General features: G+C 72.1%; 49 protein-coding genes and 1 pseudogene (2 of these 50 running past the window's edge). 23 read left to right on the forward strand and 27 right to left on the reverse strand.

From position 1 onward, the window contains the following. On the reverse strand, positions 1-87 hold the beginning of the coding sequence (locus AC27LF_RS10365) for a hypothetical protein (RefSeq protein WP_479662693.1). 645 nt of this gene lie to the left of the window's left edge; the window shows 87 of its 732 coding nt (coding positions 1-87); the start codon lies at positions 85-87; its stop codon lies beyond the left edge, outside the window. A gap of 230 nt (positions 88-317) precedes the next feature. On the opposite strand from AC27LF_RS10365, the gene AC27LF_RS10370 reads away from it, so the two are divergent. The 3 genes from AC27LF_RS10370 to AC27LF_RS10380 all read left to right on the forward strand — a co-directional run bounded on the left by AC27LF_RS10370 (position 318) and on the right by AC27LF_RS10380 (position 5,913). Further along, positions 318-3,011: a helix-turn-helix transcriptional regulator gene (locus AC27LF_RS10370; protein WP_479662694.1), complete on the forward strand. Its 2,694-nt coding sequence runs from the start codon at positions 318-320 to the stop codon at positions 3,009-3,011. Between the two features lie 111 nt (positions 3,012-3,122). After that, positions 3,123-3,581: an SPW repeat protein gene (locus AC27LF_RS10375; RefSeq protein ID WP_479662695.1), complete on the forward strand. Its 459-nt coding sequence runs from the start codon at positions 3,123-3,125 to the stop codon at positions 3,579-3,581. A 253-nt stretch (positions 3,582-3,834) separates the two neighbouring features. Continuing rightward, positions 3,835-5,913, forward strand: a complete 2,079-nt coding sequence (locus tag AC27LF_RS10380) for an aconitate hydratase (RefSeq protein ID WP_479662792.1) — start codon at positions 3,835-3,837, stop codon at positions 5,911-5,913. 15 nt (positions 5,914-5,928) lie between these two features. Here AC27LF_RS10380 and AC27LF_RS10385 read toward each other — a convergent pair whose 3' ends face one another. Then, positions 5,929-6,549, reverse strand: a complete 621-nt coding sequence (locus tag AC27LF_RS10385; protein WP_479662696.1) for a TetR/AcrR family transcriptional regulator — start codon at positions 6,547-6,549, stop codon at positions 5,929-5,931. Positions 6,550-6,660: 111 nt separating this feature from the next. On the opposite strand from AC27LF_RS10385, the gene AC27LF_RS10390 reads away from it, so the two are divergent. The 4 genes from AC27LF_RS10390 to AC27LF_RS10405 all read left to right on the forward strand — a co-directional run bounded on the left by AC27LF_RS10390 (position 6,661) and on the right by AC27LF_RS10405 (position 12,118). Beyond that, the gene (locus tag AC27LF_RS10390; protein ID WP_479662697.1) at positions 6,661-7,461 is read left to right on the forward strand and encodes a siderophore-interacting protein; all 801 of its coding nucleotides are present in this window, start codon (positions 6,661-6,663) and stop codon (positions 7,459-7,461) included. A gap of 11 nt (positions 7,462-7,472) precedes the next feature. Then, positions 7,473-8,654, forward strand: coding sequence for a pyridoxamine 5'-phosphate oxidase family protein (locus tag AC27LF_RS10395; protein ID WP_479662698.1), 1,182 nt, complete (start codon positions 7,473-7,475; stop codon positions 8,652-8,654). A gap of 210 nt (positions 8,655-8,864) precedes the next feature. Further along, the gene (locus AC27LF_RS10400) at positions 8,865-11,597 is read left to right on the forward strand and encodes a helix-turn-helix transcriptional regulator (protein WP_479662699.1); all 2,733 of its coding nucleotides are present in this window, start codon (positions 8,865-8,867) and stop codon (positions 11,595-11,597) included. A gap of 212 nt (positions 11,598-11,809) precedes the next feature. After that, the gene (locus AC27LF_RS10405) at positions 11,810-12,118 is read left to right on the forward strand and encodes a hypothetical protein (protein WP_479662700.1); all 309 of its coding nucleotides are present in this window, start codon (positions 11,810-11,812) and stop codon (positions 12,116-12,118) included. 126 nt (positions 12,119-12,244) lie between these two features. Here AC27LF_RS10405 and AC27LF_RS10410 read toward each other — a convergent pair whose 3' ends face one another. The 3 genes from AC27LF_RS10410 to AC27LF_RS10420 all read right to left on the reverse strand — a co-directional run bounded on the left by AC27LF_RS10410 (position 12,245) and on the right by AC27LF_RS10420 (position 15,920). After that, positions 12,245-13,120 (reverse strand): nickel/cobalt transporter, encoded by an 876-nt coding sequence (locus tag AC27LF_RS10410; protein WP_479662701.1) that lies wholly within the window; start codon positions 13,118-13,120, stop codon positions 12,245-12,247. Continuing rightward, on the reverse strand, positions 13,117-14,145 hold the full coding sequence (locus tag AC27LF_RS10415) for a hypothetical protein (protein WP_479662702.1): 1,029 nt from the start codon (positions 14,143-14,145) through the stop codon (positions 13,117-13,119). The genes AC27LF_RS10410 and AC27LF_RS10415 overlap by 4 nt, the downstream gene beginning before the upstream one ends. Before the next feature lie 323 nt (positions 14,146-14,468). Beyond that, positions 14,469-15,920 (reverse strand): MFS transporter, encoded by a 1,452-nt coding sequence (locus AC27LF_RS10420; RefSeq protein ID WP_479662793.1) that lies wholly within the window; start codon positions 15,918-15,920, stop codon positions 14,469-14,471. Positions 15,921-16,130: 210 nt separating this feature from the next. Between AC27LF_RS10420 and AC27LF_RS10425 the strand changes: the two genes are divergently transcribed. From AC27LF_RS10425 to AC27LF_RS10460, 8 genes and pseudogenes are all read left to right on the forward strand, one after another. Then, positions 16,131-16,577: a MarR family winged helix-turn-helix transcriptional regulator gene (locus AC27LF_RS10425; RefSeq protein WP_479662794.1), complete on the forward strand. Its 447-nt coding sequence runs from the start codon at positions 16,131-16,133 to the stop codon at positions 16,575-16,577. A 6-nt stretch (positions 16,578-16,583) separates the two neighbouring features. After that, a pseudogene (locus tag AC27LF_RS10430) lies at positions 16,584-16,867 on the forward strand (monooxygenase); the annotation flags it as partial. Between the two features lie 200 nt (positions 16,868-17,067). After that, on the forward strand, positions 17,068-18,405 hold the full coding sequence (locus AC27LF_RS10435) for an NsdA family TPR-like regulatory protein (protein WP_479662703.1): 1,338 nt from the start codon (positions 17,068-17,070) through the stop codon (positions 18,403-18,405). A gap of 215 nt (positions 18,406-18,620) precedes the next feature. After that, positions 18,621-20,147, forward strand: coding sequence for a YHS domain-containing protein (locus AC27LF_RS10440; protein WP_479662704.1), 1,527 nt, complete (start codon positions 18,621-18,623; stop codon positions 20,145-20,147). Positions 20,148-20,232: 85 nt separating this feature from the next. Further along, a complete protein-coding gene (locus AC27LF_RS10445; RefSeq protein ID WP_479662795.1) occupies positions 20,233-20,469 on the forward strand; it encodes a toluene-4-monooxygenase system B family protein in 237 nt (78 codons plus the stop codon). After that, on the forward strand, positions 20,466-20,816 hold the full coding sequence (locus AC27LF_RS10450) for a Rieske 2Fe-2S domain-containing protein (RefSeq protein ID WP_479662705.1): 351 nt from the start codon (positions 20,466-20,468) through the stop codon (positions 20,814-20,816). The genes AC27LF_RS10445 and AC27LF_RS10450 overlap by 4 nt, the downstream gene beginning before the upstream one ends. A 4-nt stretch (positions 20,817-20,820) precedes the next feature. Next, positions 20,821-21,207: an MmoB/DmpM family protein gene (locus AC27LF_RS10455; RefSeq protein ID WP_479662706.1), complete on the forward strand. Its 387-nt coding sequence runs from the start codon at positions 20,821-20,823 to the stop codon at positions 21,205-21,207. Further along, on the forward strand, positions 21,194-22,225 hold the full coding sequence (locus AC27LF_RS10460; protein WP_479662707.1) for a ferritin family protein: 1,032 nt from the start codon (positions 21,194-21,196) through the stop codon (positions 22,223-22,225). Before AC27LF_RS10455 ends, AC27LF_RS10460 begins: the two co-directional genes overlap by 14 nt. A gap of 62 nt (positions 22,226-22,287) precedes the next feature. On the opposite strand, the gene AC27LF_RS10465 is transcribed toward AC27LF_RS10460, so the two are convergent. From AC27LF_RS10465 to AC27LF_RS10480, 4 genes are read right to left on the reverse strand one after another with little or no spacing between them, the layout of a single operon-like run. Then, entirely contained in the window at positions 22,288-23,739 is a 1,452-nt protein-coding gene (locus tag AC27LF_RS10465; protein WP_479662796.1) for a sensor histidine kinase, read from the reverse strand. Positions 23,740-23,795: 56 nt separating this feature from the next. Further along, a complete protein-coding gene (locus AC27LF_RS10470) occupies positions 23,796-24,500 on the reverse strand; it encodes a response regulator transcription factor (RefSeq protein WP_479662708.1) in 705 nt (234 codons plus the stop codon). A gap of 49 nt (positions 24,501-24,549) precedes the next feature. After that, entirely contained in the window at positions 24,550-25,452 is a 903-nt protein-coding gene (locus AC27LF_RS10475) for an ABC transporter permease (RefSeq protein WP_479662709.1), read from the reverse strand. Continuing rightward, a complete protein-coding gene (locus AC27LF_RS10480) occupies positions 25,449-26,363 on the reverse strand; it encodes an ABC transporter ATP-binding protein (RefSeq protein WP_479662710.1) in 915 nt (304 codons plus the stop codon). Before AC27LF_RS10480 ends, AC27LF_RS10475 begins: the two co-directional genes overlap by 4 nt. 357 nt (positions 26,364-26,720) lie before the next feature. Between AC27LF_RS10480 and AC27LF_RS10485 the strand changes: the two genes are divergently transcribed. Further along, positions 26,721-27,353 carry a TetR/AcrR family transcriptional regulator gene (locus AC27LF_RS10485; protein ID WP_479662711.1) on the forward strand — a complete coding sequence of 211 codons (633 nt, stop codon included), beginning with the start codon at positions 26,721-26,723 and terminating at the stop codon, positions 27,351-27,353. Positions 27,354-27,412: 59 nt separating this feature from the next. Then, positions 27,413-28,318, forward strand: coding sequence for an aminoglycoside phosphotransferase family protein (locus AC27LF_RS10490; protein WP_479662712.1), 906 nt, complete (start codon positions 27,413-27,415; stop codon positions 28,316-28,318). A 33-nt stretch (positions 28,319-28,351) separates the two neighbouring features. On the opposite strand, the gene AC27LF_RS10495 is transcribed toward AC27LF_RS10490, so the two are convergent. The 7 genes from AC27LF_RS10495 to AC27LF_RS10525 all read right to left on the reverse strand — a co-directional run bounded on the left by AC27LF_RS10495 (position 28,352) and on the right by AC27LF_RS10525 (position 37,923). Further along, positions 28,352-29,311 (reverse strand): hydroxymethylglutaryl-CoA lyase, encoded by a 960-nt coding sequence (locus tag AC27LF_RS10495; protein WP_479662713.1) that lies wholly within the window; start codon positions 29,309-29,311, stop codon positions 28,352-28,354. Between the two features lie 97 nt (positions 29,312-29,408). Then, positions 29,409-30,206 (reverse strand): enoyl-CoA hydratase/isomerase family protein, encoded by a 798-nt coding sequence (locus AC27LF_RS10500; protein WP_479662714.1) that lies wholly within the window; start codon positions 30,204-30,206, stop codon positions 29,409-29,411. A gap of 1 nt (position 30,207) precedes the next feature. Continuing rightward, positions 30,208-31,470, reverse strand: a complete 1,263-nt coding sequence (locus tag AC27LF_RS10505) for a CaiB/BaiF CoA transferase family protein (RefSeq protein ID WP_479662715.1) — start codon at positions 31,468-31,470, stop codon at positions 30,208-30,210. A gap of 34 nt (positions 31,471-31,504) precedes the next feature. Continuing rightward, positions 31,505-33,661, reverse strand: a complete 2,157-nt coding sequence (locus AC27LF_RS10510; protein ID WP_479662716.1) for a hydantoinase B/oxoprolinase family protein — start codon at positions 33,659-33,661, stop codon at positions 31,505-31,507. 40 nt (positions 33,662-33,701) lie between these two features. After that, on the reverse strand, positions 33,702-35,759 hold the full coding sequence (locus tag AC27LF_RS10515; protein WP_479662717.1) for a hydantoinase/oxoprolinase family protein: 2,058 nt from the start codon (positions 35,757-35,759) through the stop codon (positions 33,702-33,704). Positions 35,760-35,809: 50 nt separating this feature from the next. After that, on the reverse strand, positions 35,810-37,084 hold the full coding sequence (locus AC27LF_RS10520; protein ID WP_479662718.1) for a hydroxymethylglutaryl-CoA reductase, degradative: 1,275 nt from the start codon (positions 37,082-37,084) through the stop codon (positions 35,810-35,812). A 323-nt stretch (positions 37,085-37,407) separates the two neighbouring features. Continuing rightward, the gene (locus AC27LF_RS10525; RefSeq protein WP_479662719.1) at positions 37,408-37,923 is read right to left on the reverse strand and encodes an ATP-binding protein; all 516 of its coding nucleotides are present in this window, start codon (positions 37,921-37,923) and stop codon (positions 37,408-37,410) included. Between the two features lie 222 nt (positions 37,924-38,145). On the opposite strand from AC27LF_RS10525, the gene AC27LF_RS10530 reads away from it, so the two are divergent. After that, positions 38,146-40,125, forward strand: a complete 1,980-nt coding sequence (locus AC27LF_RS10530) for a helix-turn-helix domain-containing protein (RefSeq protein WP_479662720.1) — start codon at positions 38,146-38,148, stop codon at positions 40,123-40,125. 30 nt (positions 40,126-40,155) lie between these two features. On the opposite strand, the gene AC27LF_RS10535 is transcribed toward AC27LF_RS10530, so the two are convergent. Continuing rightward, entirely contained in the window at positions 40,156-40,566 is a 411-nt protein-coding gene (locus AC27LF_RS10535) for a (R)-mandelonitrile lyase (RefSeq protein ID WP_479662721.1), read from the reverse strand. A gap of 24 nt (positions 40,567-40,590) precedes the next feature. Continuing rightward, the gene (locus tag AC27LF_RS10540) at positions 40,591-41,607 is read right to left on the reverse strand and encodes a zinc-dependent alcohol dehydrogenase family protein (RefSeq protein WP_479662722.1); all 1,017 of its coding nucleotides are present in this window, start codon (positions 41,605-41,607) and stop codon (positions 40,591-40,593) included. A 308-nt stretch (positions 41,608-41,915) separates the two neighbouring features. Here AC27LF_RS10540 and AC27LF_RS10545 point away from each other — a divergent pair, with 308 nt between their 5' ends. Continuing rightward, entirely contained in the window at positions 41,916-42,803 is an 888-nt protein-coding gene (locus AC27LF_RS10545) for a helix-turn-helix transcriptional regulator (RefSeq protein ID WP_479662723.1), read from the forward strand. 112 nt (positions 42,804-42,915) lie between these two features. Here AC27LF_RS10545 and AC27LF_RS10550 read toward each other — a convergent pair whose 3' ends face one another. From AC27LF_RS10550 to AC27LF_RS10570, 5 genes are all read right to left on the reverse strand, one after another. Next, a complete protein-coding gene (locus tag AC27LF_RS10550; protein ID WP_479662724.1) occupies positions 42,916-43,533 on the reverse strand; it encodes a TOPRIM nucleotidyl transferase/hydrolase domain-containing protein in 618 nt (205 codons plus the stop codon). Positions 43,534-43,742: 209 nt separating this feature from the next. Beyond that, on the reverse strand, positions 43,743-44,963 hold the full coding sequence (locus AC27LF_RS10555) for an MAB_1171c family putative transporter (RefSeq protein ID WP_479662725.1): 1,221 nt from the start codon (positions 44,961-44,963) through the stop codon (positions 43,743-43,745). Beyond that, complete coding sequence (locus AC27LF_RS10560; RefSeq protein WP_479662726.1) at positions 44,960-45,475, reverse strand: ParH-like protein; 516 nt, start codon at positions 45,473-45,475, stop codon at positions 44,960-44,962. The genes AC27LF_RS10555 and AC27LF_RS10560 overlap by 4 nt, the downstream gene beginning before the upstream one ends. Before the next feature lie 97 nt (positions 45,476-45,572). Continuing rightward, positions 45,573-46,013 carry an XRE family transcriptional regulator gene (locus AC27LF_RS10565; RefSeq protein WP_479662727.1) on the reverse strand — a complete coding sequence of 147 codons (441 nt, stop codon included), beginning with the start codon at positions 46,011-46,013 and terminating at the stop codon, positions 45,573-45,575. 98 nt (positions 46,014-46,111) lie between these two features. Continuing rightward, positions 46,112-47,872 (reverse strand): serine/threonine-protein kinase, encoded by a 1,761-nt coding sequence (locus AC27LF_RS10570; RefSeq protein ID WP_479662728.1) that lies wholly within the window; start codon positions 47,870-47,872, stop codon positions 46,112-46,114. Positions 47,873-48,067: 195 nt separating this feature from the next. Between AC27LF_RS10570 and AC27LF_RS10575 the strand changes: the two genes are divergently transcribed. Both AC27LF_RS10575 and AC27LF_RS10580 read left to right on the forward strand, forming a co-directional pair. Beyond that, a complete protein-coding gene (locus AC27LF_RS10575; protein ID WP_479662729.1) occupies positions 48,068-48,712 on the forward strand; it encodes a P-loop nucleotide/nucleoside kinase family protein in 645 nt (214 codons plus the stop codon). A 215-nt stretch (positions 48,713-48,927) separates the two neighbouring features. Next, complete coding sequence (locus tag AC27LF_RS10580) at positions 48,928-51,885, forward strand: aminotransferase (RefSeq protein ID WP_479662730.1); 2,958 nt, start codon at positions 48,928-48,930, stop codon at positions 51,883-51,885. Positions 51,886-51,931: 46 nt separating this feature from the next. Here AC27LF_RS10580 and AC27LF_RS10585 read toward each other — a convergent pair whose 3' ends face one another. Continuing rightward, positions 51,932-52,498 (reverse strand): DUF6529 family protein, encoded by a 567-nt coding sequence (locus AC27LF_RS10585; protein WP_479662731.1) that lies wholly within the window; start codon positions 52,496-52,498, stop codon positions 51,932-51,934. A 216-nt stretch (positions 52,499-52,714) separates the two neighbouring features. Between AC27LF_RS10585 and AC27LF_RS10590 the strand changes: the two genes are divergently transcribed. Both AC27LF_RS10590 and AC27LF_RS10595 read left to right on the forward strand, forming a co-directional pair. After that, complete coding sequence (locus AC27LF_RS10590; RefSeq protein ID WP_479662732.1) at positions 52,715-52,843, forward strand: hypothetical protein; 129 nt, start codon at positions 52,715-52,717, stop codon at positions 52,841-52,843. 115 nt (positions 52,844-52,958) lie between these two features. Further along, positions 52,959-53,171 (forward strand): hypothetical protein, encoded by a 213-nt coding sequence (locus AC27LF_RS10595; protein WP_479662733.1) that lies wholly within the window; start codon positions 52,959-52,961, stop codon positions 53,169-53,171. 120 nt (positions 53,172-53,291) lie between these two features. On the opposite strand, the gene AC27LF_RS10600 is transcribed toward AC27LF_RS10595, so the two are convergent. The 3 genes from AC27LF_RS10600 to AC27LF_RS10610 form a co-directional block, all read right to left on the reverse strand. Next, positions 53,292-56,045 (reverse strand): sialate O-acetylesterase, encoded by a 2,754-nt coding sequence (locus AC27LF_RS10600; protein WP_479662734.1) that lies wholly within the window; start codon positions 56,043-56,045, stop codon positions 53,292-53,294. Positions 56,046-56,169: 124 nt separating this feature from the next. Then, positions 56,170-56,628: a hypothetical protein gene (locus AC27LF_RS10605; RefSeq protein ID WP_479662735.1), complete on the reverse strand. Its 459-nt coding sequence runs from the start codon at positions 56,626-56,628 to the stop codon at positions 56,170-56,172. Between the two features lie 29 nt (positions 56,629-56,657). Then, on the reverse strand, positions 56,658-57,364 hold the 3' portion of the coding sequence (locus AC27LF_RS10610) for a TauD/TfdA dioxygenase family protein (RefSeq protein WP_479662736.1). It continues 172 nt past the right edge of the window; the window shows 707 of its 879 coding nt (coding positions 173-879); its start codon lies off the right edge, out of view; the stop codon is at positions 56,658-56,660.

A 57,364-nucleotide genomic window follows, 5' to 3' on the forward strand; every position in this document is an offset into this window, starting at 1 on the left:
GACCAGTGCGGCCGCCGCGGCCGACGCGGCGGTGGCACGCCGAGCGAATCGGGCCAGCCGGGCGTAGGTGCTTGGTGTGTCACGCATGTGACCCCTCTGGGTAGATCGGGTGCAACGCAGTGTCGACTGCACGCGTCGGATTGCTGAATTCCCCTGCCCCTGTGCGCGGGTGACCGGGGAGCCGGTCCCGGCTGTCACCCGTGGGCACGGCGAGAACGTACCTGTGGGGCGGCACCCGGTCGTGAGTAACGTGTTACTCAATTTGCGGACTTGAGCCTGCCCGACGGTTCGGGCCGACCTGTGCGGAGTGGCTGCTGATGACGGATCGGGAGAACGCACCGGACCACAGACCTGGCGCGGTCCTCGACCGCTCGTGGCCGTTCACCGGCCGGGACGGTTCACTGGCGGAGTTGACGCGGCTGCTGGCGGGTCCGGCCGGGTCCGGCGTTGTGATCATGGGTCCGCCGGGGGTCGGCAAGACACGGCTGGCCCGTGAACTGCTGGCGAGGTCGGCCACGGGACGGGTGCTGGTGGTCGCGGCCACCGCGAGCACCGCGGGCATCCCGTTCGGGGCCTTCGCACACCTGCTGCCGGCATCGCTTCCGGCCACCGGCGGGCGGCCCAACCTGCTGCGGGTCCTCGCCGACGCGGTCCTCGCCGACGCGGACGACGGCCGGACGCTGTTCGTGGACGACGCCCATCTCCTGGACGACGGTTCGGCGGCCCTGCTGCTGCACCTGGCCGTGCGCGGCGGTACCCGGACCGTGCTCACCGCGCGCTCCGGTGTCCCGGTGCCGGACGCCGTGGAGGCGTTGCTGCGCGGCGACTACTGCACGCGTGTCGATGTGCCGCCACTGGATCAGGACGACGTCCGCCACCTGCTGGAGCGGGCACTGGCCGGGCAGGTGGAGACCGCGAGCGTCCATCGGCTCTGGCAGGTCAGCGGCGGCAATGTGCTCTGGCTGCGCCAGCTCGTGGAGGCGGGCCGCGCCGCGGGGACGCTGGCACGCGTCGCGAAGGTGTGGCGCTGGCGGGGTCCGTTGGGACTGTCGACGGAGCTGACCGACCTGGTCAGCCACCGTATGGGGCGACTCGGGGCGGACGAGCAACGCGCCGCCGAACTACTGGCGTTCGGCGAGCCGCTCGGAGGGGCCGTCCTCGCACACCTCACGCATCCCGCAGTCGTGGAAGCGCTCGACCGGCGTGGTCTCCTCCTCGGCGAGGAGGACGGCCGCCGCACCCTGCTCCGGCTGGCACACCCCCTCTACGGAGAGGTTCTGCGCCGCACGACGCCGCCCCACCGGCGGCGGCGCCGCTGCCGGGAACTGGCCGCGGCGGTCGAGCGGACGGGCCTGCGCCGGCGAGGGGACATCGCACGCGTGGGCGCCTGGCGGCTGGCCGCCGGGGATCACACCGATCCGCGGTTTCTGCTCGCCGCGGCGGACAACGCCCTGCGCACCATGGACTTCGCGCTGGCGGCCCGGCTCGCCGAGGCGGCCTGTGCCGCAGGGGGCGGGCCGTCCGCCCGGCGGGCGCTGGCCGCGGCGCTCGGCCACACCGGGGACGGTGTGCAGGCCGAGGAGGTGCACGGAGGACTGCCCGTGACCGGCGCGTCCGCACGCGAAGAGGTGCGCTCGGTACAGCTGCGGGCGGCCAACATGTATCTGTCGCTGGACCGGCCCGACGACGCACTCGACCTGCTGCGCCGCGCCGAGAGCGCCCTGCACGACCCGGCGGCGCAATCCGAACTGGCCGGACTTCAGGCGGTGTTGGCTGCCACCCAGGCCGACTGGCCGGCGTACGAAAGGGACCTGGCGCGCGCCCGGCGGCACCCGTCGCCGGGCCCCGCCACCGAGGTGAGGACCCGCTACGCCGAATGCGTCGCGCACTTCGCGCACGGACGGACGCGCGCGGCGCTCGAACTGGCCGAGTCGGCCCTCGCGATGCTGGCGGCCGGGGACGGCGAGCAGGACATACCCATGATCGGGGTGGGGCTGGTGAGCTGGCTCGCCAACGCCCGGGCCTTCGCGGGGCGGCTGGATGAGGCCGAGGCGACCGCCGACACCCAGTACCGGCTGGCGCGGGAGTCCGGCTGGGTCGGCAATCAGGGCGCGTGGCAGTTCTTCCTGGGCCGGATCGCCGCCCGCCGGGGGCGGCTCCGGTCGGCGCGGCGGCATATGCGGGAGGCCGCCTCGACGTTGCGCGAGGACACCACCTGGGGGCAGCAGGCGCTGGTCTTCGGGGAGTTGGCCGCCATCGAGGCGCTGCTCGGTGATGTGTCCGAGGCACGGGCCCTGCTCGATGAGGCACACCTGGCGCGCGTGGAGTCCTATCGCATCCTCGATGTGCCGGCGTTCCAGATGGCCCGGCCGTGGATCCTGGTCGCCCAGGGGCGCGGGTACGACGCCGTGCGGCAGGCGGTGCGCGCAGCGGCGAACGCCCGTGACCGGCGGGCCCTGCTGTGGGAGGCGGAGCTGCTGCACATCCCGGTGCGCCTCGGGCGGTCCTCGACCGTTGCCCGCCGGCTCGCCGAACTCGTCGCCGTCTGCGACGCTCCGCACATCGCCGTCTACGCCGATCATGCCGCGGCGCTCGCGGCCCGCGACGCGGCCGCCCTGGTGCGGGTCTGCGGCGCGTACGAGGCGGGCGGCCTGGATCTGCACGCCGCGGAGGCCGCCGCGCAGGCCGCCCGGCTGTGGTCGGGAACGGGTGACTCGTCGTCCGCCCAGCGGGCCGCCGACCGCTGTCACCGCCTGGCGCGCCGCTGCGAGGGGGTGGCGACGCCCGCCGTGCTGGCCTGCTGGTCCCCGGAGCTGACCGACCGGGAACGCGATGTGGCCAGGCTCGCCGCGGCGGGTCTGAGCAGTCGGGATGTCGCGGATCGGCTGGGCATCACCGTACGGACCGTGGACAACCATCTGTATCGGGTCTACCGCAAGACAGGTGTGACGAGCCGCGGCGGTCTGCGCCGGGTGCTGACGCCCGGCGCCCCCGAACCCCGGGACGGGTGAGCTGGTGATGCATCTCACACCACGTCTGTCGGATATGCCCGGTTAACCACACTGAAGTCGGGAAGCCGCTCATATGTAAAGACATCTCCTCATGGAGAGGAGACGGCAGCAATGTCGTATCCACAGCACTCCACGGAGCACTCCACGGGCATGACGGGACACCCCGAGATTGCAGAGATGCGGGAGCGACTCGAACGCACGGCCTCCTCGGGCAGGGCGATCGTCCTTGAGGGACTGATCCTCCTGGCCGGTGTGTATGCCGCGATCTCGCCCTGGGTCGTCCACTTCTCGGCACAGCCCAACATCACTGTGAACAACCTGATCGTCGGCATCACCGTCGGCCTGATCGGTTTCGGCCTGACGCTCGTTCCGGAGCGGATGTTCCGCCTGGTGTGGACCATCGCGCCGCTCGGCGTCTGGCTCATCATCTCCCCCTGGGTGGTCACCGCCACCCACGGTGCGCGGGCGGGCATCGTATGGAACAACTGCTGGCTCGGCGCTGTCACCCTTCTGCTGGGGCTGGCAGCCATGGGCCTCACCATCGGCATCACCCGCGGCACCCGTCGTTGAGAACATGAGCGTGTCGTGCTCCGCTCGCAGGTACGACACGCTCGTCCGTGACGGCACCGTCCCCCCACTCCGCACCACCCCGGGTGCGTCTCGCGGTCAGCGCTCCCGCACGGAGCGTGACGTGCATGGCTCCGGCTTGCCGGGCCCGGGCCGAGCGCGCAGCGTGGGCGTTGTGACGCTCTCGCACGGCACACTCGCCCACGGCACGCCCTCGCGCGGCAGGCCCTCCCCCGGCACCGTCTCCCACGGCACGCTGGCGCACCGGCTCATCGCCGATCATCTGGTCGACGGCGTGATGGAGCCGGGCCGGGAGATCGGGCTGCGGATCGACCAGACGCTCACCCAGGACGCGACCGGCACCCTGGTGATGCAGGAGCTGGAGGCCCTTGGCCTGGACCGGGTCCGTACCGAGGTCAGCGTCCAGTACGTCGACCACAACCTGCTCCAGGCGGACGAGCGCAACGCCGAGGACCACGCCTTCCTGCGCTCCTCCTGCCGCCGCTACGGCATCTGGTACTCCAAGCCCGGCAACGGCGTCTCCCACCCCACCCACATGCAACGCTTCGGCATCCCCGGCAGGACGCTCGCCGGGTCCGACTCGCACACCTGCGCGGCCGGCTCGCTCGGCATGCTCGCCCTGGGCACCGGCGGCCTGGAGGTCGCGCTCGCCATGGCCGGGCGGCCCCTGCACGTGACCATGCCGGAGATCTGGGGCATCCGCCTGACCGGCCGACTGCCTGCCTGGGTGAGCGCCAAGGACGTGGTGCTGGAGCTGCTGCGCCGCCACGGCGTCAAGGGCGCGGTCAACCGGATCCTGGAGTATCACGGCCCGGGCCTTGCGCATCTGACCGCGATGGACCGGCATGTCATCGCCAACATGGGCGCCGAGCTGGGCGCCACCACCTCCGTCTTCCCCGCCGACGACGCGGTGCGTGCATTCCTGCGCGCCGAGGACCGCGAGGCCGACTTCCGTGCGCTGGCCGCCGACCCGGACGCCGTCTACGACCTGACGGAGGAGGTCCGTCTGGACACGCTCGGACCGCTCATCGCCCGGCCCACCTCGCCCGGCAACGTCGTACCGGTGAGCGAGGTAGCGGGCCTGCCGATCGGGCAGGCCGTCATCGGTTCCTCCGCCAACCCGGGGCTGCGTGACTTCGCCGTCGCCGCGGCCATCGTCGCCGGCCGCCAGACCGACCCGGCCGTCAGCTTCGACGTCAACCCCACCTCACGCGAGATCCTCGCCGACCTGACCAGGACGGGCGCCACGTTCGAGCTGATCGCCGCGGGGGCCCGTATCCACCAGGCCGGCTGCTTGGGATGCATCGGCATGGGGCAGGCACCGGCACCCGGCCGGAACAGCCTGCGCACCTTCCCGCGCAACTTCCCCGGCCGTTCCGGCACCGAGCAGGACGCGGTGTGGCTGTGCTCCCCGGAGACGGCCGCCGTGTCCGCCCTCACCGGTACGATCACCGACCCGCGCGCGTGGGCGGCCGAGGAGGCGGTGCCGTACCCGGACCTGCGGCTGCCCGAGCGTGCCTCGGTCAACCGCGCCATGCTGGAGCCCCCGCCGCCGCCAAAGGAGGCGGCCCTGGTCGAGCTGGAACGCGGCCCCAACATCTCCGGGCTGCCCGACTTCGACCCGTTGCCGGACGAACTGACGGGCCCGGTCCTGCTCACCTGCGGCGACAACGTCTCCACCGACGAGATCTCCCCGGCCGGGGCGAAGGCACTGCCGTACCGCTCGAACATCCCGAGACTCGCCGAGTTCACCTTCACCCGGATCGACCCCGGCTATCCGCGGCGCGCCGCCGAGCTGGCCGCCCACGGCCGTCCCGGTACGCACTTCGTCGTCGCGGGAGACAACTACGGCCAGGGTTCCTCCCGCGAGCACGCCGCCATCACCCCCCGCCACCTCGGGCTGCGCGCGGTCGTCGCCAAGTCCTACGCCCGCATCCACTGGCAGAACCTGACCAACTTCGGCGTCCTGCCGCTGGAGTTCGACGACCCGGGCGACTACGACCGCATCGACATGGGCGACCGGCTGCGCCTGGGGAACCTCCGCACGGCCCTGGCCCCCGGTGCCGAGCCCCGCCTGCGGCTGCACAACCTGACCAAGGACGAGACCTACCGGGTCCGCCACCGCCTGTCCGACGGCCGCAGGCGCACCGTGCTCGCCGGAGGCGCCATCGCCTGCCTCGCCCACGAGGAGCGGCGAGGACCGGCAGACACCGAGGTCCGGACCACTCCGGCTGATCGTGACGGCCTCGGCGGCAGCGGCGGCCGACCCACCATGCCCGACCCCCGCGGGCCTCGCCCGCGCGGAGACATCTGAACTCGGCGCGTGCGGCTACCGATCGCCGCGCAGATACCTAGTGATCATGTCGACGAGTTCGTTCTCGAACGTCTCGACCCGGATGGTCCGCGGGTCGGCCATGAGCTTGTGCGTGTTCATCTCCACCGTGCCCACGATCAGCTCGGCCGCGGTGTCGAGGTCGCGTACGCGGACATCCGGGTGCCTGGCGAGGAGGTCGCGCACCTGACCCACGCGCATCCTGCCGTGCCGTTCGATCGTCTCGATCAACTCCTGCGAGAACGGCGCCTCCTCGATCATGATCCGGAGCAGCTGCGGGTCGTCGCGGTGGTTGTCGATCGCGTCGCGGACCAGTGCCCGCACCGCCGCCTCCAGGCTCCCGGCGGACAGATCGAGCTGGTCGGCCTGTGTCCACCTGCCGCGGTCGATGTGCCGCACCAGCAGCTCGGCGAGGATGGCGTCCTTGTTCGGGAAGTACTGGTACAGCGAGCCGATGGAGATACGGGCGCGTTCGGCGATGCGGTTGGTGGTGCCGGCGGCGTAGCCGTGCTCGGCGAAAACGTGAGCAGCGGCGGTGAGGATGCGCTCGCGGGTGAGTTCGGCGCGCACCTGGCGAGGCTTGCGACGTGGCTGAAGACGGCGGTCGGCCGACGGCATCCGATGCTCCTTCCGGGGCGCGGAAAGCGAGTAGCCAAAGAGCTGAGCTATTGCTCAGAATAGTGGCATGAACTGCGGAAACAAGCCCGTTCCCGGTGTGGGTGGTGGGCCGTGATCCCCAAGGTGCGGCTGCCTGAGTCGCGCACGATGATCACGCTGGAGGTGCGGCGCCGCCGGTTCCTCACTCCGGGCTTCGCGAGCGTCACCCTCGGCGGCCCGGCCGTGCGGGACCTCACCGTCGTCGGCAACGACCAGGCCGTTCGCCTGTTCTTCCCCCGGGAGGGACAGAGCGCGTTACGGATGCCGACCGTCTCCAACGACGCCTGGATCGCCCAGCTGATGCTGCTGCCGAAGTCGGTCCGCCCGTGGGTGCGCAACCTGACGATCCGGCGCGCGCGGCCCGCGGATGACGAGATCGACATCGAGTTCGCCCTGCACGGCGACTCCCCCATGTCGTCCTGGGTGCGCCGGGCCGAGCCGGGCGAGCAGGCGGGGATCTTCGACATCGGCACCATGTACCGGCTGCCGGCGTACGCCGAGGGGCAGTTGCTGGTCGGTGACGAGACCGCGTTGCCCGCCATCTTGTCGATCCTCGACGGAACACCGCCCTCGCTGGCCACGGAGGTCTATCTGGAGGTGGCGACCGCCGCCGACATCCGGTCCTTCGAGGCGAGCGCCGGCGTCCGCGTCCACTGGTTCAGCCGCGACGACGAAGGGCTGCGGCCCGGCACCCTGGTGCTGGACGCGGTACGCCGCGCGTCGCTGCCGCCCGGCCGTTTCTACACCTGGGTCGCGGGCGAGTCCCGGCTGGCCACGACGGTGCGGCGGCATCTGGTCGACGACCGTGGCGTGCCCAAGCGTGACATCTCGTTCTTCGGCTACTGGCGTCTGGGCCGGTCCGCCCCCGGCTGAGAGGACTCCCCGTGCAGCAAGCAGACCAGTCGCACACCCCGCGCCGGCTGACGACGGCGCACGAGGTGGAGACAGCCGTCGGCCGCCCGGCGCCGGCGATCGGCCTCAAGCAGATCGGCGCCCTCGACGACGGCTGCCGGGCCGTCCTCGCCCGGTGTCCCGTCGCGGCCTTCGGCTACCGGGAGGCCGACGGCACCAGCAGGACCACCTTCATCGGCGGCACCCCGGGGTTCACACGTGTCCGCTCGCCGACGCGGATCTCGTTCTCACTGCCCGACTCCGGCGACCCGCACGGTCCGGTCTCGTTCTTCTTCCTCCTGCCGGGCATCAGGGAGGTCCTGCGCGTCAACGGTTCGGCGGCCCGGCGCAGGGGCGCCGAGACGACCGTCGACATCGAGGAGGTGTATGTGCACTGCGCACAGGCCGTCCTGCGCTCCCGCCTGTGGCAGCCGCCCGCCCCGGCCGGGCCCGCCGCCGGGATCGCGGGGGACGGGCCCCTGTGCCGGCCCGGCGTCGCCGCGTTCCTGGCCGCTGCGCCCTTTCTCGCACTGTCCACCTGGGACTCGTCCGGTGGCAGCGACACCAGTCCGCGCGGAGACCGGCAGACGGTGACGCGGATCCTGGACGGCCGCACGCTCGTCATCCCCGACCGCAAAGGCAACAAGCGCGCCGACACGCTCCACAACCTGCTGCACGACGACCGGCTCTCGCTCGCCGCGCTCGTCCTGGGGCGCAGCGGTGTGCTGCACGTCCGCGGTCGCGGCACGATCACCGACGATCCCGCGCTGCTGGAGACGATGGCGCTGCGCGGGACGCCCCCGCACCTCGCGCTGCTCATCGACGTCGAGCACGCCGAGGTGGCCGACAACGACGCCGTGGCACGCTCACGGATGTGGGCGCCCGACGCGCACCTTGCCCGCGGCGCCGTCCCGGACCTGCTGGCGCTGGCGGGAGAACACCTCGCCGCGAACTCGGCGGGCGCCGACGGCGCTCCCCCGGCGCTCCTGCTCAAGGCCCTCGGTGCCGTCCCCGGGATGAAACGGCTGCTGCGGCTGGTGGCCGAGTGGGCCTACCGTTACGGGCTGCGCAAAGAGGGCTACGAGGACATCGGGCCCGGCGCGATCGGTCGGCGCGGCGACTCCCCGCGCCGACGCGGTGCCGACGGCGGCAGAACGGACCACTCCGTGCGCTAGGCGCGCATCGCTCGGTGCGGAGGTGCGCATCGCTCGGTGCGGAGATGCGCACGCCGAGATAAGCGGGCAGACGGCGAGCGCGGCGAACCCGGTTCGTCATGACATCCGTTCCAAGGGTTCCTTCGCCCTGGCCGGTCGGGCTGCGCGGCTGAGGCCCGTCGGGAACTTCGCGGCGGCCTGCGGGAGGGCGCCGAACACTATGCTGGGCGCATGGCTTTGGTGTTCGGTCGGGACGCCGTGCTGGAACAGGCATGGGCGTCGCTCACCGAAGGCGATCCCGTGCTGCTCGCAGGGCCGGCCGGGGTGGGCAAGAGCGCCGTCTGGCGCGCACTGGTGGACCGGGCACGGCAAGCGGGCCGGCTGGTCCTGACGTGCGCGCCCGCGGAGTCCGAATCGTCGTTGGCGCTGGCGGCCCTGGCCGACCTGCTGCGGCCGCTCACCCAGCGGGTGGCCGATCTGCCGGGCCCTCAGCGGGCGGCGGCGCAGGCGGCGCTGCTCACCGCGAGCGTCGGCACCGCCGTGGACGAGCGGGCGCTGGCCGCGGCCACACGGTCCCTGCTGGACGCCGCGGCCTCGGATCGCCGGGTCATGGTGGCGGTGGACGACGCGCCGTGGCTGGACCCGGCCAGCGAACGGGCGTTGAGGTATGCGCTGCGACGGGTTCCCGGGCTGGCGATCCTGGTCAGCGCCCGCAGCGAGGCCGCCGACCGGACACCGTTGGAACTGGACCGGCTGGCCGGACGTATGCGCCGGATCGATGTGCAACCGCTCGGTGTGGGGGCGCTGCACCACATGCTGCGGGATCGGTTGGACGTGACGCTCAGCCGCCCGCTGCTGGCACGCATAGCCCGGGACTCCGGCGGCAACCCGCTGCTGGCGCTGGAGTTGGCCCGCGCGGTACTGCGGTTGCCCCGGCTGCCGTCTCCCGGCGAGGACCTGCCGTTCCCCGCCACGATGACACGGGTGCTGGCCGACACGGTGAGCAGGCTGCCGCCGGCCGGCCTCGACGCGATCCGGCTGGCGGCCCTGCTGTCCGTGGCGAGCCTGTCCGATCTGCGGGCCGCCGGTGTGGACCCCACCGCCTTCGACGCGGCGGAGGACGCCCGGCTGCTGACCGTCGCCGAGGGCGCGGTGCACTTCAGTCACCCGCTCTATGCGGCGGCGGTCCGCGCGGACATGCCTGCGGGACTGCGCCGCCGGCTGCATCGCCGGCTGGCCGACATCGTCGCCGATCCGGACGAGCGGGCCCGTCAGCTCGCGCTGTGCGTGGTGGCACCGGACGCCGCCGTCGCCGCCGAACTCGCGGCATCGGCGCAGCGGCAGCGACGCCGGGGCGCCCCGCAGATCGCCGCCGGACTCCACGAACAGGCCGCTCGGCTGACACCCCCGCAGTTCACCGCGGGTCAGAACCGCCGCCGACTGGCGGCGGCCCGCTGTCACTATGACAGCGGCGACTACCGCGCGGCGGCGACGGCGGCCGGCCAGGTCGCCGATGCGGGCGACGGCGACCTGAAGGCGGAGGCGTTGCTGCTGCGCGCCGAAGTGGCCTGGAGCGCCGACGAACCGCTCTCGGTCGCCGCCGAGACGGCGGAACGGGCGCTGGCCGCGGCACCCGACGCCGCACCGCTGGCCGGTCGCATCCACGCCTATCTGAGTCTGTTCCACGACGCGCCCGAACCGGCACGGCGTCATGCGCGGGCCGCCTGCGAACTGCTCGCCGACGCGGCACCCGAGGATGTCGAGCTGCTGTCAGGGTCATTGCTGCACCTGTTCTTCAACGAGGTCCGCGGCGGCCACCCGCCCCGGCTCGAACTGCTGGAGCGTGCCCTGGCGTTGGAGGGCGAGCGCCCGTCCTGGCTGGGCGGCACCATCCCCGCGATCTGGTGGAGGTCCGTCGACGAGCACGGCATGGCCAGGACCCGCCTGCACACCATGCTGGACCAGGCGATCGCCTTCGGTGACGAACCGGGACAGCACGAGCTGCTGGCACACCTGGGCGAGACGGAGCTGGTGGCCGGGCGCTACGACGCCGCCGCCCGTGCCATCGCCGTCGCGCGGGATCTCGGTGAACAACTGGGCACCGGCCTGGTGGGCGAGACCTGGCTGGCCGGTCTGCTCGACGCACACCGGGGCGACGTGGCCGGGGCGAGGAAGGTCGCCGAGGCGGGACTGCGGCGTGCCGAGGCCGTCGGCGACCCGTGGGCACGCCGGATCCACCTCGCCCTGAGCGCGTTCACCGCCCTGTCCGACGGCCGTACGGACGACGCCGCGCAGACATATCGGGCGCTGGCCGCCGAGGCGGACGCGACGGGCCTGGTCGAGCCGCTGTCGCAGCGGTTCGAGCCGGACTGGATCGAGGCGTGCGCCGCCGTCGGCGACCTGGAGACGGCCCACCGTGTACTCGACCGGCTCACCGAACGGCATGAGCGGTTGCCCCGCCCGTGGACGACGCTGGGTCTCGCGCGCAGCCGGGCCCTGCTGGCCGCGGCCCAGGGCGAGGACACCGCCGAGGCGGTCGGCAGGCTTGAGGAGGCAAGGGCCGCGGTCCCCGGGCATGTGCTGCCGCTGGATCGCGCCCGCTGCCTGCTGGTGGCGGGGGTGGTCCACCGGCGGGCCAGGCGCAGACGCGCCGCGCGTACGGCGCTTGAGGGGGCGGCCGCCGAGTTCGCCGCGATCGGCGCGGCGGCGTTCGAACGCCGGGCCAGGGCCGAACTCGCCCGGATCGGGGGGCGGACGCCGGCCTCACCGGAGCTGACTCCCACCGAGAAGCGGGTGGCGGGACTCGCTGCCGAGGGCCGGACCAACCGGGCCATCGCGGACGCGTTGTTCATCAGCCCGAAGACCGTCGAGGCGAACCTCGCCCGGGTCTACCAGAAGCTCAACATCTCCAGCCGCGCCGAACTCGGCGCCGAGATGGCACGGCGGGGGCGGGGCGCTCAGTAGGGGGAAACACCCCCTTCGATCGATGGCGGCGAGCACCTGACCCGACGGCGATCCGGTCGCCTTGGCGCCGGCGCACAGGGAAACGCCCGATTCGTACTGGCGCTCGTCGAGGGCCCTGACGCCGATGTCGTGGCCGCGGCCATGGCCGACGCCGGCTGGCCGGTCCACCGCATCAACCCGGCGGTTTGGTTCGACTCTTGGGGGGACCAGAAGTGAAGCGCACATCCCTGACGGCGTTGTTGGCCGTGTCCTTGACCCTTGCGGCCTCGGCCTGCGACTCCTCCACGGCCGCACCGCCGGCCGGCGACCGGAGCTCCGGCGGCCGGTCCTCCGCCGCCGCCACGACGACGGCAGGCGACACGGAGCAGAGCACGACGGTCGACGCCTGCGCCCTGCTCAAGGTCGCGTATCTCGACGCGGCGGGCGCCTGGGACTCGTCCCGGCAGCCGCCCGCCCCACCCGTCTTCGAGATGCGGCACATCGACGAGGCGGCCTTCGACGCCGGGTGTCCCGACGGGTAGCCAGGGGCATCGTCCGGCACGACGCGGCGTCGCGTGCTCCTGTCGCGGGACTTCAGCGCTGCTTCGGCGTGCGGGACGAACCCATCGGACTCAGCCCGGGGCAAGGTGTGTCGGACGCGCCGAGTGCTACGGCAGCGTCGCCGTGCTGGAGGACGGCACCAGGTCGTCCCCGTCGTCCGTCAGCGTGGACACCGCGGCGACGACGTAGAGACAGCCCGCCGTCACCACCGCCAGACCGGCCAGAAGCGGGGTCCAGGCCCTGAGCCTGGCGGCGGCCGTACGGCCACGGAACTGTCGCTCCAGGACGGTGAAGCCGCGGAGGGTGGCCACGCCGACTCCCGTGAGGGTCAGCGCCATCCCGACACCGAACGTGATCACGATGGCCAGGGCGCCGAGCGCACGTCCCGTCAGCAGACCGCTGACGAAGATGAGGAACGCCGACGGCGACGGCAGCAGTCCGCCGGAGAGCGCCAGTGCCACAAGGCCCTGGCGGGACCACGGATTGACCAACTGCTCCACGTGGTGGTGGGCGTGGGCGGTGGCCTCCTGCGCGGCGGTCTCATGGTCATGGTGTTCATGGGAGTGGCCGTGCTCGTGGTGGGGCCGGTCGGAGTGGCTGTGCCCGTGGGAATGCCCACGGCGGCGCAGCTGCCGGTAGACCAGGCTCATCCCCACGAGCGCGACGACCGCCCCGGCCACGGCCTGCATCCACGCGGTGGCGGTCTTGGTGCTGACCGCCGTGCTGCTCACCCCTACCCACAGCAGCGCGAGCACCAGAACCGAGAAGGTGTGCATGGTGGCAACGATCACGCCGAGGCGTACCGCGTCCTTGTAGCGTCCGCGCGTTCCCACCAGGTATGCGGCGGTGATGCTCTTGCCATGGCCCGGGGCGACGGCATGGGCCGCGCCGACACCGAGCGCGACGATCAAGGCGACCCAGAAGAGCGCGTTGCCGTCGAAAAGGGCTATCAGGTGGTTGTCGGCACGTCCGATGCCTGTCATGTGTCACTCCTGGTGCCTGCGCCGGTGTCGGCGATCGTCACGGCCTGCGCACCTGCGCCCGTGTCGGCTCTCGTCACGACGTGCGTGCCTGCGCCGGTGCCGGCAGTCGTCACGGCCTGTGCAGCTGAGCCGGTGTCAGCAGTCCTCATGGCCTCTATAGCTGAGCCGGTGTCAGCAGTCGTCAGGGCCTCTGTAGCTGAGCCGGTGCCAGCGGTCGTCACAGCCCGCGTACCTGCGCCCGTGACGGCGTTGGTGACGGCCTGCGTATCTGGGTCGCCCGGAGCCGCCGGGGACGGGGCGGGGAAGCCGGGTTCCGCGAGGGTGGCGCCGCTGACGCGGGCAGCCGTCCTGCGGCGCCACCGCCGCAAGGCCCACCCGCCGATCGCCAGGGCGGCGACAGCGGTACCGACGGAGAAGACCGCGACCGTCCTGCGGACGCTTCCGCCCGACGCCGTGAACCGCACGTGCGCGGTCGGCTCGGCGGAGGTGAACAGCGTCTGCTGCGGCTCGGCCGGGCCCTGGGAGGTGAGCATGGTCCGATACGCGGGGTGAAGGTCCGTGAGGGCGCTGATCGTAACGTCCACCTCGGCCACCGGGGCCGGGCAGGCGAAGACCAGTTGAGCCCCCTGGGCCACGAAGTCCTCCATCGCCCCTGCCACGGTCCCCCGGCAGGGCCGGCCGGCCTGACCGACCGTGATGTGCCCCAGCAGATACGTCCGCACGGCCGGCGACCGCCGCAGCCTCTGCTCGAAGGACAGGCCCGGGGAACTGCCGCCCTTGCCGTCGAAGACACCGAGTGACTGACCGAGCGTCACCCAGTCCAGCTTGTCGGTGTTCCAGGCGAGCAGCAGTCGAGAGCCCTGGACACTGACCTTGGCAGTGGACGGCGGTCCGAACGGGTGCGCGGCAGCGGACGGTACGGGCCCCGCGAAGGCGGTGAGGACCGCCAGCGTCACCCCTGCCGCCAAGGTGCCCGGCGACAGCCGGACCAGTGCCCTCGAACGGGCAAGGATCTGCAGGGACACGGTGCGGTTCTTTCGTGCGGTCTGTGCATACCGGCGTTCGATCACGCCGGAACGGCACTTTGTCCGCCTGACCGGACCTTTGCCGTACCTTTGCCGGACGATCACATGGAGACCAGATGAACTCGCAGCCTTCGGACCGGGTCACGGCGTATCAGCAGCCGCCCCTCCTGCGCGTGGGCCGCGACTGTCGCAGGCGCGCAGTGCGGTCGTGCCATGGCACGGCAGGCCGTGGCCGGCCGCCTGAAGCGGGCCGGCGCGCGGGCAAGACCGCGCCGGGTGCGCACCGGACCCGTCGGCGGTGCGCACCCGGCACAGGGCAGCCGTTAGGCGCGGACCGGCGCCTGAGCGGCCGGTGCCTCCTCGTCGGCGGAGTCGTCGGCGGCCCCGCGCAGGGCGGGGATGAGGCAGGCGACGGCGGCCGACAACAGTGCCACGCCGCAGCCGATCAGCAGACCCGTGCGGAAGCCGTCCTCGGAGGCGAGCGTGTGGCCGCCCATCGTGATGGTCATCTGCGCCAGGACGACACCGATGACCGCGGAGCCGATGGTCGTGCCGAGCGAACGCATCAGGGCGTTGAAGCCGTTGGCCGCCGCCGTCTCGGACAGCGGTACGGCGCTCATGATCAGGGCGGGCATCGCGCCGTAGGCGAGGGCGACACCGCTGTTGATCACGATGCCGACGACCATCAGGCCCCAGGCGGTGCCCATCAGCGGCAGCGCGATCCCGTACCCGGCCGCGATCACCACCGCGCCGCAGACCAGGGCGAACTTGGGGCCGCGTGCGTTGATCAGCTTTCCGCCGAGCGGGGAGACGATCATCATCATCACGCCGCCGGGCGCCATCCACAGGCCGGCCGCCAGCATCGACTGGCCCAGGCCGTAGCCGGTGGCCTCGGGGAACTGGAGCAGCTGCGGCGCGATCAGCATGAAGGCGTACATGCCGACACCGATGAGGATCGAGGAGACGTTGGTCAGCAGCACCCGGGGGCGGGCCGTGGTGCGCAGGTCGACCAACGGGTCGCGGGTGCGCAGCTCGTAGAAGCCCCACACGGCGAGCGCGGCGACCGCGAGGGCGAACAGGCCCAGCGTGGTGCCCGAACCCCAGCCCCAGTCGCCGCCCTTGGAGATCGCCAGCAACAGCGACACCAGGCCGATGGCCAGGCCCACGGCGCCGGGGACGTCGAAGCGCTGCCCCTTCGCGCCGGCCGGCACATCCGGGACGATGAAGAAGATCAGGGCGCCGATCAGCAGGGCGAGACCGGCCGAGCCCCAGAACAGCACCCGCCAGTTCGCGTACTGGGCGACGGCCGCGGCCAGGGGCAGGCCGATGGCGCCGCCGATGCCCATGGAGGCACTGACCAGGGCGATAGACCCGCTCAGTCGCTCCGCAGGTACGACATCGCGCAGCAGGGCGATGCCCAGCGGCACCATGCCCATGCCCATGCCCTGCAGGCCGCGTCCGACGATCATCGGCACGATCGAGGAGGCGAGCGCGCACACCACCGAGCCGACGACCAGCGGCACGGCGCAGATCAGCAGCATGCGCCGCTTGCCGATCAGGTCGCCGAGGCGCCCGGAGACCGGCACACACACGCCCGCGACGAGCAGGGTGACGGTGACCACCCATGCCGCGTTGGACGGGCTGGTGTGCAGGATCTGCGGCATCTCCGCGATCAGCGGGGTCACCAGCGTCTGCATGATCGCGGCGATGGTGCCGGCCAGCGCGAGTGTGGCGACGACAGCGCCTGAACGGGTGGTCGGCTGGGGGCCGTCCATCATGGGGCTCCTCTGTGAAACGTCAATCGGAAGCGGCGAGCGCTCTGTGCATGATGCACATCAAGTGCGCCGACCATACCTCATGCATGATGCATATGATGGACCGCGAGGTGAACCCGAGGGGCCGCAGAGCAAGGGAGCGGGCATGTGAACAGGGCGGACGGGGCAGACGGGGCGGACACAGCCACGGGACTGGTCGAGTTCGAGCAGATGCTGCTGAGCCGCTATCTGCATCTGAACAAGGGCAGGGAGCGAGGCCCCGGCAGCGTCCTGGACCGCAGTGCCTATATCCTCCTCAGCCGTGTCCGCATGGAAGGCCCCATGTCGATCGGGCAGCTCGGCGAGGCGTTCGGCCTCGACGCGTCCACCCTGAACCGGCAGACGGCGGCCGCCATGCGCGCCGGTCTCGTCGAGCGCATCCCCGATCCCGAAGGGGGAATGGCCCGCAAGTTCCGCATCACCCAGGAGGGCGCGCGGCAACTCGAACGGGAACGCGCGCGCATCATCGCCGGCCTGGACCGCGTCATGGCCGACTGGCCGGAGGCGGACATCGCGGCCTTCGCCGGCTTCCTCCGTCGCTTCAACTCGGGCATCGAACGCATCCACGGCCTCCCCTGGCCCCGCCCACGGCCGGCGACCCCGACCCCACCGACCTGAGACACCGTCCACGCCGCGGCCCTGGTCGCGGCGGCCGAGGCCAAGGGCGCCCTGATCGAACCGTCCCGCGAGGCCGAGGACGCCTGGATCGCCCTGTTGGCCGAGGGCGCCCCCGACCACGAGTGGTTCCACGCGGAGTGCACCCCGGGCTACTACAACCGCGAAGGACGCGGCCGCCCGAACGGCCCGACCGCCTGTCCCATGGCGCCGTCGCCTTCCACGCGTTCCTGGGCCGGTGGCGCGCGGAGTCCATCGGCGAGATCCTTCAGGGCAGGGCCGTCGCCCGCTGATCCCAGTGCGTTCCACCCGGACCGCTCACAAGCGCGCAAGCTTGCACGGTGTGAGCGGTTCCGCAGTTCAGCAACCCTGTTGCCCGTGGTCCCCGCATGGTGCAGTGAACGCGCCCGGGCATGCACGTGAATCGGTCTGCACCCTACGGGCGGTCCATCGGAAAGGTCCGTGACGTCCAGTCGCCTGACGGGGTGAGGATATGCCCAGGACTCCCAATACGCGTCTCAAGGCGCTGATGGAGGAAGCCGGGCTGAGCCCGTCCCAACTCGCCCGCATGCTGCGCTCGGTGGCCGCCGAGCGCGGTGCGCCACTGGCCTGCGACCAGACCGCGGTGCGGCGCTGGCTGGCCGGCGCACAGCCCAGGCCGCCCGCTCCCGCGCTGTTGCTGGAATGCCTCTCGCGCAAGCTGAACAAGCCCGTCACCGCGCAGGACGCCGGGCTCACACGCACTCCGGCGACCGTGATCGACTCGCCGGAGCAGGCCCCTTTACGGACGCTCATCCAGCTGACCCAGGCCGAGTTCGACCCGTCCCGGCGGGTCGTGCTGGGAGCGGGCGGCTTCAGTCTCGCCGCGCTCTCTCGCACCAGCCTGGCGATCTTCGATCACCCGGCGGAAGAGCCGCCGGCCGCCGCGGCCGCCCCAACGCGCGTCGAGCGGGGCCACATCGACGAGATCAGCGCCATGGCGGCGCTGTTCCACGGCGCGGCCGAGCGGCACGGAGGCGAGTCGATACGGGCCGCGCTGGCCGCCTACCTCGCCGACCGCGTCGCTCCCCTGCTGCGCGTCTCGGCCCAGGAGGCCGTGCACCGCCAACTGCTGTCCGCCATCGCCCGGCTGACCTTGCTGCTGGGCATCGCGTCGGCCGACAGCGGACACCACGGCGCCGGCCAGCACTACCACCGATCCGCCGCCCGGCTCGCCACGGACGCCGAAGACGCCGTCACCTTCGCCATCGCGTTGCGGGTCATGGCCACCCAGGCCCATGACCTGGGGCATCACAGCCCGGCGGTACTGCATCTCGCGGAACAGGCCGTCGCGCACGCCAGGCATGCCCCGCCCGCCGTGCTCGCCTACGCCCTGTCCCATCTGGCGGTGGTGCAGGCCCATGGCGACCGCCGTGCCGCGCTGGCGTCGCTCGCTCAGGCCGAGCGCTGCCACGCGCGCGCCGACACCGCGCCCGGCCCCTTCACCGGCTACCCCGCGGGCGCGCTGCACTATCAGCGGGCCCAGACCCTGGCCGCGCTGGGAGACCTCGCCGGGGCCCGCGCGGCGCTGACGCTCTCGCTGCGGCTGCGCACCGCCGCCGAACCCCGCGCCACCGCGCTCACCCGCGCGTACCTCGCCGAAACCCATCTGCGCATCGGCCACCTCGACGAGGCGCTGTCCCAGTGGCGGACCTTCCTCGCCGCCTACCCCGCGCTGCACTCGGCCCGCGCGACCCGCCGGCTCCAGAGCATGATCGGACAGCTGCGGCCGCACCGGGGTCATCCCGCCGTCCGGCAGTTCCTCGCCGAGGCGGCCGCGCTCGCCCCCTGACGCCGTAGCGCGCCACGCGTGCGGTCGCGCCGGCCGGACGGGGGCGCCGTGGCGGCCGGACCACGCTTTCGCAAGTGCACTAAGTCGCCGAGTTCGCCCCCGCCACGCCCTCTTGAGCGGCTGTGCACCGTTCGCCCCGGACGGTCTACTGCGTTGTCACAGCGCATTTCGCCAACACCGGGTGTTGGGCTCACCGAGCCATGGGAGGAGAGAACATGCCTCGTCTTGCCCGATCGGACTGGTACGACCTGACGCGGGACATGAACTGGACGCTGTCGTACGTCGAGGAAGCAGAGGCGTTCCCCGACACGATGTGCGCCAAGTTCGGCATCCCCGCCGAGAACTGGTGGTCCTGGGACGAGCCCTACAAGATCAGTTATCGCGAGTACGTGCACAACCAGACGGCCAAGGAGGCGTCCGTCTACGCGGTGAACTCCGTGGTCAGCCGTACGACGACCTACGAACAGCTCGATCCCGGCTGGAAGTCGGCCGCGCTGATCCACTTCAGCGCCGCGCCGTTCACGGAGTACATGGCGGGGTTCGGCGAGCTGCGGATGGCCCGGTTCGGGCGCGCGGCGGCGTGGCGCAACCAGGCGGTGTACGGCGTCCTGGACGAGATCCGCCATGCGCAGATCCACCTCTACTTCTCGTACCAGCTGTTGGCCAAGGAACCCCGGATCGACTGGGCGAACAGGGAGCAGCACACCAACAACTGGGGAGCGATCGCGAATCGTTCCGAGATCGAGGACCTGGCCGTCGCCGCCGATGCCGTCTCGATCGGGGTGCAGCTGCCGTTCTCCTTGGAGACCGGCTTCACCAACCTGCACTTCATGAGTCTGGCCGCTGACGCGCTCAGCGTGGGAGACATCGACTTCGCGTCGCTGGTCGCCTCGGTCCAGACCGACGAGGCGCGTCACGCCCAGCAGGGCGGGGCGACCATCGCGGTGCTGACGGCCAACGGCCGCAAGGACGTGGCCCAGCGCCTTGTCGACATCTCGTTCTGGCGGGGGTGGCGGCTGTTCTCGCTGCTCACCGGCGTCTCGACGGACTACTACTCGCCGCTGGAACACCGTGCGCGCTCGTTCAAGGAGTTCATGAACGAGTGGATCGTCAAGCAGTTCCTTGACCAGATCCGCGAGGTCGGACTGGAGAAACCCTGGTACTGGGACGATCACTTCCTGCCGGAGCTGGAGTGGATCCACCACGCCTACCACCTGGGCCTGTGGTACCTGCGGCCCACCCTGTGGTGGGACCCGGACGCGGGCATGTCCACCGCCGAACGAGACTGGCTTGAGCAGAAGTACCCCGGCTGGAACGAGACCTTCGGCAAGCCGTGGGACATGATCACGCGGAACGTCCGGGAAGGCGCCCTCGAACGCACGGTGTCGCAGACGCTGCCGGTGATGTGCAACCTCTGCGACCTGGCGGTCCTCACCCCGCTCGGCCACCTTGCCGGACACCTGGAGTCGCCGGCTCCGCTGACGGTCGAGCGCGACGGCCGCACCTACAGTTTCTGCTCCGCACCCTGCAAGTGGATCTTCGAGCAGGACCCGGAGCGCTACGCCGGGCACCTCTCGCTCTCCGACCGGTTCGCCGCCGGCCAGATCCAGCCCGCGACCCTGGAGGGTGTACTGGCCTACATGGGCATCAGCCCTGCCGAGAGCGGAAAGGACGCCACCGGCTACGCCTGGGCCGAGCCCGACCGGACGCCGGCGCCCGCGGCTGTCCCGCTGCGCGCCTGAGCGCTCTGCCGCAAGCCCCTGAAGTTCCTTGCCATCCCTTGCGTTCCCCTGGACGCACGAGCAGAGCGGAGAGACCGTGGCAGTGATGTTCGTCCGTGCGGCATTCGACGGTGACGTGATGGTCCGGCTGATCCCGGTCGACGACGCCGACTCCCTGGCGGCCGTGGCCCAGGCCGTGGCCCAGCAGGCGGTCGGGGCCACGGTCGCCCCCCGGGACCGGCCCATCGGCGTCTGGCACAACGAGAACCTGCTGGACCAGCTCGGCACGGTCCGGGCAGCGGGCATAGCCCCGATGGACGTCCTGCGGGTGGCCTACGTATGAGCGATGACGTCCGCTGGGTGACGGTGCTGGCCGACGAGGAGTTGCTGGAGGGCGACCTCCTGGACGTGGAGATCGACGGCCGGGCAGTACTGCTGCTGCGTCTGATCGGCGGTGCCGTCAAGGCGTTCCAGGCCAGGTGTCCGCATCAGGGATCCCTGCTGGCCGACGGCGACTGGGACACGGAGAGCAACGTCCTCACCTGCCCCAGCCACCTGTGGGAATTCGATGTGCGAGACGGCCGGGGGGTCAATCCCCAGAACTGCCGACTCCGTGAATACCCCGTCCGTCTGAACGGGGACCTGCTGGACATCGCCGTCCCGGCCGGGACGGGAACGACGAGTCACTGACGCCGTGGCCGCGGCCGCCGGCGCGACCGTGGACGAGCAGACGAACCAAGGGGTCGAAGTGCTGGACGAAGAGCCGCAACCCGCGGCCAAGATGGTCGGGCCGATCATCCGGGGTACGGATTCCGAACTCACCGATGCCATCATCGCCGCCATCGAAACGGACAACCACGACAAGAACGTCCAAGTGATCGACAGGGGCGGCTACATAAGGATCCAGGCCGCATGGGAATGCCGGCTCACCCGGGCCAGTCTCGAAGACGAACTGGGCGCCGCCTTTCCGCTGTCGCAGATCGAATCCGTCCTGACCGCGTTCGCCGGCCGGATGAGGACCACCGACGACGAACTGACCTGGTATCTGGAGAGGCAGGAGACCGGCAGTGCACATCCGTAAGCGCCCGAAGCCGAAAGCCTGGAGCACGCTCGGTGACGTCAAGAGGAAACCGAGTGAGTACGAGGTGGTGAACGCCCGATTCCTGCACAGCTTCCGGCGCGATCCCGCCCCGTTCGAGATCTCTCCCGCCGCACCGGTGAACCAGTGGTACCTGAAGTACCGCGAAGGGTCGCCCTTCCAGGTCGAGGACTGGGAATCCTTCCATGACCCGCACCGCCTGACCTACCGGAAGTACGTCCTCCAGCAGCACGGCCGTGAGACCTACGTCGACGCGCTCGTCGACGACCACGAATCCGCGGCCTCGGTGGACAGCCTCGACCCGGAGTGGGTCCGCACCCTGCGGCATCTCGCGGTGCCCATGCGGTTCCCGCTGCATGTGCTCCAGATGACCAGCATGTATGTGTCGCAGATGGCGCCCTCCGCCTTCCTCGTCAACTGCGCCGCCTTCCAGGCAGGCGACGAGATGCGCCGCATCCAGTGGCTCGCCTACTGGACGAAGTCCCTGTCACTGGCCCACGGCAACGAGCTGGCCGCCACCGCGACCGCCCGGGACACATGGGAGAGTGACCCCGCCTGGCAGCCACTGCGACGAGCGCTGGAACAGCTCCTCACCGTCCGGGACTGGGGCGAGGCGTTCACCGCTTTGAACCTCGCCGTCAAGCCCGCCCTCGACACGATCCTCAACGGCAGCATGGCCTTGCTGGCCCAGCAGAACGGTGATGCCCTGCTCGCCGCCCTGCTCAAGGAGTTCGGGCAGGACAGCCGCCGCAGCCGGGACTGGAGCACGGCCCTGGCCCGCTACGCCAGCGAGCGGCGGCCAAAGTTGCGGCAGACCCTGAGGTCCTGGACGTCCGTCTGGCAACGCACCGCGACCGATGCGGTGACCGCACTGGGCGATGTCTTCGCCACGGCACCGCTTCCCCTGTCGGCCGAGGACGTCGCCGACCACGTGTCCGCACAGCTCGACGCCGTCACGCAGGACTGCGGACTGGGCACGGAGGTCGGTTCGCCGGCGTGACCCGGACACGGCCCACCGCGTGCCCCGGTGGGCCGGCCCGGGAGTGGGTCCGGGACATGTGGTCAGTCCCGGGTGCCGGGGCGGTCGGGGTGCACAGGGAGCAGGATGCGGAACGTGGCGCCCTGCCCGGGGGTGGTGCGGACCTCCACATGACCGTGGTGGGCAGTCACCAGGGAATGGACGATGGCGAGGCCGAGTCCTGCCCCTCCTCCGTGCGTCCGGCCGCGGGCGGTGTCCGCCCGGTAGAAGCGGTCGAACGCCTGGGCCGCCTGATCGGGTGTCATGCCGGGCCCCAGGTCGCTCAGTTCCAGGACCGCCTGCCCGTCCCGCGTGCCGACGCCGATGCGTACCGGTGTGCCGGGCGGGGTGTGGGCGATGGCGTTGCCGACCAGGTTGGAGGTCACCTGGCGCAGGCGTGCCTCGTCGCCGAGTACGGGGGCACCGCCGGGCGGGCCGCCGCCGGGGCCGGTCAGGGTCACGGGGCGCCGGGGGTCGAGGGCGCGCAGGTCGTGCAGGGCGTCGGCGGCCAGGGTGCGCAGGTCCATGGGGGTCAGGCGCACGGGCAGATGTGCACCGCCGTCGGCGGCGTCCTCGTCGAGGCGTGCGAGCAGCAGCAGGTCCTCGACCAGGCGGACGAGGCGGGCCGCCTCCTGGTCGATGCGGTGCATCGCGGTGTCGACGTCGGTGCGCTCGGACATGCCGCCCATGCGGTACAGCTCGGTGAAGCCTTTGATGCCGAACAGCGGGGTGCGCAGTTCGTGGCTGGCGTCCGCGAGGAACGTGCGCATGCGCTCGGTGGTGGCGGCGCGCGCGGCGTCGCCTGCTTCGATCCGGTCCAGCATGCCGTTGAGCGCGGTGGACAGGCGGCCCAGTTCGGTACGGGTGGACGCCGGTTGCGGGACACGGCTGGACAGGTCGCCGCCCGCGATGGCCGCGGCGGTCGTCTCGATACGGCGCAGGGGACGCAGCCCGGCGCGCACGGCGAACCAGCCGATGCCCCCGAGCAGGGCGAGCACCACGACGTCGACCATCAGCATCGCGGTGCCGAGGTGCCGGATCGTCGAGCCGACCTGGTCGAGGGAGCCGGCCACGACGACGCTGCCGCCCGGTGCGTGGCCGGTGGCGGCGAGGGGTGCGGCGATCGCACGCCAGTCACCGCCGCCGTCCCCGGCCGTGGCCCGGAACGGACGGCCGCCGTGGGCGGCGACGGCCGACGCGGTGAGGACCGGCAGCCGCGGGGCGCTGCCGGTGGCCGGGCGCAGGGTCTGCCGGACGCGGCCGTCGGCGTCAAGGTAGGCGACGTAGGCGTCGCCGGTCAGCTCCCGGTCCACGGCGTCGCGCACCTGCGAAGGCGCCGTGCCGGCCGGCGCCTTCGACAGGTCGGGCAGGCGCGCCGCCACCGTGGCGGCGGTGGCCAGCCGGTTGTCCAGCTGGTGTACCAGCTGACGCTGGAGCAGCGTGACGAGCAGGGCGTTGCTGGCGAGCAGCGCGGCGACGAGCAGTGTGAGGCACATGGCCAGCAGACGCCCGCGCAGCGACAGCCCGCTGAGCGGGCCGCGGGTGGGTGTGGTCACGGGCGGGGCCTGCGCAGTACATAGCCGGTGCCGCGCACCGTGTGGATCAGCTTGGGCTCACCGGTGTCGATCTTGCGGCGCAGATAGCTGATGTAGGAGGCGACGATGGAGTCGTCGCCGCCGAAGTCGTAGTGCCAGACACGTTCGAGGAGCTGGGCCCTCGTCAGGACGTGGCCGGCGTTCTCCATCAGCGCGCGCAGCAGGCTGAATTCGGTCGGGGACAGGTGCACCGGCGCTCCGCTCCGGGTCACCTGGTGGCTGTCGGGGTCCAGCTCCAGCTCCCCCACGACCAGGCGGCCGTCCTGCCGGGGCCCGCTGGTGCGGCGCAGCACCGCCTGGATGCGCAGGATGAGTTCTTCGAGGTTGAACGGCTTGGTGACGTAGTCGTCCCCGCCGGCCCGCAGTCCGCTGATGCGGTCCTCGGTCGCGTCGCGTGCGGTGAGGAACAGGATCGGCGGGTGCCCGGGTCCCCGGCCGGCACGCCGTTCGCGCACCCGGCGGGCGACCTCGAAGCCGTCGGTGTCGGGCAGCATCACGTCCAGGACGATCAGGTCGGGGCGCCGGTCCCGGACCGCGTCCAGCGCCTGGGCGCCGGTCTCGGCCGGGACCACCTCGAATCCGGCCAGCCGCAGACTCGCCGACAGCAGCTCGCGCAGGGTGGGTTCGTCCTCCACCAGCAGCAGTCGTTGTGCCGTCGTCATGCCCTCTGCCCCCGACCGTCGATCGTCCGCTTCCCGGTGTCCGTGACCGTTACGCGTCGCGCCTGTGGAAGACGACGAACGCCGTCGCCATCACAGCGGCCACACAGCCCGCCATCACGCCCAGACCCGCCCAGGGACCCAGCAGCGCGGGATCGTGGTAGCCGGTGATGATCTGTCCGCCGGCGATCGGCGGCCAGTACGTCGTCACCCAGTCACCGACCGCGCCGGGCAGGGCCGGTGCGAACGCCTGGACGATCAGCATCACCCCGAACAGCGTCGTCACCGTGGCCGTCGTACTGCGGATCACGGTGCCCAGGGCCAGTCCGAAGAGCCCGGCGAGCGCCAGATACAGGCCACCGCCGAAGACGCCGCGCAGGGCCATGCCGTCGCCGAGCGAGAGGTGCGGGGCGCCCGCCCCGGCCAGCGCGCCCTGCCCGACCAGAAACCCGGCCAGCGACACCACGGTGCCGACCGGCAGCACCACCGCCACCAGGACCACGGCCTTGGACGCCAGCACCCGGACCCGGTGCGGGACGGACGTCAGCGTGCTGACGATGGTGCGCGCGCCGTACTCGCAGGAGATGACCAGGCCGCCCAGCAGTCCGAGGGCGATCTGCGCGAGCAGATAGCCGCGCAGACTGGTGGCCAGGGGGTCGAACGTGGCCCGGTCGGCAGGTGTCATGCTCGCGTAGTCGGTGCCCGCGGACGAGCCGTTCAACGCGGCGAGACCCATGCAGAACGCCAGGGTGCCGAGGACCACGTACAGCGTCGACCGCATCGTACGGATCTTGATCCATTCGGCGTGCAGGCAGTGCACGAAGGTCGCCCTGGCCTCCCGCGCACCGCTCGACGAGGCCGGCAGGCGGCGGCCGGGACGCCTCATCTTCGACGCCTTCGACGCCTTCGGCTTGTTCGCTGTCTTCGGTCGAAGCGGTGTGGGGATGCGGCTCATCGGCTCGTCTCCTTCTCGGCCTGGTACTCCACCGCATCGCGGGTGAGCTCCATGAACGCCTGCTCCAGCGAGACCTGGCGCGGCGACAGCTCGTGCAGTTCGACACCGCCGGCCGCCGCCAGGGCCCCGATCTCGGCGGCTTCCAGACCGGTCACCACCAGGGTGTCGCCGCCCTCCGTGCGCACGTCCACGGCCGTTGCCAGCATCCGGCGCAACGCCTCGGCCTGCGGGGTGCGCACCAGAACCTCCCGCTCGGAGTGCGCCTCGATGAAGTCCTTCATCGTCGTGTCGGCGATCAGCCTGCCGCGGCCGACGACGATGAGATGGTCGGCGGTCAGCTCCATCTCGCTCATCAGATGGCTGGACATCAGCACGGCGCGTCCCTCGGCGGCCGTCTTCCGCATGAGCGTGCGGATCCATACGATGCCCTCCGGATCCAGCCCGTTGAGGGGTTCGTCGAAGACCAGCACCGGTGGATCGCCCAGCAGCGCGGCGGCGATGCCGAGCCGCTGGCGCATACCGAGGGAGAACGTTCCCGCCCTGCGTCGGCCCACCTTCTCCAGGCCCACCTCGGCCAGCGCCTCGTTCACCCGGCCGCGTGGGATCCCGTTGCCGGCCGCGAGCGCCAGCAGATGGTGGTACGCGGTACGGCTGGGCAGCACCGCGCCGGGGTCCAGCAGCGCCCCGACCGCCCTCAAGGGTGCGGGCTGCTCGGCATACGGCCGCCCGCCCACCGTCGCGGTGCCCGAGTCGGCGGCGTCCAGGCCCAGGATCATGCGCAGCGTCGTCGACTTGCCGGCGCCGTTGGGCCCCAGGAAGCCGGTCACCTCACCGGGACGGACCGCGAAGGTCAGATCGTCCACGGCGAGGACGTCACCGTAGCGCTTGGTCAGGCCACGAACTTCGATCATCGAACTCTCCAGAACCGATGGCGGAACCGTGCGCGCGACTGCCGCGAGCACCGCTTCACCTTCGACCGCGGACGTGGGCCGCCTGTGCACGAACATGAGCGCCGCATGGGAACGGCAAGGCCCTGACGTGCGAAGACCGGCGCCGACCCGGCCCGTACGGCCGGTGTCTCACAGGAAACTCACACGACGCGACGCCGATGCGGATCCGCCGGGCTCCCGGACCTCCCATGTCGCTGCCTCCCTGCTGCGGGCCGCCGTAGTTCTGTCGAAGGCCGAAGGGCCTGTCGGGCCTGTCGGGCCTGTCCCAAAAACTACACCAGTCAGTGTGGTTTTGGGGTCCGCCGCTATGCTGAGCCCATGTCAAGGGGTGTTGCCGCAGTTCAGACCCCCGGGCGCCGGCGGCGGTCCGAGGGCAAGAGAGCCACGATCCTGGACGCGGCCGAGGCGCTGTTTCTCGCCGAGGGCTACGAGCGGGCGAGCGTCGACGCCATCGCGGCCCGGGCCCAGGTCTCGAAGCGGACCGTCTACGACCACTTCGGGGAGAAGGCGGAGGTCTTCCTGCGCGTGGTCGAGCGCGTCAACGACGCGTTGGTGCGTTCCGTTCGCGCGGCGATCGACGAGGAGCTGACACCGGGCCGTGACCTGCGCGCCGCCTTGACGGCGTTCGGGCAGCGGGTGGTCACCCAGACCTTTCCGTCATCCGACTACATCACCTTCCGGCGGCTGACCGCGCAGCGGCCTGCTCCGCGGCTGGCCGAGGCCGTGCGCGACCGGCCCGAGCGGATGCTGGAGGAGCGCTTCGCCGTGCTGGCCGCGGACGGCGAGATCCGGGCCCCCGACCCCGTCCTGGCGGCGCGGCACTTCACCGCGCTGACGATCGGCCTGGCCCTCGACGCGCTGGACGACCGGCGCGACGCCGAGACGGACGAGCCGGAGACACTGACGATCATCACCGACGGGGTCGACGCCTTCCTGCGCGCCTACCGTTGAGGATCCGCACGCGTCGAAAAGCGGTTGCCGTGTCAGATCGTGACGCGGATGCTTCCACCGTGACGATGCATGCCAACCAGCTGACGGTGTCGGCCGACACCGTGCGGACGCTGGTGGATCAGCAGTTTCCTCAGTGGCGGAGCCTGCCGGTCAGGGGCATCACCGCGCAGGGCACGGCCAACGCCGTCTTCAGGATCGGCGATCGGCTGGCGGCACGGTTCCCCCTTGAGTCCGCGGACCTGGAGCCGACGCGGCGCCGGCTGGAGTCCGAGGCGCGAGCGGCGCGCGAACTGGCGGGCCGGACGCGTTTCCCGACGCCCGAGCCGGTGGCGCTGGGCGAACCCGGCGCGGGCTACCCGCTGGTGTGGTCGGTGCAGACCTGGCTGCCCGGGAGCGTGGCCGCCGACGAGGATCCGGGCGAATCGGCCGGGTTCGCCCGCGACCTGGCCGATCTCATCGGCGCCCTCCGCACGCTCGACACACGTGGCCGCACGTTCACCGGCCCGGGCCGTGGAGGCGAGCTGCGCTCCCATGACGCGTGGATGGAGACATGTTTCGAGCACAGTGGACGCCTCCTGGACGTTCCACGGCTTCGCCGCGTCTGGGCCGCGCTGCGTGATCTGCCACGGGGTACGGCCGAGGACGTCATGTGTCACGGCGATCTGATTCCCGGCAACATGCTCGTGTCCGCCGGCCGGCTCGCGGGGATTCTCGACGTCGGCGGTTTCGGGCCCGCCGACCCTTCGTTGGACCTCGTGAGCGCGTGGCATGTGCTGGAGGCCGGGCCGCGGCGGGTGCTCCGCGATCAGCTGGGCTGCGACGACCTCGAATGGGAGCGGGGCACGGCGTGGGCCTTCCTTCAGGCGATGGGGCTGGTCTGGTACTACGCCGAGAGCAACCCGGCCATGAGCCGGATGGGGCGACGGTCCCTGGAACGCATTCTGGCGGACCGGTCGCCCGCCTGACCCGCTCGCCCTGGACCCGCCCTGTACGGGCTGTCAGGCGAGGGCGGTGACGACACGGGACGGGCTCGGGCGGCCGAGGTGTCCGGCCATCCACCGGCTGGTGGCCACCAGCGCGTCCAGGTCGACCCCGGTGTGGATGCCGAGTCCGCGCAGCATCCACACCAGGTCCTCGGTGGCGAGGTTGCCGGTGGCGCTGCGGGCGTAGGGGCAGCCTCCGATGCCGCCGGCGGAGCTGTCGAACTCGGTGATGCCCGCCGTCAGCGCGGCGTGCACATTGGCGAGGGCCTGGCCGTAGGTGTCGTGGAAGTGAAGGGCGGTCCGCTCCAGCGGGATGCCCGCGCCCCGTGCGGTGTCGAGGAGTTCCAGGACGTGGCCGGGCGTTGCGGTGCCGATGGTGTCGCCCAGGGACAGGGACGTGCAGCCCATGTCGAGGAGCCCGCGGGCGACCGCGGTGGCCTTGCGGGGCTCCACGTCCCCTTCCCAGGGGTCGCCGAAGCACATCGACACATAGCCGCGTACCGGCAGGCCCGCGGAACGGGCCCGGCGCACGACGGGTTCGAACATCGTCAGCACCCCCGCGACGTCCCGGGCCAGGTTGTTCCTCGCGAAGGACTCGGTCGCGCTGGCGAAGACGGCGATCTCCCGGGCGCCTGCGGCCAGCGCCCGGTCCAGTCCCCGGTCGTTGGGCACGAGCACCGGCAGCCGGAGGTCCTCGCCGGGTCCCAGGGCGGTGAGTACGTCGTGCGCGTCGTCGAGTTGGGGTATCCACCGGGGCGAGACGAAGCTGGTGGCCTCGATGGTGGTCAGTCCCGCGTCGGCGAGCCGCCGGACGAACTCGGTCTTGACGTCCGTGGGGACGCGGACGGCTTCGGCCTGCAGGCCGTCGCGGGGGCCGACCTCGTAGAGGCGGACCCGTTCGGGCAGGCCCTGCTGCGGGGATGTGCGGGGCAATGCGCCGGTGGACGAAGGGGTGTGCGTGTTCTCGGATGTCATGGCGTCCCTGTGAGGCGGTGGGAAGGGCGAGGCGCGCGGCCACCGGGGAACGCCGCGGGCGCCTCGCAGCGGCGCGCGGCGTTCCCGGGTGGCCGCGTCATGCGGGGGGTTTCTTGACGTTCCGGCGGGAGGGGAAGTCGGGCGGGCGGCGCTCGGCGAACGCGGCCAGTCCTTCGTGGGCGTCCGCGGCGGTGAACGCCCGCTGCCCGTACAGCGCCTCGGAGTGGAATGCCTGGTCCTGCGGGAGGTCCGCGAGGCGCAGCACCGACTCCTTGATCGTCTCCAGGGCGGTGCCGCTGCGGGCGGCGAGCCGGTGCGCCCGGTCCATCGCCGCCTCCAGCAGCCGGTCGGCGGACACCACCGCGTTGAGCAGGCCGTAGCGCAGGGCGGTGCCTGCGGTGATCCGGTCGCCGAGCAGCATCAGCTCCATCGCCCAGACGTAGGGGATCTGGCGGGTCAGCCGCGTCAGGGTGCCGCCGGCCGGGACGACTCCGACGCCGCTCTCGGGGAGCCCGAACTCGGCCGTGTCGGCGGCGATCCGCAGGTCCGTGGAGAGCATGATCTCGAACCCGCCCCCGAGACAGAGCCCGTTGACCGCCGCGATGACCGGTTTGAACAAGGTGGTGTGTTTCTGGTGAGCCCTGTCCCACCGGGAGATGTCGAACCGTCCCTCGGCGAGCGCCGGGATCGATTCGGTGAGGTCGGCGCCGACGCAGAAGGCACGGTGTCCCGTGCCCGTGAGGACCGCGACGCCGACCGACTCGTCGTCGCGGACCTCGTCGAAGGCCGCACCCAGCTCCTCGTACATCGCCAGGGTCAGCGAGTTCAGCTTCTCCGGCCGGTCGAACCGGATGAGCGCGACCGGTCCGTCACGGTCGAGGGTGATGCCGCTCATCTCAGACCACCCCCGTCTCGTGCAGGGCTCGGATGTGTTCCTCGGACAGGTCCGCGAAGGCGCGCAGCAACTGGTCGGTGTGCTCGCCGACCTGGGGCGCCAGTCCCCGGGGCCGGGCCGGGGTGACATCGAGTTTGACCGGCGAGCCGACCATGCGCAGCGGGCCGAAGCCGGGGTACTCGACGTCGACGACCATGTCCCGGGCCTGGATCTGAGGATCGGCGATGACCTCACCGATGTCCTTGATCGCGCTGAGCGGCACGAGGTCGCCGGCCCGTTCTTCCAGTTCGAGCTTCGTACGATCGGCGAACCACCTGTGCAGCAGCGGCCGTACCCGGCGCTCGTAGACCTCCGGTGTGAACCGCTTGGCCATCGTGTCGATCTCCGGGTCGGCGGCCAGCTCGGGTTCGCCGAACATCTCGCAGGTCAGCCGCCAGAACTTGTCGGTGTAGCCGCCGAAGAAGACGAAGCCGTCCTTGCACGGGTAGAGCTCATAGGGTTTGACGAACGGATGCTCGTTGCCGAGGGGTGCCGGTACCTTGCCCTCGACGGTGTGCGAGACGACCGCGTTCTCGGTCAGGCTGAACACCGAGTCCTGCTGGGAGATGTCCACCAGCTGCCCCTCGCCGGTGCGTTCGGCATGCCGCAGCGCGGCCAGCGTGCCGATCACGGCGTAGAGCGTGGCCGACAGGTCGCCGATGATGGTGCCGACCCGGACCGGCGGGCGGTCGGGGAAGCCGTTCATCGACCACAGACCGCCGGTGGCCTGCGCGCTGTTGTCGTAGGCTGGCTTGCGCCGGTACGGGCCGGTCTGGCCGTAGCCGGAGATCGCGGTGTAGACCAGCCGCGGATTGACCTTGCGCAGCTCGCGGTAGCCGACGCCCAGTCTGTCCATGGTCCCGCCGCGGAAGTTCTCGACCAGGACGTCCGCGCGCCCGGCGAGCGTGCGCAGCAGGTCCTTGCCCTCGGTCCTGGACAGGTCCAGGGTCATGCCGAGCTTGTTCCGGTTGTACTGGGCGAAGAACCCGCTGAACGCCTCGCCCTCGGGCGATGTCAGCAGCGGGGGGAACGCGCGCGCATAGTCCGGGTCCTTCGGGTTCTCGATCTTGATGACCGTCGCTCCGAGGTCCGCGAGCATCATCGAGCAGAACGGCCCGGCGACCACCCGTGTGATGTCGAGGACCACGACGCCGCGCAGCGCCCCGTGTGCGGGGCCGCCCGGCAGGACGGCACCGAGATCGAACGCGCCGTTGAACTCCGTCACGCGACAACCTCCTTCTTCGAGTACTGCGGGCACATCAGCCGGCCGTCGCGGCTTCGACCCGGATGCGTGCGTCGAGCAGGGTGCCGCAGCGCGGGCTGTAGAACTCGTCGAGGAGGACACGCTGCCCGCCCTGACGGGGGCGTACGCGCACGCCGTACTCGCCGAGTCGTTCGGCGGCCACGCGGGTGGTGACGACGGCGTCCTGCCGCCAGTCGTCCTTGGTGCTGACGAGGGCGCCGCTGGCCGGGCAGTACCAGCCGTCCGCGGCGCGGCGGGGCGCGGACGCGCCGGCGGGGGCGTCGGCGGCGACCGCCGCGGCCGGCGCGCCGCCGATCCGGGCGGCGCGCATCGCCTCGCGGGCGCGTGCCGTCGCGGCGGCGTCCACGGCGCCGTCGGCGAGCACCACCCCGTAGACGGCGGATGCCGTGCGGTCGGTGAGGTATCCGTCCCGGACGTCCTCGGCGACGAGCCCCGCATCACGCAGCAGGGGGTCTCCGTACCCGCCGCCCCCGGCGATCCACTGCACGAAGACGTCGCCGGCCGCCACCCGCACCGAGGACTGGTTGACGGCCAGCAGGTCCCGCTCGTCGCAGGCGAGGGTGTCGTCGGTGGGCACCGTGCCCGCGGCGAGCAGGGCGGCGACGTTGGACCGGCGCAGGACCTCGTGCCCGCTGCCGCCACCGGGAAGCCCGCCGCCGTATCCGTCGGCGACCACCTGGGCGCTCGGGGCGAACACGGTCTGCAGGACACCGGGCGCGCCGTGCAGCGTCCAGGCGAACTCCAGTCCCAGGCCGCCGCGGTGGGCCCCGTGCCCGGCGCTGGCGGTGTTGAGCCGCTTCCACAGGTAGAGGACGGGATACAGCATCTCGTTCATCTCGACGTCCGGGAGCATGTTGTTGACCTGTGTCATCATCCCGGCGCAGTCCAGGCCGTCGTGGTCCGGCTGGGCTCCGGCCCCCATTCCTCCGCCGTCCATGTTGAACAGCACGAAGTACTCGCCGTCGTCCGAGGTGCCGGCCGAGATGCCGCCGGTCCACGAGTCGGCCCACACGCCCTGGGTGCGGCCGCGGACAATCTCGTCGGCGCTGCCCCGGCAGGCGTCGTTCATCAGCTTGGTGACCAGCCGGCTGACGCGGGCGCCGGTCGTCAGGTGTCCGTTGCTGATCGGGGCCGGGGGCGTGGGGTTGACGAGGGAGCCCGGCTCGGCGACGACCTCGAAGGCGGTCATCACGCCCTCGTTGAACGGCACGTCCCAGGCGAGGATGGGCACGACCGCGGTGGCGACGCTCCCGACGAGCGCCCCGTAGCTGCAGTTGACGAAGCCGTCGGTCTGCTCGCTGGATCCGGTGAAGTCGAACGTGATCTGCTCGCCCCGCTTGGTCATGGTGCAGGCGACCCGGTACAGCTCGTCCTCGTGGCCGTTGTGCTCGGTCCACTCCTCGGCCGCGTACGTTCCGTCGGGGATCTTCGCGACACGGTCACGGACCACCTGCTCGGCCAGTTCGAAGCTGAGCCGGGTGTATGCGCGGAAGTCGTCGAGCCCGAATTCCTCGATCGTGGCGAGGAGGCGCTGGATCCCGGTGTTGTTGCTGGCGACCAGGCTGCGTACGTCGTTCCAGAACAGCGTCGGCACCCGGACGTTGTTGAGCAGGACGCGTCGCACCCAGGCGACGGGCTCGCCCTTTTCGAAGATCTTCACTCCCGGTGGGAGCCGAAGGGCCTCGCTGTAGCAGTCGTAGGCACCGGGGGCGAAGCCGCCCGGCGTCATGCCGCCGACGTCGACGAGGTGGGCCTGGGACTGCGCCCAGCCGATCAGTTCGTCACCGTGGAAGATCGGCGAGATCACATTGGTGTCCGGCGGGTGGCTCGCGCCGGCGGTGTGCGGGTCGTTGCAGATGAAGGCGTCGCCGGGCGCAAGCGGCTCGCCCTCGATCTCCCTGACCAGATTCTGCACGGCGACGCTGCCGGAGCCGATGTGGAACTGGACGTAGTCGGAGTATGCGTAGATGCGGCCCGTCGGGTCGAACAACGCGGTGTTGAAGTCACCGGCCTCGGTGATCACCGGTGAGCCGGACGAGCGGATCATCGCGATGCCCATCTCCTCCACGATGGAGTCCAGGCGCATACGGATGACTTCGAGGGTGACGGGGTCGAACCCGGCGGGAAACCGGCCGGTGGCTGGTGCGGTCATGTGGGTCTCCTGGATGCGGCCGTGGCGTGCGGACGGGCGTTCAGAGGGTCGGCTCAAGTCGGATGAGGAAGTGACCTGCGTCGGTCAGTTCCACCGTGGCGCCGGTGGGCACGTACACGGTGGTGTCGGGCTCCTCCAGCAGGCACGGTCCCTTCGCCCGCGCCAACGCGGCGAAGCCCCGGTGCACCTCCACCTCGGTCCGTGTCCCGGTCGCCGGTTCGAGGATGGCGCGGCGCAGCAGTGCGTGGCTCTCATCGGCGTCCGCGACCTGCCGTACCTGCTGGACGTCGCTGCGGCCGATCGCCCGCACCCGGGAGTTGACCAGCAGGATGTCGGTCTCGGTCCAGGCCGTACCGGCCCCGAACTCGCTCTCGTAGTCGGCGACGAACCGCGCGCGCAGTTCGTCCTTGTCCGCCTCGGTGAAGGTTCCGCCCTCAAGGCGCGTGGTGACCTCGAAGATCTGGCCGACGAACTTCATGTCGGCCTCCCGGTACAGCTCCCGCCGGTCCTCGGGGATGCCCTCGGTCTCGAACCAGGCCCGCGCGCGCCGCTCCAGGGCCTGGAACTCGCGGTCCAGGTCGGCGGCCGGCTGCTGCATCGTCCAGGGGCTGGTCCGCACGGCGGAGAAGACGGAATCGGCGTGCATGAGCCCGTAGGCGGAGAACACCGCGGCGTTGCGGGGGATGACGAGTTCGCTCACGCCGATCTCGGCGGCGATGCTCGCGGCGAACAGCCCGCAGGCACCGCCGAAGCCGACGAGGGTGAACTCCCGCGGGTCATGGCCGCGGTTGACGGTGATCTTGCGCAGTGCGTTCGCCATCTGGGAGGTGGCGAGGCGGTACACGCCCTCGGCCGCGGCGTCCTCGGTCAGTCCGAGGGGTTCGGCGACGTGTTCGCGCAGCGCCTCGCGGGCCAGGTCCTCGTACAGTTCGACGGTCCCGCCGAGGTAGTAGCCGGGGTTGATCAGGCCGAGCACGAGCGCGGCGTCGGTGACGGCCGGGCGGCTCCCGCCCTTGCCGTAGCAGGCGGGGCCGGGGGTGGAGCCGGTGCTGTGCGGGCCGACCCGGAGCAGGCCACGGCCGTCCACCCAGGCGGCGCTGCCGCCGCCGGCGCCGATCGTCTCGATGTCGACGACGGTCAGGCTCGTCGGCAGTCCGCCGATCTCGGCCCGCGGCAGCAGCCGGAACTCGTCGTCCATGATGGCGGCGGCGTCCAGGCTGGTGCCCCCCATGTCGGCGGTCAGCACCCGGCGCCTGCCCAGTTGCCGCCCGAGCAGGCGGGCGCCGGTGACGCCGCCGACCGGCCCGGAGTTGAACATGGAGATCGGCGCCTTGCTCGTCTCCTCGACCGACAGGAACCCGCCGTGGACCTGCATGATCTGCACGCGGGCCCGCAGGCCCCGGGCGCGCAGCTCCTCGGCGAGGTGGTCGAAGTGCGAGGCGACGAGTGGTTTGACCGCGGCGTCGAGGGCCGTGGTGACCATGCGCTCGTACTCGCGGTAGACCGGTGTCAGGCTGCTGGAGAGGGTGAAGGGGACGTCCGGGTGGTGCTCTTGCAGGTACCGGCCGATGGCCTGCTCGTGGGCGGGGTTGCGGAACGACCACAGCAGACACACGGCGATGGCCTGCGCGCCCGTGGCGAGCGCGGCGTCCACCGCCGCGGCGACGGCTTCCGTCCGCAGCGGCACGAGGACGTCGCCGTGCGCGTCGACGCGTTCGGGGACCTCGATGACGCGGCCGCGCTCCACGATGCCGGGCGGTGGCAGCATCCTGTGCGGGTCGCGCTCGTCGGTACGCGCCGACCGGGCGATCCGCATGGTGTCGCGGAACCCCTGCGTCGTCACAAGGGCCACGGTGGCGTACTTCTGCTCGTCGACCGCGTTGGTGACGATCGTGTTGCCGAGCACGAAGCGGTCGACGGCCCGGTAGAACTCCTCCTCGGACAGGCCGGCGCGTTCTTGCAGCACGGCCAGCGCACCCAGGATGCCGGTGGTGACGTCCTTCGTGGAGAACGCCTTCCCGCGCACCGTGCGGTCGTCGAGGACCGCGACCGCGTCGGTGAAGGTGCCACCGACGTCGATACCAACGTGTAGTGCCATGTCTCAGTGTCTCCCTTGGCTCATGAACGTGCGGGCGGCGGTGCGGGACGTCAGCCGTTGCCGCGCAGCTCGGCGAGGACTTCCTCGGCGTGGTCGGCGCGTACGGCCCGGTCGGTGATCAGCCGGGCGACCACGAGCGGCAGTTCCTCGGGGGTGGCGCCGGCGGTGACGGCGATGTTGCGGGCGTGCAGCGACATGTGGCCGCGCTGGATGCCCTCGGTGGCCAGGGCGCGGACCGCGGCGAGGTTCTGGGCCAGCCCGACGGCGGTGATGACTTCGCCCAGCTCGCGGGCCGTGGTGACGCCGAGCAGGGCCACGGCGGCCCGTGCGACCGGGTGCACCTTGGTGGCCCCGCCGACCAGGCCGACCGCCATCGGCAGTTCCAGAGCCCCGACCAGATTGCCGTCCAAGTCCTTCTCGAAGTGCGACAGGGACGTGTATCTGCCGTACCGGCCGATCGCGTGCGAGTGGGCACCGGCCTCGACGGCGCGGGTGTCGTTGCCGGTGGCCAGCACGACCGCGACGACGCCGTTCATGATCCCCTTGTTGTGGGTGGCGGCCCGGTACGGGTCGGCCTCGGCCAGGGCGGCGGCGTGCACGATGTCGTCGACCACCTTCGGCCCGCCGAGCGCGTCGGCGTCGAACACGGCACGGGCCCGGCACAGCCGCAGGTCGGCCTTGTTGCTGAGGATCCGCAGCAGCGTGCGTCCCTGGGCGATCTCCCCCACCCGCCCGGCGATCGCCTCGGCCATGGTGTTGACGGCGTTGGCGCCCATCGCGTCGCGTACGTCCACGATCAGGTGCAGCACCACATAGGTGTCCGCGGGCGCGTCGACCAGGTGCACGTCCACGTCCCGGACGCCGCCGCCGAACCGCAGCAGCTGAGGGTCCTGTGCGTCGGCCAGCGCGATCAGCTCGTCGCGTGCTTCGAGCAGCCGCAGCCGGGCGGTGTGCGGATCGGCGACGTCCAGGATCTGGATCTGCGCCCGCATGAGCGGTTGGGTGGTCGAGGTGGTGAATCCGCCGGCGACGCGGGCGATACGGGCGGCGTTGCCGGCCGCGGCGATCACGGAGGGCTCCTCGGTGGCCATGGGGATCAGATAGTCGCGGCCGTTGACGGTGAAATTGGTGGCCACGCCCAGTGGGACGCCGAGGACACCGATGGCGTTCTCGACCATGTGGTCGGCCTGCTCCAGGGTGAGGCCGTGCTCGGGGTCGAGTACCTTCAGGCTCTCCGGGTCGGCCGCGGCGCTTCGCGCGATGCGGGCGCGGCGCTCGCTGATCGACAGGTCCTTCATGCCGGAAAGCCTGCTGTTGACTGCCATGGGTCCTCCTGATTTCGGTGATGGGCCGCACGGGAGACAGGCCCGGCGGAGCGGGCGAGCGGCGGAGCGGGCGAGCGGCGGCGGGGCGCCCGGGGCCTGCGGCCGGGAGACCGCCCGGTGCCGCGGCGATGGCTCATCGGGCAGCCGGGCAGAAGCGTGCCGCTGCGCCGAGAGACCACCGGTGCCCGGCCCGGGGCCGGCGGTGACGGTGCTTTTGGGGGTGGTGAGGGCGGCCCGCGTATCTCCGTCCGGAGCGGGGACGTGTCGTGGCGCCGGAGTGCCGCACGGGCGCGGGATCGTCGGGGTGTCCCTGGGTGATCCGGTCAGGTCGTTTCACCCCCCGGTCGGCACGACCGGCGACCGGGCAGGTCCCAGGGACGTCCTCGCGCAGCGGGAAGCGGAATCCGCAGCTCGGCGCGGACCGCGGTGCCCCACGGGCTCCGCTGCACCCGGCAGGTCGTGGAGAAGGCGTGGACCAGCCGCAGTCCCCGCCCGTCCACCTGGTCGGGCAGCCCGGCGCCACGGCAGCGTTCCCGCCATGTGCCGATGTCCTTGACCTCGACGGCCGCCGTGGCGTCGGCGACCGTCACCAGCAGGCTCACCTCGGAGCTTCCGCTGTGCAGCACGCTGTTGGTGACCAGTTCCGTGGCGATCACACGCAGTGCGTCGACGGTCTCCGCGGGTGCCCCCCACTGTGTCGCCATGTCGCGGGTGAAGGCCCGCATGGCGGGGACCGCCCGGGTCTCCACGGCCATGGCGCACACGGCGGAGCGCTGCCGGGGCACGGCGCCGAGGTACCGGCGGCGGTGGGCGGGCTGGAGCGGCTGTTCATCCATCATGATCAAGTCCTGCGGTGAAAGGTCCGTCGGAACGCCGGGAGTTCGCGCCGCGGCTTGCCGGGGTGCGAACCGGGCACTGGGGTACGGCCTGTGACCAGCGGATGTCCAGGGGATGACGTCGCTGTCACACCTCAGACTCTAGGGACGCCGTGTGACCGCGACCATGTACCGTGAGCACACAGGGCAGAGTTCTCAGTGGATGGTTCACACAGGGTGGTGGGTGTGGGAGTACCCCGGGACACCGAGCCGGCACCGCAGGTCGCCGTCTCGGTTGCCGCTGTCCTGGCTCTGCTCGATCTCGCCGCGAAGGGCCGCCCGGACGAGCCCGACGCCGTGCCGGACCTGCTGCTCGCCGAACATCTCGACACCGCCACGGCCGCCCAGGTGGGCCGCCGGGTCCGTGAGCTCCAGGGCGCGATGGCCCGGTCGCACCGGCGCGGACGGGAGCTGGCCGCCCTGTTCTCCAGCGCACGGGAACTCGCCGAACTGCACGACGTGGATCTGCTGATCACCCGGCTGGTGCGGCGCGCCCACGACCTGGCCGGTACCGATGTCACCTATCTGTCCGAGTTCGACGAGACCACCCGCGAGCTGAGGGTCCGCTCCACCGCCGGGGCGGTGGCCCCGTCCTTCCAGAAACTGCGGGTGCCGCCCCACATCGGTCTGGCCAGCAAGGTCGTCGAGTCCCGTGCGCCGCAGTGGACCTCACGCTACGAACAGCTGCGCGACGTGCCCCATGCCGACAGCATCGACAGCGCCGTCCGCGCCGAGGGCCTTGTCTCCCTGCTGGGCGTCCCGTTGATCGCCGGCGGCCGGGTCCTCGGCGTGCTGTTCGCCGCCAATCGCACCGAGCACGCCTTTTCCCCGGAGGAGGTCTCGCTGCTGTCGGCCTTCGCCGACAACGTGGCCGTCGTGCTGCAATCGGCTCGTCTGCTCACCCAGGCCCGGGACGCGGCCGCCGAGACACAGCGCGCATACGACGCGCTCGCCGACCACGTCGAGGCGATGGAACGCGCCAGCCGGGTGCACGAGGAGCTGACCGCCGCGGTGCTGCGCGGAGGCGGCGCCGCGGATGTCGCGCGGACTCTGGGGGCGGCGCTGGAGAGGCCGGTGGTCATCCTCGACGAGACCTACGCGGTGCTCGCCGCCTCCGACGACCGGAGCACGGCCTCGGCGATCGACCCGCCCGCCGTCCGGTCGGCGATCACGGACAGCCTGCGCTCCGGACGCTGCACCGCGCTGAACCCGCCGACCGGCGGGTTCCATGCCGCGGTCGCCGTACTCGCCGGGGACATGATGCTCGGCGGTCTCCTCATCGGTGACGGCCCGGTGGAACTCGGCGCGGTGGAGCAGCGGACCATCGAGCGCGCCGCGCAGATCACCGCGCTCCTCACCCTGAAACAGGATGCGGTGCTCTACGCCGAGGACCATGTGCGCGGTGAACTTCTCGGCGACCTGGTCAGTCCCGACGTCCGGCGCCACGCGAGCCTGCCCGCCCGGCTGCGCGCCCGCCGGCTGCGCCCGGACGACCTGCGCACCGTCGTCATCACCGTGGTGGCGCCGGAACAGCGCCGTGCGGCGCTGCGGGCCGCACAGGCGGTGGCCGCGCCGTCCGGCCTGGCGGGCGAAGTGGACGGCGTCGTCACGCTCGTCGTGGCGGAGAGCGACCCGCAGCGTGCGGCCACCGCCGTCCGCGACCGGGTGTGCGCCGGTACGGGGGTCGGCGAGGTGCTGACCGTGGCCGCGCCCCGCGCGGAGAGCCTGGACGAGCTCAGTGCCCGTTTCTCCACGGCTCGGGACTGCAGCCGGGTGCTGACCGCCCTCGGTGTCGAGTCGGCGGCGGTGGCGGCCGACGCCTATCTGCCGTACACGACCCTGTTCGCCCACGACCCCAGCAGCGTACGGGAGTTCATCGCCCGCACCATCGGCCCCGTGCGGCGCTGGGACGCCGAGCGGGGGACCGATCTGCTCGCCACTTTGCACAGCTTCGTGGACTGCAACGCGAGCCCCGCCCGCACCGCGCGGCTGATGGGCGTGCACAGCAACACCGTGCTGCAGCGGCTCGACCGGGTCACCCAACTGCTCGGCAGCACCTGGCGGGAGCCGGAGACGTTCTTCCGTGTCTCGGTGGCAGTGCGCCTGCACACCCTCTCGGAAGCTCTCCTGGGCGCCTCACACCCACTCCGCCGGCGACCTGGGTGACACGGGGTACGGCGGGGTGTGGGTCCGGTGTCAGTCGATGGGCGGGGCGGCGGCGTACTCCTCGTCGGTGACGGGGGTCAGCCAGTGCACGACGTCGTGGTCGGCGTCGGACTCGTTGACTGCCAGGTGGACCATCAGCCGGTTCGGCGCCGCGCCGTGCCAGTGCTCCTCGTCGGCCTCGAACAGGACGCGGTCGCCGGGCCGGATGACCTCGACGGGTCCGCCCCGGCGCTGGCACAGACCGACCCCTTCGGTGACGAACACGGTCTGGCTGAGCGGGTGGCGGTGCCAGTGGGTGCGCGCGCCCGGCATGAAGTGCACCAGATGGGCGCTGACCCGGGACGGCGGGGGTGCGGCGGCGACGGCGTCGATGTAGACGTCACCGGTGAACCAGTCGAGGGGTCCCTTGACGGTGTTGATCGAGCTTCGGGTGATCTGCACGGTCGTTCCTTGTCCGGCGGGTGTTCAGGGCTTGAGGAGGGTCTTGATGGCGCGGCGCTCGTCCATGGCCCGGTAGCCCTCGGCGACCTGCTCCAGGGGCAGGGTGAGGTCGAAGACCTTGCCCGGGTCGATCCGGCCGGTCAGCACGCGGTCGATCAGGTCGGGCAGGTAGCGGCGTACGGGAGCCGGGCCGCCGCGCAGGCCGACGTGGGAGAAGAACAGTTCCTGGCCGTCGATCGCCACCTCGTGGGGCACGCCGACGAAGCCGACGTTGCCACCGGGCCGCGCCGCCCGCAGGGCCTGCCGCATGGCCTGGGCGGTGCCGACACACTCCAGCACAGCGTCGGCACCGATCCCGTCGGTGAGGTCCTTGATCCGGGCAACGCCCTCCTCGCCGCGCTCGGTGACGATGTCGGTGGCGCCGAACTCCCGGGCGAGCCGCCCGCGGCTCTCGTGGCGGCTCATCGCGATGATCCGCTGCGCTCCCCGCTCCTTGGCCGCGATCACCGCGCACAGCCCGACCGCTCCGTCGCCGACCACCACGGCGGTGGAGCCGGGCTCGACCTCGGCGGCGTCGGCTGCGTACCAGCCCGTGCCCATCACGTCGGAGACGGCCAGCAGACCGGGCCAGAACTCCTCGGCCGGCACCTCGTCGGTGGCGACCAGGGTGCCCTGGGCGTTCGGGATGCGCACATACTCGGCCTGGCAGGTGCTCATGAACTCGCGGTTCAGACAGCTGGACTGGAAGCCGTTGCGACAGTTGCCGCAGGTGTTGTCCGATGTGGCGAAGGAGCCGACGACGAACTGGCCCGGCCTGACCGCGGTGACCTCGGCCCCGACCTCCTCGACGAAGCCGACGTACTCATGGCCCATCGGGTGCGCCGCTTCGGTCGCGTCCAGGCCGCGCCAGGGCCACAGGTCGGAGCCGCACACACAGGTGACGGCCGTGCGGATCACGGCATCGGTCGGCTTGAGGATCTTGGGGTCGTCGAGTGTCTCGAAGCGCACATCGCCGGGGGCGTGGATCACTGCTCCGCGCATGGGGGAGGTCCTTACGTGTTCGATGGTGGCCTGGGGCGGTCGGTGGGACCGCCGCGGCCAGGTGCGGGGGTACGGGCCGGCCGCGGCGCGGCAGTGGTCCCGTTCCGGGTACGGGTCGCGGTCCGGGTGAGGGGTGCCGTCGTCGGCGACGCACGGCCCGGTCGGGCGCCCTCCGCGCGGAGCGGCCGCGCCGCTCGGCGAGCACCCGTTCTCCAGGTAACCGGCTTTCGCGGCGGTCAGCGAGTTACCGGTGAGGGGTGTACCGCCAGTACATCGCTCCCGCGTCCCGCACACCGTACGGTCGGGGTATGGACAACCGTGCGGAGGTCCGCGAGTTCCTGACCTCGCGGCGAGCGAAGATCACCCCGGAGCGGGCCGGGCTGCCCGCCGGGTCCCGGCGCCGCGTCCCGGGGCTGCGCAGGAGCGAGGTCGCCGCGCTGGCCGACATGAGCGTGGAGTACTACGCGAAGCTGGAGCGTGGCAGCCTCGCCGGTGTCTCACCGGCCGTCCTCGAAGCCGTCGCCCGCGCTCTTCAGCTGGACGACGCCGAACGCGCCCACCTGCTGCACCTGGCCCAGGCCGCCGACGGTTCCGACGCCCTCACCCGCCCACGGCGCCGGGCCGACCGGCCGTGGACCCCGCACCGCAGCCTGCAGTGGACCCTGGACGCGATCACGGCGGGGCCCGCGGTCGTGTGCAACGGCCGGATGGACATCCTCGCCGCCAACCCGCTCGCCCGCGCCTTCTACACCGACCTCTTCGCCTGCTCCGACAACCAGGGCAACCTGGCCCGCTTCAACTTCCTCGACCCGGCCTCCCGCCGGTTCTACCCCGACTGGGAGCTGTTCGGGGACATGGCGGTGGCCATCTTGCGCCGCGAGGCCGGCCGCGACCCCTACGACAAGGACCTGCACGATCTCGTCGGGGAGCTGTCCACCCGCAGCAAGGACTTCCGGGCCCGCTGGGGTGCCCACAACGTCCGCCGCCACGGGACCGGCACCAAGCGGTTCTGCCATCCGGCGGTCGGCGGCCTCACCCTCGCCTACGAGTCCCTGGACCTGGCCGCCGAACCCGGACTCACCATGACCGTCTACACCGCCGAGCCCGGCTCACCCAGCGACGAGGGACTGCGCCTGCTCGCCTCCCTGGCCGCCACGGAGGAGACCGGACCGGCCGCGCAGCACTCCCCCGGCTGAAGCCGGCCCTGTGCCAGGGCGGGCTGCTGCGGCCCGCCGTGGACGGCGGCGGTGTCGGTCAGCGTGTCGGTCGGATGTCGACCGTTCTCGTGCCTGCCGGGATCGCCAGCGGTCAGAGGGCGGCGAGCAGGCCGTCGAGGGGAGCCGGGACGAGGTCGGGCACAAGAGCCTCGACGAGGACACGGCCGTAGTGGATCTTGCGCCCCTTCTTCGTTCCGAGGAAGCGCCTGAACTGCTGCTGCGGGGCGCGGCCCTGCTGTGCGGGCTGGCGCAGGAAGGTCCGCAGGGCACGCAGGTCGCCCTCCGCCCGGACCAGTTCCGCCACGCGTGGCACGCCCAGCGCGCGGATGAGTTCGTCCTCCAGGTCCGCCGCGCAGACGAAGAAGCCGTGCTGTGCGGCACCGGCCCGTTCGAAGCCGCGGGCGTAGTAGGGGCGCTCCGCCTCGTCGCACAGCCCCGTGAGGCGCAGGCCGAGGCCGGCAGGACCGAGCAGGGGGGCGTAGCGCCCGACGCTCATCGCGCCGCCGATCGGCAGGACGCAGACCCCTTCGGCCGCCAGGTCCCGGCCGCGGCTCGCCGCCAGCGCGTCGACCGCCGCGACGTCGCTCGGCCCTTCGAGCAGGACGGTCGCCCGGACGGTCAGCCGCGCGGCCAGCTCGTGCGCGCGCTCGCCCGGACCGCCCGCCGCCCACGCGGTGACCGCGTCCCGGAACGCCCCCATGTCCGCCATGGGACGAGTCTGTGCCCGTTGCGGCGACGGCGCGAGGGAATTTCCGCCGGTACGTCGATCGCAGGTGACCGGTCGGCGTCCGTCGACGCCGGGCTGCGACGGACCGTCCGGTGCGGGAGCACCAAGCGCTCCGCCGGATGTGCCACGCCGTGCCGTCGGTCGTCTGCGGCACCGGCGGGCCCATCGGCGGGACCGCTCCGCGGGACGGTTCAGCCCGTTGTGACCTGGGACCTGATGCGGTCGCGGACGTCGTCGACGATCCTGGAGCGGGTGAAGGCGCGGGTGACGCGGATAAGCCAGGCCGCCTCGTCCTCGACGGTCGCCAGGGCCACCGTGGGGGTCAGGCTCCCCTGATCCGCCGTGCCGGTCGGCGGCGTACCGGCCCGCTTGCCCTCCAACGCCGCGGCGATGATCGCGGCCTCGAACACGGCCTGCCGGTCGGGGCCCGCGAGCGCCGAACCGCTCAGCGCCCGCGTGACCCAGTCGACCGCCTCGGGCCGCTGGTAGGGGCGCAGTGCCAGATTGCCGTCCCGGATCTCGATGACCCTGCGGTACAGCGCGAAGTCGGCCCGGCGCAGACCGGGACGCCGGCCGGCGGCGTCCGGGTCCAGCGCGATCTCCGGCAGCTCGGCATAGAGCGCCGACCACAAAGGAGCGAGCCTTTGGTGGGTGCGGCGGGCGCGCAGCCACCGGAGCGGGGCGGCGATCCGCTCGCCCCAGAGGGTGGCGGTGGCGCCCGCGGCGGCGAAGACCGCGGTGACCATCCCGAGCGTCGTGGACATCAGGTCCTCGTCCAGGTCCTGCCGCGCGCGGGTGACGTTCTCCGCGACGTCGTCCAGGGCCCACAGCGCCCACACCGTGGCGATGACCGTGGCCAGCGTGGCCAGTGCGAGGCCGGTACGCAGCGAGCCCGGCGGAGTGCGCCGGGACTGCCGGATCAGAGCGCGTCCGAGGACGTACAGACACCAGCAGAGGTAGGCCGTGAACAGCACGTTGTACGCGGCGAGGGCCCAGCCGCGGCCGGGCGCGGCCACGGCCGTCGCGCCGGACTCGGTGACGCCCGCGCCGAGGAACAGGCCGAACGCGGTGAGTTGCACGAGGACGGCGGCGTGGATCCGGCGCCGCCGGTGTACCGGCACCGGTCGGGGCCTCTGTGGATCGAGGGCCTGCGCCACCAGGGAGAGAAACGCGGCGGCGGCGGCCTTGAGCTGATTGGCGACCAGGAGCTCGCCGTCGGGAGAGGGGATGAGGCGGTCCAGAACGCCCAGCACCGCCGGGGCGTTGAGCAGCATCGCCGTGCCCGCGCACAGCGCGAATCCGGCCACGTCACGCTGGGCGGGATCCGTTCTCCCGTGGCGGCTGATCGCGAGTCGGTGGACCGCGAACACCAGGAAGACCAGGGCGGCGAGACAGGCGGTCAGGTCCGTCACATGCGCCGCCGGCGGGACGGCCGGTCCCCGTCCCGGTGCTCCGGGGAGCCGAACAGGGAGCGGAGCCGGGCCTCTTCCGGACCGGCCGGCGAGGGCAGGGCCGTACCCGTGCGCACGCGCTGTGCGGCACGGTTCAGGATGAGCGATGCGACAAGCTCGGCTTCTTCCTCCTGCGGCTCGGTGTAGACGGTGCGCCCGAGGACGCGCTGGACCAGCGAGGCGGGCAGATGGGGCAGCAGGACCTGCGCGGCGGATGCCGCCGTGGGTGAGGTCTCGCTGTGACCGCACAGGAGGTGCGCGACCTCGTGCAGTTGTATGTGCTGCTGGTGCAGGGGCGTGGTGTCCGCGGGGTAGAGAATGCGGTCGGCACGGTCGGTCGTGACGAGCAGCCCGCACGGAAGGTGCGGTCGGGCCGCGACCGGTACCAGCTCGATCGGCCGGCCGCGGGTGCGTGCCAGCATGCCGATGAACTCGGCCGTGTCGAACGGGGTCGGCAGGTCGAGACCGTCCACCAGACGCCGACATCGTTGCAACAGACGCTTGTTGTTCCCACCGCCGCGCACCGGCTGTCCCTCTTCCCCGTGGTCGCTGTGTGGCCGCCGGTCCAGGTCAGCGGTCGGTCTGGTCGCCGCCTGCGGCACTCTCACGCCGGGCGAGGACATCGATCATGTCGCTGATCGTGTTCACGCCCTCCGGGGAGAGGTTCACCGCGCGCAGCGCCACGCTGCGGACCCCGGCGTCCCGCAGGGCTCCCAGCAGTTCCAGTTCCTTGGCGATGGCCGCCCCCTGGTCGTCGTCGAAGAAGTAGGCGACCGGCACGTCGAAGAACTGGGCGAGGGCTTCGAGGTGCCGTTTGGTGGGGTTGTCCCGACGGCCCGTCCGCAACTGCCACATGTAGGTGGCGGAAAAGCTCTCCCCGGTTGCCTCCCGGCAGGCGCGGGCGACCTCCTCATGGCTGAACTGCTCGCGGTTGGGGCGCCGTACTATGCGGAACAACGCGTCGATCTTCTCCGCGAGAGTCGTCGGCGAGGACCGATCGGCATCGGTCACGTTCAGCCTCCTCTCTGCACGTCGGACCAGCCCAGGTGGAGCGGGACCCGGTCAGTTCTTCACCCTAGCTGATGCCGGGGGCGGGGGTCAGCCCGGTGTCAGGACGAGCGGGTCAGCCGGGAGGGCGCTCCCGCCGCCTGGCCGCCCTCGTCCCCCAGGGTCAGGGTGTCGGCGCCGGTCTTCGTCAGGGTGTAGACGTTGCCGCGCACACACAGCACTCCCGCCGACGGATCCGTGGGTGTGCTCGTGGCCGCTTCGAAGACCATCGTCGTCGCATGGGTCTCCGTCAGGCGCAGTGTCTCGGTGCACCCGATGTCCCGGCCGCTGCCGGCGTCGGTGATGTGGCTGACCTGTCTGCCCGCGATGTCCCCCCGGCGTGCGGTGTGCAGGGAAAGGGTCACCGACACCTGGGTGGTGCGGGAGTTGACCACGCCGTCGCCGGAGTTGCTGCCGGGGCCGGTGCCCTTCCAGGTGCCGGTCCAGGAGGCGGGCAGGACGTCCGTAGCGGTGCGGCGGGACGGCGGCGGAGAGGTGTCATGTGTGGTGTCCGTGTCGTCGCCGGTGCCGCCCGGCCGCATGAGGGCAGCGACGACCGCGACCCCGACCGCGACGACGCCTGCGACCGCGAGCACCGTGCCGCGCCGCGCCCTGCGCGGGCCGGGCACCGGGCCGGTGGTGGGCGCGGGGCGCGGATCGGTCAGGGCCGGTGGCCCCGGGTGGGAGGCGTACGCGGTCGACGGCCGGTACGACAGGGGCGTCCCGTACGGGGGCGGCGTCCCGGCCTCGCCGAACCGCGCCCCGGCCTCGCCGAAACCGGTAGGGGGCCCGAACCCTGTCGGAGGCTCGAACCCGTTCGTCGCGCCGAAACCGTTCGCCGGCCCGAAACCGGCTGTCGGGCCGAACCCGTTCGTCGGCCCGAACCCGGCTGTCGGCGCCCGGAGTTCCGGCGCGGGCGCGTGCCCTTCAAGCAGGTGCCGCAGCTCGGCCTCCCGCGCGGCGATCTCCGCGGCGAGGGTCGCGGGCAATGCCGTGGTCCAGCCGTCCCGCCCCGCGCCCAGCCGCTCCAGCAGCGCCTCCGCGGTGGGCCGGGCCTCGGGCGACTTGTGCAGGCAGGCGGCCAGCAGCGGCACGAGCGCCGACGGCACACCGTCCAGCACCGGCTCCTCGTACACGATCCGGTACAGCAGCTGTGCCGCCGACGGATCCTCACCGGGCCGCAGGAAGGGACCCGACCCGGTGGCCGCGTACACCAGCACCGCGCCCAGCGCGAAGATGTCGCCGGGCCCGGCCGAGACCCCGCCGGCCGCCTGCTCCGGGGCCATGAACCCGGGCGAGCCGATGACCCCGCCGGTCCGGGTGTGCCTGGTGTCGTCGGCGGCACGGGCGATGCCGAAATCGATCAGCAGCGGATGACGGCGGGCGAGCAGCACGTTGGACGGCTTCACGTCGCGATGGGCGAGACCCGCCCGGTGCACCGCCCGCAGTCCCTCGGCGAGTTCCGCCGCCAGGGCCCGCACGACGGGCTCGGGCAGCGGACCGTACCGCTCCACCCATTCGGTGAGGGACGGCGCGGCGATGTATTCCGTGGCCAGCCACTGGGGCCGCCGGCCCGCCGGGCTGTAGTCGACGACCGCCACCGTCCACGGCGAACGCACCTGGTCGCTGCTGGCTATCTCGCGGGCGAACCGCTCCTCGAAGGCCGGGTCCACACCGAACTCGGCCCGCACGGTCTTCAGCGCGAGCGGCCGTCCGGACGCCGTACGGGAGAGGAAGACCTGCCCCATGCCGCCGGCTCCGAGCCTCGCCAGCAGCGGGTAACCGCCGATGGCCGGCGGATCCTCAGGGTCCAGACTCTCCATGGACTGCTCCGGGCGGCACTCGTGGACACGGCAGGGCGGACCACTGCGCCCAAGCACACCTGACCCCCCGCAAGTTCGCCTCAGCTTACCCCACCATGTGACGCATTCATATGAGTTCATATCCGGGTGGGCGACCGGACGGGCCGTGGCGCCGCCGGTTCGCGAGGAGCGCCGCGCCTCCTCCATCCTGGAGCGATGGGACGACACTACGGACGGGAAACCACCCATGCCGCACTGCGGGAACACCCGATGCGCACACCGACCCTGGTGGTCGTGAGCGGCAGTCCCGGAACGGGGAAGACCACGCTCGCCCGCCGCCTCGCCCACACCCTCGGCTGCCCCGCGATCATCCGTGACGAGATCAAGCAGGGCATGGTCCTGTCCACCCCCGGCTACCGCGGCGGCGGCGACGATCCCCTCAACCGCCCGACCCTCGAAGCCTTCTTCGGCACGCTGAAGCTGCTCCTGGAGGCCCAGGTCACGCTCGTCGCCGAGGCCGCCTTCCAGGACCGGCTGTGGCGGCCGAACCTGGAACCGCTCACCGCCCTCGCCGACCTCCGCGTCGTCCTGTGCACCACGGCGGCCACCGTCGCCCACGACCGGATCGTCCAGCGCGTCCAGGACGATCCGCACCGGGCCGCCCACGCAGACCACGAACTGCTCGAAGCGATCGCCGCCGGGACACGCTCACCCGGTTCCTTCGTGCCGATCTCCCTGGACGTCCCCACGCTGACCGTGGACACCTCGGACGGCTATCGGCCGGGCCTGCCGGACATCGCCGACTTCGTCCGGACCTCCGCTCGCGACGGATCGTCCGCCGAGCCGAAGGCGGGCGGTTAGCCGCAGGGACGGTGCCGCGCGATCGAGGGCGACCCGGGCATGGGGCGCGAACAGTCGCGAGGGAATCACGCAGTGTCGCGCCCACCTGGGCATGCGCCCGATTCCGTCGTCGGCACAGTTGATTCGAGCGCTCCGATCCGCCATTGTGCTGGAAACAACTACATGGCTCGCGGAATACGCACGCCCTGCTCCGCCCACCAGCCGAGGGATCCCGCATGCAGCACGACGAGTTCCACACCATCGACTTCTTCGCCCACGGTGCGCTGCCCGCACCCCAGGTGACACCGGCCCAGGCGGCGCGCCTGGGCGCCCAGCACCTCGGCGTCGACGTGCGTGCGGAGCCGCTGGGCAGCCAGCAGGACGCCAACTTCCTGCTGCGCGCCGACGACGGGACCGCCCTGGCCATTTTGAAGATCGCCAACCCCGCCTTCGGCGCCACGGAGATCGACGCCCAGGACACCGCCGCCGACCTGATCGCCGCGGCCCACCCGGAACTGCGCATCGCCACCGTCCTGCGCCGCCCCGACGGCTCCCCGCGGCGCACGACGGTGGACACCGCGAGCGGGCCGGCCATCGCGCGGCTCCTGCGGCACCTGCCCGGCGGTGCGCTCTCCGGACCCCGGCACCTGTCGCCGAGCACGGTGGCGGCCATGGGCACGATCGGCGCGAAGATCAGCACCGCCCTGCGCGACTTCCGCCACCCGGGCCTCAAGCGCGTCCTCCAGTGGGACCCGCGGCACGCCGACCGCGTCGTCGCCCAGCTCGCGGAACACATCGCCGAGCCCGACCGGCGCGCCGCCGTCCGCTCCGCGACCGCCGACGCCTGGGCGCGGGTCCACGCGCTCGCCGCCGCGCTGCCGTCGCAGGCCGTGCACCTCGACCTCACCGACGACAATCTGATCCGCTCCCCCGACGGCCCCCTGCCCACACCCGACGGAGTCATCGACTTCGGTGACCTGACCTGGAGCTGGGCGGTCGGCGAACTCGCCGTGACGCTCTCCTCGATGCTCCACCACGACGGTGTGGAGCCCCATCATGTGCTGCCCGCCGTCCGGGCCTTCCACGCCGTCAGGCCGCTCGCCCCGGCGGAGGCGGAGGCGCTGTGGCCCCTGGTGGTCCTGCGCGCCGCCGGTCTGGTCGCCAGCGGCCGCCACCAGGCCGCCGTCGACGAGGACAACGCCTACGCCACGTCCGCACTCGACCGCGAGTGGCGCATATTCGAGCAGGCCACCCGCCTGCCGCTCGCGGTGATGGTCCACCTCGTCCAGGACGCGACCGGCCTGGCGGACGCGCCCGCGCGCACCGATGCGCCGGCGCACGTCCTGCTGCGCGGCCTCGACGCCGACACCGTCGGCCTCCTCGACCTGTCCACGGACGCCGATTCCATGGACCACGGAGCCTGGCTCGAAGCCGGCACCGTGGACCGGCTGTCGGCCGCCGCGCTCGCGGACGGAGCAGCCGCGGTGGCCACCCGGTACGCGCAGCCACGGCTCGACCGGGCTCCGGCGCTGTCGGCCCGTTCCGCCGCCACGGTGCCGACCGGCATCGACCTGTGGCTCGGCCGGCCGGTCGTGGCGCAGGCCCCCGGCGCGGGAAAGGTCCTCGCCGCGGCACCGGGCCGTGTGGAGATCGGCTACGGCCCGCGGGTGCTGACGCTGTCCTTCCCCGGCACGGTCGATCCGGTGGTCGCCGCCGGCTCGACGGTCCGGGCGGGCGGGGACCTCGCCCGTCTGCCCGCCGGCACCGCACTGCGCCTCGCGCTGCGCGACGCCGACGGCCCCGCCGTCCCTGCCTTCGTGCGCCCCGAGTACGCCGCCGGCTGGCTCGCGCTCACCGCGGACCCCGCCCCGCTCGTCGGTCTCCCCGCCGCCGGCCGTGCCGAGGACGGGGATCTGCTCGACCGGCGTGACGCCGTGTTCGCGACCGTGCAGGAGCACTACTACGCCGAGCCTCCGCGCATCGAGCGTGGCTGGCGACACCATCTGCTGTCCACCGACGGCCGCTCCTACCTCGACATCGTCAACAACGTCACCCCGCTGGGCCACGCCCACCCCCGCGTAGAGCAGGCGGTCTCCCGGCAGCTGCGGCGGCTCAACACCAACTCGCGGTTCCACTACGCCTCGGTGGTGGAGTTCACCGAACGCCTCGCCGCCCTGCTGCCCGAGCCGCTGGACACGGTGTTCCTGGTCAACTCCGGTTCCGAGGCGGTGGATCTGGGGCTGCGGCTGGCCATCGGCGCCTCCGGGCAGCACGACGTCGTCGCGCTGCGCGAGGCGTACCACGGCTGGACCTACGCCTCCGACGCGGTCTCCACCTCGCTCCAGGACAACCCGAACGCCCTGGCCACCCGTCCGAGCTGGGTGCACACCGTGGACTCGCCCAATTCCTATCGCGGCCGGCACCGCGGGGCGGACGCGGTGCGCTACGCGCCCGAGGCCGTCGCGGTGATCGACGAGCTGGCCGCCTCCGGCCGCCCGGCGGGAGCCTTCATCGGTGAGACCTTCTACGGCAACGCCGGTGGGATCGCCCTGCCCGACGGCTATCTCGCCGAGGTGTACGCGGCGGTCCGCCGGCACGGTGGCCTGGCCGTCGCCGATGAGGTCCAGGTGGGCTACGGCCGTCTTGGCCACTGGTTCTGGGGCTTCGAGCAGCAGCAGGTCGTCCCGGACATCGTCTGTGTGGCCAAGGCCATGGGCAACGGCCACCCCCTCGGCGCCGTCATCACGTCCGCGGCGATCGCCGGCCGGTACCGCGACCAGGGCTACTTCTTCTCCTCCACCGGCGGCAGCCCCGTCTCCAGCGTCGTCGGCCTCACCGTCCTGGAGACCCTGCGCGACGAGGACCTGCAAGGCAACGCGGTGCGCGTCGGCGGCCGTCTGAAGAGCCGGCTCGACGCGCTGGCCGACCGTTACGGCATCATCGGCGCCGTCCACGGCTCGGGCCTCTACCTCGGGCTCGAACTCGTCCGGGACCGCGTCACCCTGGAACCCGCCACGGAGGAGACCGCCGAACTCTGTGACCGCATGCTCGACCTCGGCGTGGTCGTACAGCCGACCGGCGACCACCTGAACATCCTGAAGATCAAGCCGCCGTTGTGCATCGACGCCGCCGCGGTGGACTTCTTCGCCGACATGCTGGACCGTGCCCTCGCCCAACTCGGCCACTCCCGCTGACTCCTCGGACACTTCCTCGCCACCCCGGTCCTGCCGTCGCGTGATGTCACAGGCCGGGGGCCCGGAAGCCGTTCAGGTACCAGAAGGCGGCGGCGTACCAGAGCAGGGCGATCGCGGTGACGAGGACGCCGCCGGCCAGTGGAAGCGCCCAGCCGGGCCAGCGGCGGTGGCGGACCACGACGACTTTGGCGACGAAGGCCCCGTACAGGAAGCAGCCGGTGAGCGAGTGCACTGCCACGCGGGTGCTGGTCAGCCGGACGCCGTAGGCGGTGATGCAGTGCCAGGCGATCGGGAGGGAGAGGAGGAACGCGGTCAGGCCGATGACGCGGTGCGTGGTGTGCACCCGGTGTGATGCGGTGCGCAGCGCGGGCAGGACGCCGTACATCCACAGGGCGAGAAACAGCTGGATCAGGGCCAGGCCGAGGAGCGCCGAGCCGAGTCGGGCCTTGAGCCCCCGGGCGCCGTAGCCGCGCTGCCCGAAGAGACTGCTCTGGTAGTCGGGGATGTGTGCCCGGCCGAACCAGTACAGGCCGGCCGTCACCGCCACCGGCAGAAGCATCCACAGGACGCCGTGGAGCCGGCGGCGGTGGGCAGGGCGAGCGGCGCCGTCCATGTGATCAGCCGTTCCGGCTGTCGGCCCTGCCGCCCTGGAGCCGGACGGCACACCAGGGGACGCGGGTCGGTCGGGGCGGTCGCGAGGCAAGGGTTTCCAACGGGCGCTCCAGTCGTCGCGGGCGGACGTCGCCACTACGTACGAAGCGTCCCCGCGGGCTCCAGTCGGCGCGCCCGCGGCTACCCGGACGGGGACAGCGGTTGCGCCGGACGGCTCATGGGAGCGGCACGGTCAGCCGACGGCGCCGACCCGGCCAGTGGGCGGTACTGGGACACCTACACCACGCGCGACCGTGTCGAGCAGATCCACCCCGAGGTCCCGGAGGCGTCGCCCATCACCCGATGACAGAAACCGGGGACTCTCCGTGGACATTCATGTACCTTGGGTAACACTTGGTGGCGGCCTGCCTCACCGACGAGCACACACGGCCGCAGGCACCCGAACGTCCGGAGGTGCGGCAATGGCCGTCTGTACCCGTTCCGAAGCCGAAGCACAGCACGACGCGGACGCCGGCCGGCCCGGCCTGTGCTCCTGGTGCAAACGCCTCGCCCAGGACATCCGGCTGATCCACGCCGTGGAGGCGGGCTCCGGCCCGTGCGCGGGCGGAAGCCGGTTCGCCTGCCGTCCGTGCCGTGAGAGCCATCGGCTGGTCCCGCTCGCCGGTCGGCCATGACACCCCGGCACCGGCACACGGCACCGCAGCAGTTTCGCGCGGTGGCGGCGCGTCCCGTGAAGACCCGCCCGTCCCCGCACCCCTAGGGGACGGGCCGTTCCCCCCTCCCGGCGGTGCGGGTCAGCCGATCGGGAGCCTGTCGAAGGCCAGCAGTCCCATCCCCGAGGCGTTGACGATCCATGCGGTGGCCGGGGTCGCGGAGACGGTGGCAGCACCGGGGTGTCCGGTGTGGGTGATCCCGGTCAGGCCCGTGCCCCGGCCCGTCAGGGCGAGGCTGAGACGGCCGGTGCCGCAGGTGACGCCGGCCACCCGCGCGGCCGTGCCGTGCAGGATGAAGTCGGCCCGGGCTCCGGCAGCGCAGCGCAGCGTCTGCGTGGCATCGGTGAGGTCGATCCGGATCCTGGTGTGTGCCGTGTCCTCCCAGGTCGCGCGCAGCGGGTTCGGCGGGCCGGCCGGTGTGGCGGGCCGGACACCGTGCAGGTCACGGAGGACCTGAAGGCTCAGCCAGTCGGCGAGTTGACGGTATCCCTGCCGGTAGGCGTAGTGGCAGCCGTCATGGCCGTCCAGTCCCATGGTGGTCATCACCGACGTACCCGGAAGGCCGGCGAAGCGGCGCTGCACCTCTTGTACGGCGGTGCTCCTGACGGCCCGGCAGTGGTTGCGGATCTGCACGACGTAGATGTGTTCGAGGCCGGTGAAGTCGGCCCGCCAGCCGGTCATGAGGGCGCGGACATGGGCATCGTGCTGGGCCGCGGTGGGGCTGCCGGACAGGCCGGTGTCCGACTCGCCCTGGTACCAGATGACGCCCCGCACCGCCCCGGTGAGGCCGCCGTCGGCGACCCGGCTCAGCAGGCGGCCGTAGTTCGTGGCCGGGTCGGCCGGGAGGTCGGCGGCGCGCCGGAAGAAGCCGGAGGGTCTGCCGCCGTCCGCGCCGTTGAGGATCGCGACCGGGATGCCGGTCCGGTCGGCCAGCACCTGCCCCAGTCGCATTCCGAGCTGCCCGATCGCACCGCGCTGCGAGGTGTGCCGGGGTTCGAAGCCCTCACCGGTGGCCCGGTACCAGCTGCGGTCGTGGACGGAGCGCACCGGGTCCGCGATGCTGTGACCGAACGTGCGCACCCAGGGCGACGCGTCCTGGGAGCCGGCGGTGCCGGCGAACCCGGCGCCCGCTGCCACCGCGTTGGACTGCCCCTCGATGAGGTACACGTCGCCCGCGACGATGTCGCTCGCGCGGCGCACGAGGGTCCGGCCGGTGGGCCGCTGCGCCCACACCTCCACCGTGTAGGAGGCGCGTTCCGCGGTGATCGGGGCGCTCAGTGAGCAGAACTCCGCGGCCGGCACCCGCCGGGTCGTCACCAGCGTGCCCTCCCGGTAGACGTCCATGTCCACGGCGGTCACATCAGGGTCGGTGACCCGGCCGCGCACCTCGACCGTCGCCGTGTTCGTGGCCCGGTCGCGGGGATACAGCTGCGCGTCGACCGGACCCGTGGTGAGGTCCACACCGGCGGGCTTCACATAGACCCGCAGATGCGGCCGGGTCCACCCGCGCGCGTTGCCGGCGAACGTCCAGTCCGGCGCACCGCCGGGTGCGGTGCCGACACCGATGTCCACACGCGTCTGCGGCAGATAGGCCCAGCCGTTGACGGCGAGCACGGTCTGCCGGTGCGTCAGGTCATGGACCTGGAAGGACCCGTAGCCGCCGGCGCCCGGAACCGGCCGGGACGCCGGGTGGGGGTTGTCCGCGATGTCCCATGCGCCGGCGCTGCCGCCGGCCGGTGCGTCGGGCGGACGTTCCCGCCCGTACTGGTTCGGCCAGAACTCCAGATATCCGGTGCTGTGGTCGGACGGAAGCACATCTGATCCCCGCACGGTGAGATCCGCGACGCGTCGCCGGGTCATTCCGGACATGGGCACGCCCAGGTTCCCCAGATCCTGGGTCCAGGCGTCCATGGCCGCGTAGGCCCATGCCGCAGTGGTGCCGTAGATGCCGTCCAGGCAGTAGGCGACACGGGAGATCGGTGTGTGAAGCGTCTCGGAGTTGTCCACGGCGTACCTCACGCCGTCCGTCCAGGACGCCGCGGTCCTCGGGATCTCCGCGTCGTACAGCAGCCGGTAGTCGGCCAGTTCGCCCACCGTCTGCTCGCATGTCGTCGCGTTCGGTGTGGCCGGCTTGACGTACACGGTCAGCGTGGCCGAGGCCAGCGTCCGCGCCGACTGGGAGAACGTCCAGTCCCGGTGGCCGGTCCGCTGGTTGCCCGTGCCGATGTCCAGGTACCGGCCCTTCTTGCGGCTCCAGCCGTTGAGCGCCAGTACGGTCTGTCCCGCGGCGGTGTTGTGCACCTGCATGGCCCCGTACCCGGAGGCGGAACCGCTCGGCCTGCCGGTTGCCGCGTTGTAGGTGCCGGGCCAGAACCTGACGTACCCGCCGTCCGCGCGTTCGACATGGGTCACATTGCTGCCCCATGTCGTCAGGGCCTTCACCGGCCGGGCGGTGGTGGTGTTCGGCACACCCAGCGTCCTGGGGTCGTCGGTGAGGGCGTCGAACGACGCGTAGGCCCACTCGTGACGGCCCGCCCGGCTCACCGTGTCCAGGCAGTAGGCCACCCGGTCCAGGTACGGCGCGCTCGGCTGTCCGTCCAGCTTCAGCGACCTGTTCAGCGCGTAGGGAACGCCGGTGCCTTTCGGCCAGTACGCCGTCCGGGGGACGTCCAGCTCGTACAGCGGGACATACCCGGAGAGTTCGTCGACCGTCGCGCAGCCGGTCGCGGCGACGTGCACCGCCGACGCCGTCGGGGCGGGGGGCGTCACGGTCGTGCCGGCCACCACGACCACCAGGGCAATGAACCGCGCGGCACCACACAGCACATCACGCATGCATATAAGACGAATGACGGGGCGCGCTATGACGCGGGGGCCGGCCGTGGCGGCCGGCCGCACCGCCGGGCCCGAAGCCTCCCCGGGCGGGAAGGCCGTCAGGCCGTGCGGCGGGTGTCTCGCCTCAGGCCGTGCGGTGGGGTGTCTCGCCGTCGCGGCCGGGAAGCGGCGAGCGCCGGGAGAAGGCCCTCGGCCGGCTGGGAGACCTGTGCGGGCCGCCGTCCCGCGCCGTCGTGGCCCGGACGACGGCCCGCAGGTGCGCTCCGGGGTGGGTGTCGGCGCAGGCCCGGCCGTCACCGGACGCGTACGCCGACGCGCGCGCGTCACCGAGCGCTTCGGCGTGGGCCTCGGCGAAGGCCCGTGCGTCGGCCTCGGTGCTCAGCCGCACGTACGCGTGGCCGTACGCGTCGGCCTCGGCCGCGGCGAACCCGTTGGCGAGCGCATAGTCGCGGACGCCGGCAGGCCCCTCGGCGCAGCCGCTCGCCCCCAGACTGGCGGCGGTGCCCCGGCCGGGCCGGCGGGGGGCGTCGGCCGGGTTGCGCAGCGCGGCGCGGAACGCCTCCGAGCCGGCTGTCGTGGTCATGGGGCACCTGCGCTTCCGTCAGGGGCCGGTCAGGCGTGCAGAGGCGTGCCGTCGATCGCCACCCGGCGGCCCTCGCGGGTGTGCGGGAAGTAGTCCCACACGGCGTGGTGCTGGACGCTGCGGTTGTCCCAGAGCACGAGGGTGCGTTCCTGCCAGCGGACCCGGCAGTGCAGCAGCGGCGTCCGGGCGATGTGCGCGTACAGCAGCCCCAGCAGGGCGTCGCTCTCGGCCCGGGACAGCTGGGTGATGTGCGAGGTGTAGGGGGCGTTGACGAACAGCAGCCTGCGGCCGGTCTCCGGGTGCCGGACGACCACGGGGTGGACGGTGCGCGGCACGTCGTACTCGGGCGGCGGGTTCTGGCCGGCCGCGGTCCACGGCAGGGCACCGTCGTGCAGGGCGGTCAGACCGTCCAGGAAACCGCGCAGGGCGGGTGAGAGCAGTTCGTAGGCGAGGTGCATGTTGGCGAAGAGGGTGTCGCCGCCGCTGCCGCCCTCGGGGATCGTGGTGATGTACAGCATCGAGCCGAGCGAGGGCGCGGCGTCGGCGGTGCCGTCGGCGTGCCAGCCGTCGCCTGCGACGGACCGGGACTCCTTGGTCGCCTTGATCTCCAGGATGTACGGGTCGGAGCCCTCGGGTGCGAGGGCGACGGGGTGCAGTGCGCCGAAGACGCCCGCGAACCTCTTGTGCTCCTCGGGGGTGATGTCCTGGTCGCGGAAGACCAGGACATGGTGGGTGT

This window comes from Streptomyces diversicolor (assembly GCF_057537855.1).

Excerpts from the sequence above, each read along its gene's own strand:
- AC27LF_RS10370 (WP_479662694.1), top strand. The coding sequence starts at position 318 with ATGACGGATCGGGAGAACGCACCGGACCACAGACCTGGCGCGGTCCTC.
- AC27LF_RS10375 (WP_479662695.1), top strand. The coding sequence starts at position 3,123 with ATGTCGTATCCACAGCACTCCACGGAGCACTCCACGGGCATGACGGGA.
- AC27LF_RS10385 (WP_479662696.1), bottom strand. The coding sequence starts at position 6,549 with ATGCCGTCGGCCGACCGCCGTCTTCAGCCACGTCGCAAGCCTCGCCAG.
- AC27LF_RS10400 (WP_479662699.1), top strand. The coding sequence starts at position 8,865 with ATGGCTTTGGTGTTCGGTCGGGACGCCGTGCTGGAACAGGCATGGGCG.
- AC27LF_RS10410 (WP_479662701.1), bottom strand. The coding sequence starts at position 13,120 with ATGACAGGCATCGGACGTGCCGACAACCACCTGATAGCCCTTTTCGAC.
- AC27LF_RS10420 (WP_479662793.1), bottom strand. The coding sequence starts at position 15,920 with ATGGACGGCCCCCAGCCGACCACCCGTTCAGGCGCTGTCGTCGCCACA.
- AC27LF_RS10425 (WP_479662794.1), top strand. The coding sequence starts at position 16,131 with ATGCTGCTGAGCCGCTATCTGCATCTGAACAAGGGCAGGGAGCGAGGC.
- AC27LF_RS10435 (WP_479662703.1), top strand. The coding sequence starts at position 17,068 with ATGCCCAGGACTCCCAATACGCGTCTCAAGGCGCTGATGGAGGAAGCC.
- AC27LF_RS10440 (WP_479662704.1), top strand. The coding sequence starts at position 18,621 with ATGCCTCGTCTTGCCCGATCGGACTGGTACGACCTGACGCGGGACATG.
- AC27LF_RS10445 (WP_479662795.1), top strand. The coding sequence starts at position 20,233 with ATGTTCGTCCGTGCGGCATTCGACGGTGACGTGATGGTCCGGCTGATC.
- AC27LF_RS10450 (WP_479662705.1), top strand. The coding sequence starts at position 20,466 with ATGAGCGATGACGTCCGCTGGGTGACGGTGCTGGCCGACGAGGAGTTG.
- AC27LF_RS10465 (WP_479662796.1), bottom strand. The coding sequence starts at position 23,739 with ATGTGCCTCACACTGCTCGTCGCCGCGCTGCTCGCCAGCAACGCCCTG.
- AC27LF_RS10470 (WP_479662708.1), bottom strand. The coding sequence starts at position 24,500 with ATGACGACGGCACAACGACTGCTGCTGGTGGAGGACGAACCCACCCTG.
- AC27LF_RS10475 (WP_479662709.1), bottom strand. The coding sequence starts at position 25,452 with ATGAGCCGCATCCCCACACCGCTTCGACCGAAGACAGCGAACAAGCCG.
- AC27LF_RS10480 (WP_479662710.1), bottom strand. The coding sequence starts at position 26,363 with ATGATCGAAGTTCGTGGCCTGACCAAGCGCTACGGTGACGTCCTCGCC.
- AC27LF_RS10485 (WP_479662711.1), top strand. The coding sequence starts at position 26,721 with ATGTCAAGGGGTGTTGCCGCAGTTCAGACCCCCGGGCGCCGGCGGCGG.
- AC27LF_RS10495 (WP_479662713.1), bottom strand. The coding sequence starts at position 29,311 with ATGACATCCGAGAACACGCACACCCCTTCGTCCACCGGCGCATTGCCC.
- AC27LF_RS10500 (WP_479662714.1), bottom strand. The coding sequence starts at position 30,206 with ATGAGCGGCATCACCCTCGACCGTGACGGACCGGTCGCGCTCATCCGG.
- AC27LF_RS10510 (WP_479662716.1), bottom strand. The coding sequence starts at position 33,661 with ATGACCGCACCAGCCACCGGCCGGTTTCCCGCCGGGTTCGACCCCGTC.
- AC27LF_RS10515 (WP_479662717.1), bottom strand. The coding sequence starts at position 35,759 with ATGGCACTACACGTTGGTATCGACGTCGGTGGCACCTTCACCGACGCG.
- AC27LF_RS10520 (WP_479662718.1), bottom strand. The coding sequence starts at position 37,084 with ATGGCAGTCAACAGCAGGCTTTCCGGCATGAAGGACCTGTCGATCAGC.
- AC27LF_RS10525 (WP_479662719.1), bottom strand. The coding sequence starts at position 37,923 with ATGATGGATGAACAGCCGCTCCAGCCCGCCCACCGCCGCCGGTACCTC.
- AC27LF_RS10540 (WP_479662722.1), bottom strand. The coding sequence starts at position 41,607 with ATGCGCGGAGCAGTGATCCACGCCCCCGGCGATGTGCGCTTCGAGACA.
- AC27LF_RS10545 (WP_479662723.1), top strand. The coding sequence starts at position 41,916 with ATGGACAACCGTGCGGAGGTCCGCGAGTTCCTGACCTCGCGGCGAGCG.
- AC27LF_RS10550 (WP_479662724.1), bottom strand. The coding sequence starts at position 43,533 with ATGGCGGACATGGGGGCGTTCCGGGACGCGGTCACCGCGTGGGCGGCG.
- AC27LF_RS10570 (WP_479662728.1), bottom strand. The coding sequence starts at position 47,872 with ATGGAGAGTCTGGACCCTGAGGATCCGCCGGCCATCGGCGGTTACCCG.
- AC27LF_RS10575 (WP_479662729.1), top strand. The coding sequence starts at position 48,068 with ATGGGACGACACTACGGACGGGAAACCACCCATGCCGCACTGCGGGAA.
- AC27LF_RS10580 (WP_479662730.1), top strand. The coding sequence starts at position 48,928 with ATGCAGCACGACGAGTTCCACACCATCGACTTCTTCGCCCACGGTGCG.
- AC27LF_RS10585 (WP_479662731.1), bottom strand. The coding sequence starts at position 52,498 with ATGGACGGCGCCGCTCGCCCTGCCCACCGCCGCCGGCTCCACGGCGTC.
- AC27LF_RS10590 (WP_479662732.1), top strand. The coding sequence starts at position 52,715 with ATGGGAGCGGCACGGTCAGCCGACGGCGCCGACCCGGCCAGTGGGCGG.
- AC27LF_RS10595 (WP_479662733.1), top strand. The coding sequence starts at position 52,959 with ATGGCCGTCTGTACCCGTTCCGAAGCCGAAGCACAGCACGACGCGGAC.
- AC27LF_RS10600 (WP_479662734.1), bottom strand. The coding sequence starts at position 56,045 with ATGCGTGATGTGCTGTGTGGTGCCGCGCGGTTCATTGCCCTGGTGGTC.
- AC27LF_RS10605 (WP_479662735.1), bottom strand. The coding sequence starts at position 56,628 with ATGACCACGACAGCCGGCTCGGAGGCGTTCCGCGCCGCGCTGCGCAAC.